Here is a 52,555-nt window from a genome sequence, read left to right as displayed (position 1 = left end):
GGCCGATGTCGTCGACAAGACCTACACGATCTCGCCCTCGTCGGCGGAAGGCTCGAAGGCCTATGAGCGCCTGGTCAAGCTGATCGGCGTGGCTTCGCCCGATCCCTACACGACGCAGATCTATGACCAGATCAACCTGGTGCTGATGGCGATCGCGCTGGCCGGCGATGCGTCCGGTACGGCGATCAAGGACACGATCCGCAAGGCGAGCCAGGCGCCGGGCGGTGCCAAGATCGATAATGCGATTGACGGCCTGAAGGCGATCGCAGCCAAGCAGCCTGTCGACTATGACGGCGCCAGCGGCCCGTGCGACTTCACCGAGACCGGCGATATCAGCGACTCGAAGTTCCGCTACGAGCAGGTCCAGGGCGGGAAGATCGTTCTGGTCAAGATCGCCTGATCCCGAAAGACCCGCGCGCGTGACCCTTTTCCTGCAGGCGCTCATCAACGGGCTGATGACTGGGGCGTTGATTGCCGTCCCGGCTGTCGGCTTCTCGGCCATTTTCGCCGTGCTGCGCTATCCCAACTTCGCCATCGCATCCTATGCCACCATTGGCGCCTTTGCCGCATGGTGGGCGAATGTGGTGCTGGGGCTGCCGATTATTCCGGCTCTCGTGATTGCGTTTGCTATCGCCGGAGCCGTCGGCGTGGTCGCGGAGGAGAGTGCGCTCAGCCGCCTGCGCGGGAACGGGGCGCTCATCGTCGCCATCGCCTCGATCGCGCTCAATCTCGTGCTTGAGAATATCGTCCGGTTCGTCTTCGGCAACGACATGCGCGGCTATAACCTGCCCCTGATGCGCGACATGCGCTTCGGCGATCTGCGGATTGGCCCGCAGCAGCTGCAGAGCCTTGCGCTGGCGGTCGTGATCATGGCCGCGATGTTTGCCTTCCTGCGCTATACGCGCTTCGGCAAGGCCATGCGCGCAGTCGCCGACAATCCCGATCTCGCCCGGCTGAAGGGCATCGATCCTGCCCGGATCGCCATCGTCACCGTCTTCCTGGGCGCTGGGCTCACCGGTGTCGGCGGCGTGCTGATCGGCCTCGATACCTCGATCGACCCGCTCACCGGCTATCGCGTGTTGCTGTCGGTCTTCGCCGCCGCGGTGCTCGGCGGGCTCGGCTCGATCCCTGGCGCCGTGGTTGGAGCGCTTGCGCTCGGCATCGCCGAAGAACTGGCGTTGATTGCGGTGCCCGCAACCTATCGCACCGCCGTCGGCTTCATCGCGATCCTGATCATGCTGACCTTCCGTCCACGCGGCATCCTGGGCGAGAGGGCGGTCTGATGTTGTCCTATGTCATCTTCACCCTGACGCTCTGTGGTATCTACGCGCTGCTCGCGCTCAGCCTGAACCTGATCTGGGGCGGCGTCGGACTGGTCAATCTCGGCCTTGCCGGGTTCTTTGCGGTCGGAGCCTATGCTTCTGCGCTGGCGACTGGGGCAGGGGCGCCGGTGCTCTTCGGCTGGACCGCGGCGCTCGCGGTCGGCGCGGTGGTCGGGCTTGTCGTCACATTCGCGACCTTGCGCCTGCGCGACGACTATCTCGCCATCGTCACGCTCGGCTTTGCCGAGGTGATCCGGCTCGTTGCATTGAACGAGCGCTGGCTCACCAAGGGATCCGACGGCATTTCCGGGATCAAGGCGCCTCTGAAGGCCGAGCTCGGCCTCATGGGCTTCAACCTGTTCTATCTCGGTCTGGTCACGCTGATCGTGGCCGGCGTCTGGCTGCTGCTGCGTCGGCTCGACGGCTCGCCCTATGGCCGGGCGATGAAGGCGATCCGCGAGGATCAGCAGCTTGCGGCCTTCGCCGGAAAGACGGTGCTGCGTTTCAAGCTCCAGGCCTTCGCGCTCTCAGCTGCCATCGCGGCATTGGCCGGCGCGCTCTATGCGCATTTCCAGTCCTATGTGTCGCCTGACCATTTCCAGCCGCTGATCACGATCTACATCTTCCTGGCGGTGACTGCCGGCGGTGTCGGTCGCCCGAGCGGCGCGGTCGTGGGCGCTTATCTCGTCGTGATCTTCCTCGAGGCGACGCGCTTCGCCACCGAATGGGTGCCAGGTCTGCAGCCTGTCCAGGTCGCGGCACTGCGCGAGATCCTGGTCGGGCTCGCGCTGATCCTCGTCCTGCACCTGCGGCCGCAGGGGCTCCTGCCCGAACGCATTCCACGTGCACCCAAACCCGTTCCTTTCAAAGCCTGAATCCCGGAGTTCACGATGTCCGATGATCTTGCCGCCCTGTCGCGCCTGCTTGCAGAGCCCGGCCAGCCGGACACGCTGTTCAAGGCCTTCGAGGCTGTGACCAAGCAGCTCGTCGGGCATGAGCTCTTCACCCTGCTCTACGTCGATGGCGAGGAGGTCGCGCGGATCTATTCGAACCGCCCGGCCGAATATCCGGTCTCGGGCCGCAAGACGATGGGGCCGACGCCCTGGGGCGACCATGTGCTGAAGGGGCGCAAGCCCTATCTCGGGCGCGACAAGGCCGGAATCCGCTGGGCCTTCTTCGATCACGTGCTGATCGAGAGCATGGGCCTCGGCTCGGTCATCAATGTCCCGGCGCTCTATGACGGCAAGGTCGTTGGCACGATCAACCTGCTCGCGCCGGAAGGCTTCTATCGCGAGGAGCATGTGCCGCTGGTTGAGCGGCTGGCGCCTCTGCTGGTTCCCGCATTCCTGGCTGCCCGCGCAGCAGCGCGCGCTGTCTGACAGCTCCCATCCGACTGGAGAATTGCCGTGGCTTCCACCCTCTTCACCAATGCCCGCATCGTCGACGGCACCGCGCCGGAGCGCGGTGCACCGGTTTCAGTCCTGGTCGAGGGCGGGACGATCCGCGAGGTCGGCAAGACCGTGTCCGCCGGCAAGGCGAAGGTGATCGATCTGGCGGGCCGGACCTTGATGCCCGGGCTGATCGACGCGCATGTGCATGTCATCGCCGGCGTCGCCGATCTCGGGCGCAATGCGGCGCTGCCGGACTCCCTCGTGACGGTGCGCTCCCTCGTGATCATGCGCGAGATGCTGCTGCGCGGCTTCACCACGGTGCGTGATGTCGGCGGCGCCGATTTCGGGCTGAAGGTTGCGACCGAGGAGGGGCATTTCCCCACACCGCGCCTCGTCATTTCCGGCAAGGCGCTGAGCCAGACCGGCGGCCATGCCGATTTCCGCGGCCGCTATGACGATCGCGAGGCGGTGACGACCCGTCATCGGCTCGGCGCTCTCGGCCGCATTTGCGACGGCATCGACCAAGTGCGCCGGGCGGCTCGCGAGGAGCTCAAGGGCGGAGCCGATTTCATCAAGATCATGGCCAATGGCGGCTGTGCCTCTCCGACCGATCCGATCCATTTCCTCGGCTATTCCGTGAGCGAGCTCGAGGCGATCGTCGAGGAAGCCCGGATGGCCGGCACTTATGTCTCGGCCCATGTCTATACGGACGAGGCGATCCGCCGCTGCGTCGAGGCTGGCGTCCACTCGCTCGAACATTGCAACCTGATCCAGGCGGATACAGCCAAGCTCGCCGCCGCGAAGGGCGCCGTCGCCGTGCCGACCCTGGTGACCTATGACAAGCTCGCCAGCGAAGGCGGCAAGCTCGGTTTCCCGCCGGATTCCATCGCCAAGGTCGAGAATGTCCGTGTCGCCGGCATGGATTCGCTCGCCATCATGAGGAAGGCGGGCCTGCCCATGGCCTATGGCAGCGATCTTCTCGGCGAGATGCATCGTCATCAGTCCGAGGAGTTCGTCATTCGCGGCCGCGCCCTGCCGGCGCATGAGGTGATCGGTGCGGCCACCCATGTCGCGGCGAAGCTGCTCGGGCTCGAAGGCAAGATCGGTACGGTCGCGCCGGGCGCCCATGCCGACCTGGTCGTCGTCGACGGYGACCCGCTGAAGGACCTGGCGTTGCTGACCCGCCAGGGCCGGCATATGCCGCTGATCATGAAGGGCGGCGCCTTCATGAAGCGCTCAAGCCTGAGCTGAGGCCGCTGGCGGGCAGACAATCGAGCGGTTCCGGGACGATCGGTTAGCCGAGGCCCGGAACCCGGATCCACAACCGCGTGTCAAAGGCTCGCCGGCTCGCACGGGCGGAGCCTGTGCCCCGGCCCTGGCAGCCCATTCGCCGTTGACTTCGCGGAGGAGGAGAGGAGGATGTCGTCCTGACGCGTCGCCAGACAACAAAGGGGCGCCTCCGATGACAATCGCAAAGAAACTCCAAGCCTATATCGACGGCGAAGGCATCGCCTATGACACCGTCGCGCATCACCGTACGGCGACCAGCAGCCAGTCGGCGCAAGCCGCGCATGTCCCGGGCAGCAGGCTGGCCAAATCCGTGGTGGTTCACCATGAGAGCGGCTATGTCCTGGCCGTCGTTCCCAGCACGCACCGGATCGAGCTCTCCACTTTGCAGGATGTGATACACCAGCGGCTCGGCCTCGCCTCGGAGGATGAGGTGAGTTCGCTGTTCGTCGATTGCGACCTGGGCGCGGTTCCGCCGATCGGATCGGCCTATGACGTACCGGTGATCCTCGATGAAAGCCTTCATGACGCCAGGGACGTCTATTTCGAGGGGGGCGACCACAGGACGCTGGTGCGCGTCAGTGGACCTGACTTTTGCAACCTGATGAAGGATGCGCGGGTCGCTCGCTTCAGCCACCCGTCCTAGACATCGGCATCGCGCGGGGCGACGGAGCCCCTATCGATCGGCGCGCGCGACCACGGAGCGGAACAGGACATTCAGTCCGGGCTCCAGATCCTCGCGCGTGCAGAGTTCCAGGTTGTTATGGGTGATGCCGTTTTTGCACGGCGCGAAGATCATCGCCGTCGGAGCATGGCGGGCGACGAAATAGGCGTCGTGCCCGGCCTGGCTCAGGATATCCTGCGTCCGGTAGCCGAGCCCGAGCGAGACAGAGCGGATGCCCTCGATCAGTTCGCCCGAGAAAATCCGTCCGCCCCAGTTCCAGGTGTCGAGGATTTCGGCCGTGCAGCCGCCGCGTGCTGCGGCTTCGCCAATGGCGCGGCGCACGCGCTCGGCCATGACCAGGGTCGTCTCCGCGTCGGGATGGCGGACGTCGCAAACCGCCTGCGCCCAGTCCGACAGGATGCCGGGCTTGTTCGGCCAGGCGACGAGCCGCGAACCTGTCGCCTTGCCGCCCGTGCCGGCGTTCTCCCAGCCGATATCGTCGACCGCAGTGAGAAGGCGCGCGCCGGCCACCAGGGCGTTCCTGCGCCGCTCCATCGGCCAGGGACCGGTATGGGCGGTCTCGCCTCGGAATTCGACGAGCATGCCGCAACTCGGGTAGCCGCCGGTAACGACGCCGACCTGCATGCCCTCGCGGTCGAGAATCGGGCCCTGTTCGATATGGAACTCGAAATAGGCGTCGAAGGCGTGCGGGCTTGCCTCCATCTCGCCGAGATAACCGATGCGCTGCAGCTCCTGGCCGAGACTGATTCCGTCATCGTCGGTGCGACCGCGGGCCCAGTCCAGTGTGTAGGTGCCGGTGAAGCAGCCCGAGCCGACCATGGGCGGGGAGAAGCGGCCGCCCTCCTCATTGGTCCAGTTCACGATCTCCAGCGGGCGGCGCGTGCGATGGCCGAGCGCATCGAGCGTGCGGCAGACTTCGAGCGCGCCGAGCACGCCGGCGATGCCGTCGAAGCGGCCGCCATTCACCTGCGTGTCGAGATGGCTTCCCATCACGACGGGAGGCAGCGTGTCGTCGCGGCCCTGACGCCGGGCGAAGATATTGCCGATTCCGTCGATGCGGACGGTGAGGCCGGCCTCCCGGCACCAGCCGACGAACTCGTCGCGGACCTGCTTGTCGGCATCCGACAAGGCAAGCCTGGAGAGACCGCCCGGCCGGCCCGGACCGATCTCGCCCGACCGTTCTATTGTCGTCCAGAAGCGCTCGATGTCGATGCGGGCGGCGGCAGGCGGGCTCATGGCGAAGATCTCTTGCGCAAGGTCGGCGAGCGATGCCGCGCAAGCAAATAGCCGTCACGGCATCACGGGATGCATCAACTCTGAGCGGCGCGACACCGTTCTGGCAACTGGATATTCGTCATGGCCTTGCCCGGCGCCGCGCATTGGTCGTGATTCTCGCCAGGGCTGGATCATCTGACGGGATACCGTATCCGGTCCGATGATCCAGGCTTCCGTGCTTGCATCGGCTTTCCCCGAAAACCTCAATTCACTTTCCGGGCCGATGCTTTAGCGCTCCAGCCAGAGCGCGGTTCTCGGCGACAGCGACAGGCTGACKGGTGCCGCGACCTCATGCAGGTCGCCGCCCGACTGGAAGGGCAGGTCGACCGAGACTTCGGTTTCGCCGATCGTGACGCCGTAGCGCATGCTCGATCCCAGGAACTCGCGATGCGCGATCCTGCCCGGCAACGCGACTTGCCCAGCATGCGTGGCGCCTGCGGCGCCGAGAGTCGCATGCTGGGGACGAAAGACCAGCTTGGCGCCGGTCGGGACCGCTACATCACCCGGGATCGGGAGCTTCGCGCCGCCCTTGACCTCGAAGGCGCGTTCGGTGCCGCTGCCGACAACCTTGCCCTCGAGGATATTGGCGGTACCAAGGAAATTCGCGACGAAGAGATTGGCCGGGCGCTCGTAAAGGTCCATCGGGGTGCCGACCTGCTGGACGATGCCCTCGTTCATCACCGCGATGCGGTCGCAGATCGTGTTGGCCTCCTCCTGGTCGTGGGTGACGAAGATCGTCGTCAGGCCGAGGCGCTGCTGCAGGTCGCGCAGCTCGCGCCGCACCTGCACGCGCAGCTTGGCGTCGAGATTGGAGAGCGGCTCATCGAGCAGCAGGACCTTCGGTTCGACCGCGACGGTGCGCGCGACCGCGACGCGCTGCTGCTGGCCGCCGGAGAGCTGGGATGGGCGCCTGTCGCCGAGATGGCCGAGCCCGACCAGGTCGAGCGCGACCCCGACGCGCCGCTCGATCTCGGCGCGGGCGACGCCGCGCTCCTCAAGACCGAAGGCGACGTTCTTGCGGACTGTCATATGCGGCCAGAGTGCATAGGACTGGAAGACCATGCCGACATCGCGCTTCCAGGGCGGCAGGGTGGAAATGTCCTGGCCGCCGATCCGGACCTGGCCGGTATCGGCCTGGTTGAAGCCGGCGATAAGGCGGAGCAGCGTGGTTTTGCCGCAGCCCGATGGCCCGAGAAAGGCGAAGAATTCACCGGGCCGGATCGCGAGGTTGACGTTCTTCAGCACATGATTGGTGCCGTAGGAGAGATTGATGCCCTCGATATCGACGGCGACGGCTTTGGTAGCGAGCGGTGCGATGGCGTTCATGATCAGTGGCCCATTCCCTTGGCCTTCTGGCTGCGTTCGATGATGAGATGGGAGAGGAAGGTGCAGGCCGCGACGAGGATGACCGCGACGACGCCAAGCGCCGCACCAGGCCCACGTCCGGCGGCGGACTGCATAAAGACATAGAGCCCATAGGCCAGTGGCGCGTCGGAGTTGGACTGCACCAGCATCAGCGTGGCCGAGAGCTCGACCGCCGCGGTCGAGAAGCTGGTGACGAAGCCGGCGAGAATGCCGCCTGCCATCAGCGGGACGACGACGCGCCGCACTGTCCGGGATTTGGTGGCGCCGAGATTCTCCGCCGCCTCCTCAAGTGAGACCGAGATCTGCTGCAGCGCCGCGTGGCAGGCGCGCAGCGCATAGGGCAGGCGCCGGATCGCGAGCGCCAGCACGATGGTGATCCAGAGCGAGGCGAGCGGCGTGCCGTCCGGCAAGGTGATGCCGTAGAAGGTCCGGAGGTAGCCGATGCCGAGCACCACACCCGGGATCGCCAGTGCCGCCGACGCCGTCCAGTCCAGCCATTCGCGGCCGACCAGCTTCGTCCGCAGCACGAGATAGGCGATCGCCACACCGAGCACGATGTCGATCCCGCCTGCGATGCTGGCATAGATCAGCGTGTTCTTGATGTAGACGGAGCTCTCGCCGAAGACGCGGGCGTAATGAGCGACGGTGAAGGCGTCCGGCAGCGGCGAATAGGACCAGATMGTCGCAAAGGAGAGCAGCAGCAGTCCCAGATGCGGCGCGAGCACCAGCGCCAGGATCAGGATGACGACGCCATAGCCGAAGATGGCCTCAGTCGGTGACATCACACGTTTGGCGAGGCCGCCGCCGCCGCGCTGGGTCGTGGCGTAGTCGCGGCCCTTCAGCGCCAGCGCCGACAGCCACATGGCGACGACCGAGGCGATGATCAGGACGACCGAGATGACATAGCCCATCGGGTCGGCAATCCCGATCGAGGTCACCCGCAGATAGGCCTGCGGCGCCAGCATGTCCTTGACGTTGAGCAGGAGGGGGGTCGCCAGATCGTCGAAGACCTTGACGAAGACCAGCGAGGCGCCGGCGAGATAGCCCGGCATGGCAAGCGGGAAGACGATGCGGCGGAAGAGGCGGAAGCCGGAGGAGCCGAGATTCTGCGCGGCCTCTTCCATGGCCCGGTCGATATTGCGCAACGCCGCCGAGAGATTGATCAGGATGAACGGGAAGTAGTGGACCGACTGGACGAAAATGACGCCGTTCAGCCCTTCCATGAAGCCGATCTTGAAGCCGAACCAATCATCCAGCAGCAGGTTGATCGAGCCGTTGCGGCCGAAGAAGAGCTGCATCGCCACGGCGCCGACGAAGGGCGGCATGATCAGGGGCAGGAAACCCAGCGTCTGGACGACCGCAGCGCCGCGGAAGACGAAACGCGTCGTCAGATAGGCCAGCGGCAGTGCGAAGACCGACGCCCAGACCACCGACATGGCCGAGACATAGACCGAGTTCCAGAACGACCGGATGAACAGCTCGGTGCGGAAGAAGTCGTAGAAATTGATCAGCGTGAAGCTGTTCGTACCCTTCTCGGTGAAGGCGACATAGATCACCGTTGCCACCGGCAGCACGAGGAAGAACAGCAGGAAGGCTGCAATGGCCAGCGCGAGCGCGATCTGGCCAGGCGTCGCCGACATGCGTTTGGGGCGCGAGAGCGCGGGGACGGCGGTCATGGGGAGTTCCCGAAAGAGGCTCGATCGATAAAGCCCGCGCCATCATGCCAGACGGCCGCGCGGAGATCCGCGATCCATGCCCGAGCCCCCAATGGGAGGCCGGCATGGATCCCGGCTCTTCACGTCGCTACGGCAGGGATGACGGCAGCGGCGACGGCTCAGCGCGCGAGCTTGAGGGCTTCCTCGGCCTTGGTCTTGGCCTTGGCGTAATTCTCGCGGGCGGCATTGGCCCACTGGCTCTCGAGCTCCGCCTGTCTGGCGCCCTTCTCCTTGCCGCCGGTAAAGGCGCCGCGGAGTTCCGCGCTTGCAGCCTGCGCTTCCGAGACCGGCATGGCTGCGATCAGGTTGCGTGCCTCATCGGCTGCAGCCTTGGCCTGGGCGTTGGGCTTCTTCGCCAGCGCGGCGTCGACCTCGTGCAGCGTCTTGGTGACGCCCTTCAGCGCATCGAGCTGGAAGGAGATCAGCTGGTCGAACAGAGTGTCGACGACAGCGGTCCGGGCTTCGGATTTGTCGACGTCGAAGCCGATCATCTTCTGGAAGCGCGGATCGGTGAAGGGGTTGGGATAGTCGGCGCCGGCCTTGGCATAGACGGCCGGATTGACCGGCAGGCGGCGGATGCCGGGGTCGAGCAGGACCTCCTGGCCGGCCGGCGAGAGCAGGAACTCGACGAAGGCCTCGGCCGCCGCCTTGTTCGGTGGGTTCGCGATGATGCCGACATTGGCAGGCACGACGGTGGTCACGGTCGGGTAGACGAACTTGACCGGGAAGCCGGACGCCTGCGCCGAGAAGGCGAAGAAGTCGATGACGATGCCGACGCCGACCTGCCCGGAGTTCACCGCCTCCGGCACTCCGAACGAACGTTCCGTGATCGAGCGGAAATTGCCCGACATCTCCTTGAGCGTGCGCCAGCCCTTCTCCCAGCCTTCGCCCTGAAGGATGGTCTCGACGGTCAGGTGCGTCGTGCCGGAGCGGGCCGGCGAGGCGATCGAGACATGGTCGTAGAAGGCCGGCTTGGCGAGATCCTGCCAGTCCTTCGGCTCCGGCAGCTTGTTGGCCTTGGCGTAGCGATCATTCCACATGATGCCGTAGCCCGATGCCGCGAAGCCGAAATAGAAGCCCTGCGGATCATTGATCGGATAGGAGCCGATCTTCTCGGGGATGCCGGCCGCCTTGGGCTTGTAGGGCGTCAGCAGCTTCTTGCCCTTGAGCACTTCGAAGGCGTCAGGAGCCGATGCCCAGAAGAGATCGACCTGGTTGTTGGCCTTTGTCTCCTCGACATATTTCACACCGGCATTGGTGTTGCGGTTCTGAACCTCGAGCGTGACGCCCGGAACCGCCTTCTCGAAGGCCTTTTTGATCGGGTCGGTCACGTCCTTGGAGAAGGAGGTGACGACGGTGACCTTGCCGGCCGGAGCCTGGGCGAGGGCGATGGTTGCGAATGACGTGCTGAGCGACAGGCCGAGGGCGGCCGCGAGTGCGACCCTGCGATTGACCATGATTTCCTCCAAGACAGTTTTTGCTCACCCGGCGTCGAGGCCGATGCTCATCTGTCAGCAACGACGATGCCAACCGGGCGTCGTATTGATTATGTTGAGGAAATCCCGGTTTGCGCGCGCAGTTCGCGGTCTCTGCGGGTCGTTGCGGTAACCGTCGCGTCGGCGGGATGGGTCAGGACGGTAACATCGCGACGTCAGTCGGGAAGCGCTGCCGCGCCACTCAATCCGTAGCGGCGCATCTTGAGGTAAAGGGTCTTGCGGGTGATGCCGAGGGCGGCTGCCGTGACGCCGATCCGGCCGCCATGGCGTTTCAACGCCGCGCCGATCACCTCGGCTTCGGCGAGCGCGATCTGTTCTTCCAGCGTCAGTTCGGCGCTCGATGGTCCGGCGACGGTCTCGTGATCATCGAAATCCTCGTCCATCCCCAGCAGGCTGCGTTCGGCGGCGTTGCGCAATTCGCGGACATTGCCGGGCCAGTCCTGCCGTGACAGGCGCTGCAGCAGATCGCGGCCGAGCAGCGGGGCGGAGCGGCCGACGCGAGCGGCGGCGAGCCCGAGGAAGTGCTGGAACAGCAATGGAATGTCCTCGCGCCGATCGCGCAGGGGCGGCAGGCGAAGCGTCACGACATTGAGGCGATAGACGAGGTCCTCTCTAAATCCGCCGGCCTTGGCCAATGCAGCAAGGTCCGCCTTGGTTGCCGCGACGATGCGGATATCGACCGCGATCTCGCGGTTGGAGCCGAGGCGTTCGATGCGTCGCTCCTGGAGCGCGCGCAGCAGCCGGACCTGCGCGGCCATCGGCATCGACTCGATCTCGTCGAGAAAGAGCGTGCCGCCGCTGGCATGCTCGATCTTGCCGATGCGCCGCTCGCGCGCGCCGGTGAAGGCGCCGGCCTCATGGCCGAAAAGCTCGCTCTCGATCATGGTTTCGGGGATGGCGCCGCAGTTCACCGCGACGAAGCGGCCGCTGCGGCGCTTGCCGAGATCGTGCAGCGCGCGGGCCGCGACCTCCTTGCCGGTCCCCGTTTCGCCGAAGAGCAGCACGTCGGCATCGGCATCGGCCATGAGGGTCAGCCGCTGCCGCAAACGGACGATCGCCGGCGAGGCGCCGACAAGCCGCGCGACCCACGGGTCGTCGGGGGTGGCTCCGGCACGCAGCAGCCGGTTCTCGATGATCAGCCGGCGGTAATCGCTCGCCCGGCGGACGGTCTCGGTGAGGAGCACGGGATCGGCCGGCTTCTCGACGAAATCCCAGGCGCCGTCGCGGATCGCCTTCACCGCCATGGGGACGTCGGCATGGCCGGTGACGAGCACGACCGGAATTTCCGGGTMRATCGCCCTGACCGCCGCCAGCAGGCCAAAGCCGTCGCGGCCGGGCATCCGGACATCGCTCACCAGAACGACGGGGCTGTCGCGCGTCAGCAGGGGCAGGGCGGCGTCGGCCGAGCGCTTTGCCGCGACCTCGAAGCCTTCGAGCTCCAAGGTCAGCCGGCAGGCCTCGAGAACCTCGGCATCGTCGTCGACGAGAACAATCCTCGGCGCATTCATGCGTCAATTTCCATGGCAGCCATTGCGCGATTCGGCAGGGCTTCGAGCATAGTCAGAAAGCGTGTGCCGGCGGGACCGGAGCTGGCGACGGCGAGCGTGCCGCCAAGGTCCTTGATGATGTTGTAGGAGAGCGAGAGGCCGAGGCCGAGCCCCGAGCCGACCGGCTTGGTCGTGAAGAACGGGTCGAAGATTCGCTCCAGATGCGCGCGGTCGATGCCGGGCCCGTTATCCTCGACCCAGATCTCGACGGCCTTGCCGCGTTGGGCCGCGCCGATCGCGAGCGTCGGGTCCGGCCGGCCGGCGATGGCATCGAGGGCATTGGCGATGAGGTTGACCAGGACCTGTTCCAGCCGGATTTCCTCGGCGCGGACATAGAGCCTTTCGCCTGGCATGTCCTGCTTCAGCGTCACCTGCCCGGCATCGAGACGCGGACCGAAGAGCGACAGCGCCGTCTCGACCACACCGCCGACCTCGACGGGAGAAAGCGTCACGCCCGGCTTGCGGGCGAAGCGCCTGAGGTGAGCAATCAGCTCGGCGGCGCGCGTCGTCAGCGCCTGGATGCGCATGATGGCGTGGCGGGCCTCGTCTGGACGCTCGCGCTCCAGCAGCAGCACGCCGTTATGGGCATGGGAGCGAATCGCCGCCAGCGGCTGGTTGAGTTCGTGGCTGAGGCCGGCGGCCATCTGGCCGAGCGCGGCCAGCTTGGCCGCCTGGATCAGGTCGTCGCGGGTCTGCCGGAAGACCGCAAGCGCCCGGGCGAGGTCGCCGAGCTCGTCATTGCCGGCGTGGGGCAGAACAGCCGAGGACTGCCCGCTGGCGATGCTGGTCGCGGCTTCGGTGAGCACGCGCAGCCGCGCGACGAGATGCCGGCGGACATAGAACCAGCCGATGAGAAGGGCTCCGATCAGCGAGGCGGCGGCGATCGCCAGGAGCAGGTTGCGGCCGAGCCTGATCGCTGTGGCCGAACGCTCGGCAGCGGCCTTCGCGGTTGCTTCCGTTCTCTGGACCTCCTGGGAGACCAGGGTGCCGAGCTCGCTGACCAGCCGCCGGCTTTCCGTGATCAGGCGTTGCGCGTCGGCCTGGGCCGCCAGCTCGGCACGCTTGATGGCGGGTAATCCGGTGCCGGCATCGGCAAGTCCGATCAGCCGTTGGGCAATCTGCCTGACGGTAATGGTATCGGGCCAGCCATTCAGTGCCCTGGCCTCGATTTCGAGCTGGTCGACCGCCTCGCCGATGACGTGGCCCGTCTGCTCCATATCCTCGCGGGTGCGGACCACGCCGAGCCGCCCGTAAAGTCCGACGATCAGGTTCGCCTGGGCATTCAGCGTCATCAACGCCGCGCTCTTGCGGGTCTCCTCGCGAATGGCATTCGGCTTGGCCGCGCTTGGTGCATCGGTTCCGGCCTGGCCGAGCGCCGTCTCGATATTGAAGCGGGCATCGTCGGTGAGCGGCTCGATTTCGTCGAGGAGATCGGCCTGGAGMCAGCGCAGTTCCTCACCGATGGCGCGATTGCGCTCGCCAAGCGGGAAGCGCCGCCCCGAGACCGCATCGATGGCTTTGAGATTGCTGCGGATTTCCGTCGCAACCGCGGCGAGGGCGGGCGAAGCGAACCCTCCCTCGGCCCGCTCGGCCAGGACCCGATCGAGCTCGTCCAGCCGTTCTCCGACAAGTCGTCGGCTGCGTTCATAGGCGTCGCGCCGCTCGGCATTGGCAAGCTCGGGCATGCTGGCGATGACGCGCGCGCTGGCTTCGGCGAGCCTCGCCGACGAGGCCAGGCCCGGMAGATGATCGCGGGCGATGGCTGCCAGTTCCGTGCTCAGGCGCTCATAGGAGATGACGCCGACGATGCCGGCGCCGACGGCGAACAGACCGACGCCGAGAAAGGCGGCGATCAGGCGTTCGCCGATGCCGAAGCGCCGGCCTTGCCAGAGGCGCCTCATGGCAGCCCTCCGGCCAGCCCGTCATCCGAGTTGGTCCACCCTGCGGCGGCGAGCCGCTCGGCAGCCTGTCGCAACCTGACGGCGGCGTCCGCGGCCTGGGCTGCGATTGCGCTGCGGATCTCGGCTTCGATACGCGCCTGCGCCTCGGGAACGGCCAGGCCCCGAGGCACACGCACAAGATCGCGAAAGCGTTCGGGCTGGCCGAGTTCCGAGGCGGAGATGGGCGGCCGCACCAGCGCTCTGCGCGCTTCGGTTAGGAGGCGGGCAGCCTTCCMGTCGGGATAGGCGAGAAGCGCGGCCTCCAGCCCCTGGAGGCTGCGCCAGAGCCGGGCATGCTCCGCGCGGCGGAAGGTGATCCACTCGTCGAAGATGATGTTGACCAATTCGTAGCGGCCGGCCGACAGCCCGGCATCGAAGCGTGTCCGGTTGAAGAGCCCCGACAGGTCCGAAAGATGCGGCGGCGCCTCGTCGGCACCATAGGCAGCCGGTGAGACCGCAAGCCGGCCGATCCGCGGCTCGCGCAGCAGTTTCTGGCCCTCGGGCGAGAGCACGAAGTCGATGAAGAGCTCGGCTTCCTTCGGATTGGGTGACGTTGCCAGTCGTGCGATGCTGGCTGGTGCGAAGAGCGTCTCCTCCGGCAGCAGGAAGCGGCTGGTCTCGCCCTCCGCGCCGGCGGTTTCTGCCAGGAAATCGATCGAGATACCGATGCCGAAGCGGCCGCGCGCCACACCGGCCGTCACCCCGAAACTGCGCGCCGTGATGGTGGCGAGATTGCCCCCGATCTCGGACCAGAGCGCCCAGCCACGTTCCCAGCCGAGCGATTGCAGCAGGGCTTCGACCATCAGGTGCGTCGTGCCGGAGCGGGCCGGCGAGGTCAGGCCGATATGGCCGGCATAGGCGGGGGCGGCAAGGTCGGCCCAGTTGCGCGGTACCGGGAGCCCACGCGCCGCAAGATAGGACGGGTTGTAGACCAGCCCGTAGCCCGAGACGGCAAAGCCGAGATAGTGCCCATCCGGATCGTTGACGGGGTAGCCCGCGATGGTCTCGGGGGCGCCGGTCGCCCGGGCCTGCAGCGGTGCCAGCAGCCTGCTCCGTTTCAGCAACTCGAAGGCGTCGGGCGCCGAGGCCCAGAACAGATCGGCCTCCTGACGCTGCTGCGTCCGGATATCCGCAACGGCTGCGGTGGTCTTGCGCTGCACGACCTCGACCGCGATGTCCGGGTGCCGATTGCGAAAGGCCGTCCGGAAGGGCTCGAAGAAGGCGGGCGGGAACGAGGTGATGATCTGGACGCGGCGAGCTTCTGCCGGGCCGGCGGCAAGCCAGGCGAAAGCCGCAAAGGCAAGGCAGAGACGTGCCGCGCGTCGGATCATGAATCTGTCATATAGCCGGCAACCGGACCCGCATAGATCGACGGGTGGACCTTCGCCTTCGCCGATCCTAAACATCGCTCGTCACGGCGAGGGGAGATGGGATTGAGCGGGACGAATCTGATCGAGAGCCTGGCGGGGCTGAAGGCGGGCTCCCAACTTGCGGACGCCGTATCAGAGCGCTCCGGGATCATGGAGATGAGCCAGGCCAGCCATGACGCGGTCCTGCTGCCGCGCGAGCCGGGCGGTCTGAGCCATGCCKAACGTGCGGCGCTGGCGGTCAGGATGGCCCGATGGAACGGGGATTCCGGGCTGGCCGCTCACTACCGGGAACTGCTCGGCCAAGCCGGAGAGACCTCCGCGTTGGCGGCGATCGCTTCGGGCGCGGCCCTTGAGCAACACGGCGCGGATGCGCGGCTCATCGCGGTCACGCGTCATGTCGACATCCTGACGAAGACGGTCAAGGACGCGACGCGGGCGGATATCGAGGCGCTCAAGGCGGCAGGCATCGCGGAGCCCGACATCGTCCGGCTCGCCGAGCTTGCTGCCTTCGTCAATTATCAGGTCCGCGTGATTGCCGGCCTGCGGCTGCTGGAGGAGGTCCTGTGAGCGTTCCGGTCCATGAGTTCACGGCCGAGGTGCCGCGCTGGTCGCCCTATGTCACGCCGGTCGCGCTCGAGGACGCGACGCCGGAGCAGCTCGATGCGCTGCAGATCACGCCGTCGAACAAGAAGGTTTCGGCCTATGTCCTCACGCTCGCGCATGATCCCGAATCCCTGAAGGTGCGCTCGCCGCTCTTCAACGCGATCATGTATGGCAAGGGCGGACTGTCCTCGGCCGAACGGGAGCTTGGGGCAGTCGGCGCCTCGATCGTCAATCGCTGCGTCTATTGCGCGGCAGTGCATGCCTCGCGCTTCAACCAGTTGACGAAGCGGACAGACGTGATCGAAGCAATCTTCGCCGATGGCGTCGATGCCGAGCTGGAGGAACACCAGCAGGCGATCTTCGATTTCGCGGTCAGGCTCTCGAAGACGCCGTCCGAGGCGACACCGGCGGATATTGCCGCGTTGCGCGATCTTGGACTGTCGAAGCTTGAAATCCTCKACCTGATCCTTTCCGCCTCGATCTTCGGCTGGGCCAACCGGCTGATGCATACGCTCGGCGAACCGGTTCGCGACTGAGCCGTCCACGCAGCAAGAGTCCATCGAACATGCGTGTCGCCATCATCGGCTCCGGCGGTATCGGCCGAGGCTATGCCGCCTATCTGACGCAACAGGGGCATCAGCCGGTGCTGTGGTCGCCGAGCGGAGCGGAGCTGGCGGATTTCGCCGGGCGCGCGGAACTGACGGTAACCGGGAAGATCGTCGCATCCTTGCCCATCGCGGTCGCGCAGAGCTGTGCGGACGCCGTGGCGGGCGCCGAAACCGTCATCGTGGCGGTGCCGGCCAATGGCTTCCGAACCGTGCTGGAAACGCTTTCGGAGCATCTGCATCACGGCCAGAGCGTGGTCATCAGCGCGCATAGCTCCTTTGCCGCACTCTATATGCATGACCTGTTGGCGAAGCGCGGGATCACGCTGCCGATTGCCGCCTGGGCGACGACCGCGCTGACCGCGCGCAAGACGGGGCCGCGCAGCGTCAACATCTCCGGCATCCGTGCCCGGCTCGACGTCGCGACCGTGCCGCGACGCTTCGCAGCGGAGGGGCACTCGATCTGCCAGGCATTGTTCGGCGATCGGTTCGAGCCCCGTGAAGACCTGCTCGCCATCATGCTGAGCAACCTCAATCCGCCCGGCCATATGGCGAGCATGCTGTGCAATCTGACCCGCGCGGAACAGGGCGAGGATTGGCCGAATTACGGGAGCACGACGCGCGGCGTCGGCCGCATCATCGATGCGATGGACGCGGAGCGGCTCGCGCTTGCGGCGGCCTTCGGACTCGCGGTGCGCAGTGTGCAGGATCACTATGCCCTGTCCTTCGGCGTCACGCCTGGCCCTGTCGGCGAGATGGCTGCCGCGGTCTATGCCATGCGCCCGGAGCTGATGGGGCCGAAGACGCTCGATACCCGCTTCATCACCGAGGACGTGCCCTTCGGGCTCGTGCCGCTCGAACTGCTCGGTGCCGTCACGGGCGTGGCAGTGCCGTTGCATCAGGCCGGCATCGCGCTGTTCAATGCGGTCTGCGCGCGGGATTTCAGGGCGGAGAACGATCTCCTGCCGTTGCTGGATCTGGGCGGCCTGGACGCCGCTGGTCTGCACAAGCGGTTGCGCGACGGCTGAGGCCGGGTCGTCGAACGCCTGCTGACAGGCGCTGACAAGCCGTTTGGCCACGATATGACGAGACGGGTTGGGACGGCTCTCCGAAAGCGGGTGGTCTCAATGCCCGTTTGCGACAAGAATGCCGCCAGCCAGCTTGAACGAGGAGCCGTCATGTCCGCAGCAGCAAAGGGCGCCATCAGGATCGGCATCGGAGGCTGGGTTTTCGAGCCTTGGCGCGGCAGCTTTTACCCTGACGGTCTCTCCCAGAAGCGTGAGCTCGAATATGCCAGCAGCAAGCTGACTTCGATCGAGATCAACGGAACCTATTACGGCTCGCAGAAGCCCGAAAGCTTCGCCAAATGGCGCGAGGAGACGCCGGACGGCTTCGTCTTCTCGTTGAAGGGTTCACGCTATATCACCAACCGCCGCGTGCTTGCGGAAGCTGGCCCCTCGATCGAGAAATTCATCACGGGCGGCGTGCTGGAGCTCAGGGAGAAGCTCGGCCCGATCAACTGGCAGTTCATGGCGACCAAGGCCTTCGACCCGGTGGATTTCGAGGCTTTCCTGAAACTGCTGCCGAAATCCGTCGAAGGCCGCGCGCTCCGCCACGCCGTCGAGGTTCGCCATGACAGTTTTCGCTCGCCGGACTTCGTCGCGCTGCTGCGCGAATACGGCGTAGCGGTCGTCACTGCAGCGGATTCCAAATACACGCAGATTGCCGATCCGACGGCGCCTTTCGTCTATAGCCGCATCATGGGCACGCAGGAGGCCGAACCAAACGGCTATTCGGCCACAGACCTGGACGCCTGGGCCGAGCGTGCCCGTCGCTGGGCGGAAGGCGAGGTGCCGAAGGATCTCGACACAGTCGCGACGCCCGCAGGAGTGCAGGGCGGCCGCGATGTCTTTTTATATGTCATCAGCGGCGACAAGATCCGCAACCCGGCTGCTGCAATGGCCTTGATCGAGCGCGTCGGCGGCAAGGGCTGAGGCCCGTCAGGCCGGTTCCTGGCAGACATCGACCCATTCGGCCTTGGTCAGCTCGACCATGCGTTGCGGGCTGATGCGGAGTGCGCTCTGGGTGGATCCGGCAGCCGGCACGACTTCGTCGAAGGCCTTCAGCGTGATGTCGCAATAGACCGGCAGCGGGGAGGCAAGCCCGAAGGGGCAGACGCCTCCGACCGGATGGCCGGTGATCTCGGTGACCTCGCCGGCATCGAGCATGCGCGGCTTGCCGCCAAAGGCCGCCTTGGCCTTGCGGTTGTCCAGCCGCGCATCGCCGCGCGCGACGACCAGCACGACCCGCTCGCCGATCCGGAGCGAGAGCGTCTTGGCGATCTGCGCCGGCTCGACGCCATGAGCCGCCGCGGCTAGCGAGACCGTCGCACTGCTCTCTGCAGTCTCGATGATGGCGATGTCCGGCGCGTGCTCCGCGAAGAACGAGCKAACCGATTCGAGACTCATGCCGAGGCCTTTCCAAAGAACCAGCGTAGCAGCAGCGCGATCGCCATCGGGATGCCGAAGACGATGAGCAGGATCGGAGCCTCCTCGAGAACCGTGTAGCCGGCGCGGGTCACGCCAACGACGAGATTGATCAGCGAAACCGCGAGCCAGAGCGGAATGAACAGTTTGACCGCATAGGCGATGGGGTGCGCGCTGCTGCGGTTCAACCGCGGCGCCAGGAACAGCAGCAGGCCGAGCAGCGCAAAGCCGKCCGAGAGCATCTTCATCGTATGCATGCGTCAGGCCTCCTTCGGCCGAAGCGAGAGCGTTTCCCAGGCCGCGACCAGGACCAGGATGAGCGTTGCACCGAAGCTCAGCGCGAGCGGCGGCAGGATCGCGCCCGTCGGAGCCCAGAGGACCAGCAGTCCAAGCCCGACGAGGTGGGACAGCGGATACCATCCTGCCGTGGCCTTCTTGAAGAGCAGATTTCCGATCACGTAGAAGATCGGCCCCGCGATGACGGCGATCGCCACCTTGAGCTCGGTGTGGCCGGTCGGGTGCGCGAGCACGAACTCGTCGCCGACGGCGACCAGGATGATTCCGGCGACGAGAGGCAGAGGGATGAAGGTGTAGGCGCTGCGAGCCAGCGAGCCCGGATCTTCCGCCATGGAGATGCGCTGGCTGCCGCGCTCGGCGCCGACATGAAAATACAACCACCACATCGCGACGGAGCTGAGAAAGGCATTGGCGAAGGCAAGCGAATTGGGCAGCGTTGCTGCCAGCTTCGATGCGGTGGCGCCCGTCACCAGTACGGATTCACCGAGCGCGATGATGATGAAGAGCGCGCATCGTTCGGCAAGATGCGCGCCTTCGATATCCCATTCGGCGGTGCTGGAGCGGCCGAGACCAGGCACCCTGAAGCCGATCCAGGGCGCGCCATATTCAAGCGCAAGTGCGAGCGCCCAGAACCCGAAGCGGAGACCGCCATCGGCTAATCCGCCGATGATCCAGAACACGCCGGACAGCGCGAACCAGAGGCATATGCGTTGGAAGTTCCGGTAGTTGGCGGGGCTGCGGCCCCGTAGGCTGATCAGCGTGAAGACGCTGCGTCCAAGCTGCATCGCGACATAGGCGCAGGCGAAGATCAGGCCGCGATCCTCGAATGCGCCCGGCAGCGAGGTCGTGAGCGCCAGGCCGATGAACATCAGCACGAACAGCATCAGACGGACCGGCGTCGAGTCGGGGTCGAGCCAGTTGGTCACCCAGCTCGTGCAGACCCAGGCCCACCAGACCGCGCCGAGCAGCAGCGTGGCCTGGGCGAGCCCAAGCAGCGTGAAATGCTCCAGCAATGTGTGCGAGATCTGCGTGATCGCGAAGACGAAGACGAGATCGAAGAACAGCTCGACGAAGCTGACCTTGGCGTGTTCGTGTGCAACGCGCGTCCGCAAGGGCGTGCGCCGCTGATGGGTCTGCGTCATGCCGGCCTCGCTCGCGACGCCGGCAGAATAGGACCAGGCCGCGCCCGTGGTCGAGAGCGGCCCTTGCGGCGTCCGCGCCTCAGTGGCGGAAGTGGCGATGGCCGGTGAAGACCATGGCGAGGCCGGCCTCGTCGGCCGCCTTGATCACTTCGTCGTCGCGCATCGAGCCGCCGGGCTGGATCACCGCCGTGGCACCGGCCTCGGCCGCGGCAAGCAGGCCGTCGGCGAAGGGGAAGAAGGCGTCGGAGGCCACGACCGAGCCCTTGGCGAGGCTCTCGGCAACGCCAGCAGCCTTCGCAGCCTCGCTCGCCTTCCAGGCCGCGATGCGCGAGGAATCGACGCGGCTCATCTGGCCCGCGCCGATGCCGACAGTCGCCTGACCCTTCACGTAGACGATGGCGTTCGACTTGACGTGCTTGGCGACGCGGAAGGCGAAGCGAAGATCGGCGAGCTCGGCCTCGCTCGGCGCGCGCTTGGTCACGACCCGCAGTTCCATGTCGTCGACGACGGCGTTGTCCCGAGCCTGTGCGAGAAAGCCGCCGGAAACGGTGCGCAGCGACAGCCCGCCGCCGCGCGGATCGGGCAGGCCGCCGGTCAGCAGCAGCCGCAGGTTCTTCTTGGCGGCGATCATCGCGATCGCCTCGTCATCGGCTTCGGGCGCGATGATCACTTCGGTGAAGACCTCGACGATCTTCCGTGCCGCCTCGGCATCAAGCCTGCGGTTGAGCGCGACGATGCCGCCGAAGGCCGAGACCGGGTCGCAGGCCAGCGCCTTCTCATAGGCCTCGAGCAGCGAGCTGCCGCTGGCGACGCCGCAGGGATTGGCGTGCTTGACGATGACGCAGGCGGCCGAGACTGCAGGATCGAACTCGGCGACGCATTCGAAGGCGGCGTCAGTGTCGTTGATGTTGTTGTAGGAGAGCTGCTTGCCCTGGACCTGGCGGGCAGTCGCGACACCGGGGCGCTGCTCGGGGGTGCGGTAGAACGCGGCCCATTGATGCGGGTTCTCGCCGTAGCGCAGCGTCTCGGCGAGGCCGCCACCGAGGGCGCGGTAGGCCGGGGATGTCTCCGCCAGCTCGTTGGCGAACCAGTTCGAGATCGCGGCGTCATAGGCGGCGGTGCGGGCATAGGCCTTCTGGGCGAGCTTGCGGCGCAGCGTCAGCGTGGTCGCGCCCTTCTGGCTCTCGAGTTCCCCAAGGACGGCGGCATAGTCCGACGCGTCCACCACGACGGCAACGTCGTTGTGGTTCTTGGCGGCGGCGCGGATCATCGCGGGGCCGCCGATATCGATGTTCTCGATGCAGTCGTCATAGGCGCGGCCGGCGGCGACGGTTGCTTCGAACGGATAGAGATTGACGACGAGCAGGTCGATCGGCGCGATGCCGTGGCCGAGCATCGAGGCCTGATGCTCGGGATGCGAGCGGATGGCGAGAAGGCCGCCATGCACCTTGGGGTGCAGCGTCTTGACGCGACCGTCCATCATTTCCGGGAAACCGGTGAGATCGGAGACATCGGTGACGGGCAGGCCGGCCTCGGCGATCGCCTTGGCGGTGCCGCCGGTCGAAACCAGCGCGATGCCAAGACGGTGAAGGGCGCGCGCGAATTCGATCAGCCCCGTCTTGTCGGAGACGGAAAGAAGGGCGCGTTCGACGCGGCGAAGCTCAGTCGGCATCGGGACAATCCGGTGTGCAGTGCAATGAAGGCGGCTTGGCGGGGCCGTATCATGCCGGGCCCTGGATGCAAAGGGCGGTGTCCGGAGCGGCGTCCCGCCGTCAAAGCGGCGGTTGTGCCTCGGGTCCGCCCCGTTCATGCGACCGCGTTGCCCGCGGTGCCGTGCCGACGCGGGTCAAGCGCCAGGTGACTTGCGGCGTCACGGCAGCGTCGAAGCTGATCGTCAACTGCTCGGTTCTCCGTTTGCCGTCGGCTGCGGCGAGGAAGATGCTTTCCTCGATCGTGACGGCAAGGCCGGAGGCTTCGAACTCCCAGACTTCGCCGGATGGCAGCGCGAGCAGGGCGCCTTCGCCCTCGCGGATCAGGCTCGTTCGGATACCGGGGTGCAGGTGGAAGCGTGCCACGGCCGGCAGGGTTTCGGTTCCCTTGGGCAGGGCGATCTCGTCTTCGCCTGTCAGCGTCGTGCCGTCATTGCTGAGCAGCAGGCGGCGGGTGTGCAGGGCGCCGAGATTGCGATGGTAGCCATCATGGCTCGCGACCCATTCATGGCCTGCCTCGCTGTCCTGCCGCGCGACGCGCACGTCGGAGGGGCCGGCGATGATGCGGTGTTCACCGAGTACGAGGCCGAAGGAGGCGCTGGAGCGCTCCGCCAGGATCACCGTGGAATGGGCTGCGGTGCTACGCGCGGCCAGCCGGAGCTCGGGCGGTCCGAAACGGCTGGCGCCGCAATTGACGATGATGCGCTGGCTGCCGCTTGAGAACTCGAAGGACAGGCAACCTGCATGGGCCTCGACCGAGTTGGCCCCTCGCGGCGCCGCGCCGGCATCGACCACCACGGTGCTGCGGCCGGCGCCGAGCCGATCATAGCCGGAATAGGCGGCATGCTCGATCGGCCGCGCGCGGGCGTCGTCATAGGCCGCGAGCGTAGCCATCAGATCGGGCGGGGTAATGCCCATGCCGTTGAAGAGGGCGAGCGAGCCGTCGCCATGCCGGAACAGCCGCAGATGCGGCATCATCCGCTCGATCGCCATGAGGACACTGCGCGGAGGTTCGAGCCCGCGCGCGACGAATGTCTCGCGCAGGGGCAGGAGATCGAGCAGCAACTCGATGATCAGCCGCGGATTGCGGCTGAGATGGCCGCCATCGGGCAGGATCTGGACGTCGAGCTCGTCGGACAGGGCGGCCTCGGCGCGCCTCAGCCGGCGCTCCTGGCCGTCGAGGCTGATCGCGGCGAAGGTCACTGCGATCAGGCATTGCAGCCGCGCTGCGCCATCGACCGCGCCGGACAGCGTCAGCGTCAGCCGCTCCGTCAGCCGCCCGACATGGCGGATGAAGCGCTCGTAGAAAGCGTGATCTGCGCCCTCGAGAAGGAGCGGCGAATGCGACAGGAAGGAGATCAGTCGACGCGCGGCGACAGCCGGCTGCCTTGCGATCTCGCTGCGGTCGTGCCGCCTGTCGATGAACTCGTCGACCAGCGCGCGCGCATTGGCGCGGGCGATCGCGGTATCGGCGGCGCGCATGTGCCGAAGCCAGGAGAAGCCGTACAGGGCCTCGGACCAGCCCTCGCTCGGCGGCTGGCAGTCGAAGGGCGATTCGCCATGGGTTCTCAGCGTGCGTCCGGCGAAAGCATAATACCCGGAATAGATATCGCCGGCCGTAGTCGGATCGGCGGTGCGCAAATCATGCGGAGCAAAGAGCAGACGGGTGGCCTGGACATGGCCGAAAGGCCAGAGCTTCCGCGCGGCGCCGACGAACTGGCCACGCGTACGCCGCGCAGCCCGACCGATCGCCGCCTGGGCAAGCCCCCTACGCTCAGTCCAGCCGTTCAATGCCCCCGCTCACCCCGTCCCGATGCGAATCGTCCCGGAGGACGTGGTCGCGCCCTGCGAATCCCGGTTTCGTCATAGCCTGATCAGACGGCTTGCGTAAAATCCTGTCCATCCTGAGAGCCGCGGGCTTTCGCCGCGAAGCTGATGCGGCAAGGTACGAAGGTCGCCGGCGGCGTTGATCGCCTCAGGGAGGCCGCCGATATCCTCGGGCTTGATCGGCACGCGCGCAAAATCCGGGTTCGCGGCGAGGAAGGCGTCGATCTGGTTCTCGCCCTCTTCCGGTTCAAGCGAACAGGTGCAGTAGACCAGGCGGCCGCCGGGCCGCGTCAGGCGCGCCGCCGCGTCGAGCAGCCGGGCCTGGAGTGCGGCGAGCTTGTCGCGATCCTCGGGTGTCTTCGTCCAGGCGACATCGGGATGGCGGCGGATCGTGCCCGTGGCGCTGCAGGGGGCGTCGAGCAGAACCGCGTCGAACGGCTCGGCCTGCCAGTTTGCGGCGTCGGTCGCCAGGATCTCGGCCGTGAGCCCGAGCCGTTCCAGATTGGCGCGCAGGCGGCGCAAGCGCGGCGCCGAACGATCGACTGCGGTCACGGCGGCGCCGGCTGCCGCGAGCTGTGCCGTCTTTCCGCCCGGCGCGGCGCAGAGATCGGCGATGCGTTCGCCCGGCTTGGGCGCCAGCAGCAGCGCCGGCAGTGCGGCGGCGGCGTCCTGCACCCACCATTCGCCTTCCGCAAAGCCAGGCAGGCTCGGCACCKGCGAGCGTTCGCGCAGACGCACCGATCCGGTCGGCAGCACGATGCCGCCGAGTTTCTCGGCCCAGCCTTCGGCGTCACCCTTCACGCTCAGATCGAGCGGCGGCTCGTCGGCGTGGCTTGCTGCGATGGCGGCGGCCGTTTCATCGCCATAGGCGCTGCGCCAGCTTTCGGCGAGCCAGGGCGGGGTGTCGGCAAAGGGGGCGGCGCTTCCGTTCAGGATCGCGTCGCGCTCGCGGGCAAGCCGGCGCAGCAACGCATTGCCCAGCGCGACATAGCGGGCCGAACGCGCATCCTCGTGGAGATGGCGGATCGCGAGATCGACGGCGGCATGATCCGGCACGTCGAGGAACAGGATCTGGGCCGCGCCGGCGACCAGAATCGGCTCGAACGGGCCCGAATTCTTCGGGCTGCCGCGTTCGAGCCGCGCATTGATGGCGTGCTGGATCGTGCCGAGCCGGCGGAAGGCGGTGATGGCGATGGCGCGCGCCAGTGCTGCGTCGGCGGCGTCGAGCCCGAAGGCCGGGCTCATGCGTTCATAGGTTTCGTCGAGCGCGGTGCCGGCCCGGAGCACCTCGTCGATCAGGTTCGCTGCAAGGCGGCGCGCCGGCAGACCCGGGGCATCATCGGCTGGCCGGGCGGGAGCCGGTGCCGGTTTGCCGCGCGAATTGTCCTGTTCAGTCATCTCAGCCCCACGGGCCGGGCTTGTGGGAGCCGTTCCACGGGCTCTGTGCGGCCTGGCTGGTGAAGCCGCCGGCATTGCGACCCCGGCCGATACCCATGGCGCGCGCCTGTTCCATCAAGGCGGCGATTCGATTGCCGGTGTCGGGGTGGGTCGAAAACAGAGAATCCATGCCGCGTCCGCTCAGGGGATTGATGATGAACATGTGGGCCGTAGCAGGCTTGGCCTCCGCCGTCTCGTTCGGAATATGCGCGACGCCCCCGGCGATCTTGGCAAGCGCGTCCGCGAGCGCGACCGGATTGCCGCAGATTTCGCCGCCGAGCCGGTCCGCCTCGTACTCGCGGGAACGCGAGATCGCCATCTGGATCACCATCGCGGCCATCGGCGCGAGCACCGAAATCAGGATCTGCACCAGCAATCCCGGCCGGTTCTCGCGCGAGCCGAAGAACATGCCAAAGGTGGTGAGCGAGGAGATTGCGCCCGCCATGGTCGCGGTGATGGTCATCGTCAGGGTGTCGTGATTTTTGATGTGGGCAAGCTCGTGTGCCATCACGCCGGCGAGCTCATCGTAGCTCAGCGTGCGCAGGATGCCCGTGGTCGCGGCGACGGCTGCGTTCTGCGGGTTCCGCCCGGTGGCGAAGGCGTTGGGCTGCTCCTCGTCGATCAGGTAGACCCTCGGCATCGGCATGTTGGCGCGCGCGGCAAGGTCGCGCACCATGCCATAGAGTTCGGGCGCGCTGCGCTCGTCGACCTCATGGGCATTGTGGGAGGCGAGCGCGAGCCGATCCGAATTCCAGTAGCTGTAGAGATTGGTCGCGGCGGCGATCCCGAGCGCGATCAGCATGCCGCCCGCGCCGCCGAGCAGATAGCCGACCACGGCGAAGAGCGCGGTGAGGCCGGCCATCAGGATGCCGGTGCGGACGTAGTTCATCTTGGTCCCCTTTGTCGGTCGCAGTCCGGGATGATGAATTCGCTCTCCCCGAATGCGGATTTGCGCCTTATGTGGTGAAGACCATGCCGATCCCGCAAGAGAGCGCTGTGCCAATGCCGAACGACATTGCCAAGGATCAAACTTCGGCCAAGGATCAAGCCTCGGCCAAGGATCAAGCCGCAGTCCTGACGAGCGAGACCGATCGGGCCAGGAGCCTTTCGCCGGCGGCGCAGCGCGCATTGGCCGAAGCACAGGCGCGACGCGCCGAGATCGACGCCAAGGCGGCGGCGGCRAAGCGTGACAAGGAGCTCAACGGCCGCGGTGGTCTCGATCCGGTGCGCTACGACGACTGGGAAGTGAAGGGAATCGCGAGCGATTTCTGACGGGTGGTTGCCAAGCCCCACGCCTGCCGTCAAACAGGTCGGGACGGGGATGGATCGGCCACGCATGGATCGCGACACCAAACGCCTCGCCGCCTTGCGGCGACTTCTGACCGAGGCACACCAGAAACTTGGATTGAAGCTCGGCTTCGCATTATGGGACGGGAGCCGCATCCCCTCCGAGTGGCCTGAGGACGGCCTTGCGATCGCGATCCGCGACTCCGGCGCCGTTGCAGCGCTGCTCCGCAAGCCGAAGCTCGACACGCTGCTGCATCTGCATGTCACCGACCGGATCGCGATCGTGAACGGAACGATCTTCGATCTCGCGGCGGCGCGCCCGGAGGGAAAGGTCGCGCGGCTGGCGCGCGGTATCCCGAAATCGGCGGTGTTCGATGTCGTGAGGCGCTTCCTGCTCGCGCCCGGCGCTGCGCCGCAGGCCGTCGAGCACCTGCAGGGCGACAAGGCCACCCGCGATGGCGCTCCCGCCACCAACAAGGCCAATATCGCCTATCATTACGACGTTTCGAACGCGTTCTACCGGCTCTTCCTCGATGAGGAGATGGTCTACACCTGCGCCTATTTTACCGAGGATCATACCGATCTCGAGCGGGCGCAGCGCGACAAGCTCGACATGATCTGCCGCAAGCTACGCCTGCAGCCCGGCGAGAAGCTGCTCGATATCGGCTGCGGCTGGGGCGCGCTGATCTGCCATGCCGCGCAGCATTATGGTGTCGAGGCACATGGCGTGACGCTTGCCGAGGAGCAGCTCGCGCTGGCTCGCGAGAAGGTCGAGCGACTCGGTCTTCAGGACAAGGTCACGCTGCATCTCAAGGATTTCACGGAGATGGAGGGGGTCTTCGACAAGATCTCCTCGATCGGCATGTTCGAGCATGTCGGCATCCGCAATCACCCGGCCTATTTCCAGGCGGTGAACCGGCTGCTCAAGCCGCGCGGTCTCTATTTGCACCATACGATCTCGCGGCGAGCCAAGAAGACCGAGCGCGCCTTCAACAAGATGCCGGCCGAGTACCGGGCGTTGGTGCGCTATATCTTCCCGGGCGGTGAACTCGACCATCTCGGCATGTCGATCGCCAATCTCGAGCGCCATGGCTTCGAGGTGCATGATGTCGAGGGGTGGYGCGARCATTACCAGCGCACGACGCGGCTATGGTTCGAGCGGCTGAATGCACGCAAGGCCGAGGCCGAGGCGGAGATCGGTCCCGAGCGGACGCGGATGTGGCTGCTCTATCTCGCGGGCTGTTCGCTCGCCTTCGAGCGCGGTGGCGCGCTGATCAACCAGACGCTGGTCTCGAAGCGGCGCAAGGGACCATCGGGTCTGCCGCTGACGCGCGCGGACCTCTATCGCTGAGCGTGGCGAGAAGCGGATAGGCAATATGGTCGGCCTGGAGCCGACCATCTCGTCCTGGAATAGATTTGTGATCCAGGATGCCCGGGGCCAGCCCGGGCATGCGCGCAGGGCGCGTCTTACTTCTTCACGAAGAGATCCAGCTTCCCGTAGTGCTCGGCCAGCAGGTAGTAGAAGGTCAGGCGCGACTTGGTCTTGTCGTCCTTCATATGCTCGCAGGTTGCCTTGATGGATGCATCGAGATCGGCGCTCTTGAGACCGAGTTTCTTCTTCAGGAAGTTCTCGCGGACGCGCTCCAGTTCGGCCGGATCCGTGCAGGCGACGAAGCGGGTGTCGGGCTTGCCCATGACGAGCGCGTAAGATTTGGACATACCGGCAAAGGCAGCTTCGTTGACGGCCTTCCTGGCGTATTTCTTGACGTCGGCGAGATGATCCATCGATAGCCCCTGTTGGGCTCGGTGCTTCAGGCCCGAGCGCGATTGAAGTCGTGCAAGCAAACGTTAACGCGCTTCTTTGTCGCAGGCGAGAGGTTACGCTAGGCGATGTTGGCCTTTTTCGGCGAGGCGTTCAGAGCGGTTGCATTGCGTCGGCGAGATGGCGGTCCCCGCTCCGAAACGGGTTGAGCAAGCTGCCGTTCGATGTTGCGATGCAACACCGCCATGGAGCTTGATTCCTGATGAAGCCGACCATCCTCATGGCGCCGCGCCTGCCTGATCGGCTCGTCGCGCGTCTGAACGAAAGCTACACATTGCTTGGCCCGATGGCGCGCTCAGCTCCGGATGCGTTGCCGGCAGGGGCCGAGGAGGTTCAGGCTCTCCTGACCATCGGCAGCCACAAGACGGATGCGGCGTTGATCGATGCCCTGCCGAAGCTGCGGTTGATCGCGTGCTACGGCACGGGTTTCGAGGGGGTCGACCGGGTGCGCGCCAAGGAGCGCGGCATCCTGCTGAGCAATGCCGCCGACAGCAACGCGACAAGCGTCGCGGAATTTGCCATGGGCCTGCTCCTGGCCAGCGCGCGGCAGATCAATAGCGGAGACCGGTTCCTGCGCGCCGGACGATGGCAAGGCAATGCGGTCGCGCGGATGGCGCATGTGCCTGGACTGGCTGGTCGCAAGCTGGGCATTTACGGACTTGGCGCCATTGGTGCCCGCATTGCCAGTCGCGCTGCGGCCTTCGACATGACGATCGGCTACCATAATCGGTCGCCGCGCGCAGACCTGCCCTATCTCTATCACGACAGCCTGCTCGGGCTGGCTCACTGGGCGGACCTGCTGGTCGTTTCGGTGCGTGCCAGTGCCGAGAACCGCTACGCGATCAACGCGGAGGTACTGAAGGCGCTCGGTCCGCAAGCGCATCTCGTCAATATCTCGCGCGGCATCGCCGTGGATGAGTCTGCGCTATGCGACGCGCTCGAGGCGGGCGTGATCGCGGGTGCGGCGCTCGATGTCTACGAGAACGAGCCGCATGTCTCCGAGCGGTTGCGGGCCTGCGAGAATGCGGTGCTGACGCCCCATATCGGCGCCAACGCGGAATCGGCGCAGCATGCCCAGCAGGATTTGCTCATCGGCAACCTCGCGGCCTTCTTTTCCGGAAGGCCATTATTGTCGCCGGTTGCCCTCTGAAGCCTCAGTCCGAAAAGTGGATTGCGGCTTTCGCGGACAGCCGATGCAATCACTAGAGATGATCTAAGGCAGGACCACCACGGGCGTGCCCATGCGGACGCGGGCATAGAGATCGATCACGTCGGGGTTGTGCATCCGGAAGCAGCCAAAGGAGGCCGCTGYTCCGATCGTGCCCGGCGCGTTGGTGCCGTGGATGGCGTATTCACCACCCGGCCCGAGGCCGATGACACGGGCCCCCATCGGGTTGCGGGGCGAGCCGCCGGCGATGACGTTGGGCAGGTTCGGCTGGGCGCGCTTGACCTCGGCCGGAGGACTCCAGGCTGGCTCGACTGCGAGTTCCTCGACATATTTGACGCCGCGCCATTGCTTGCCGGCTTTGCCGACGGCGATCTGGTAGCGGATCGCCTCACCAGGCGCCGTGACGAAATAGAGGCTGCGCTGGCCGGTGCGGATCACGATCGTGCCTGGGTAGTAGCGCTGGTCCTGGAACTGGACGAGTTCGCGAGCGAGCGCGGGGCGGCCGGCGAAGGCAAGGGCCAGCAGGGACATCGCGCCTGCAAGCAGCAGGTCGATGGGGGCGAGGCGTCTGGTCACGGTTCATCTCCCGCTTCGGGTTCTGCGGGAGATGTGGCGCTGCGACCGTGAACCGGCGGTTGAGCGATATGGTGAAGCCTGGATTCACGATGAATCCGGCGTAAAATCGATCATTCCGATGATTTCGATCAGGCGTTCAGGGCCTTCATCCGATCGAGAGCCTCGGCCACATCTCCGTCCGACAGCGCCAGTCCAAAGCCGAACCGCAACACGTCGCCGCGATGATCCGTGGCGATGCCGTGCTTCGCCAGTGTCGCCTCCAGCGCTCCGGCTCCCGCGGTGCGGAAGGCGAGGAAATTGCCATGTGCCGCAGGATTGCCAACGGGCGTGATCAGTTGGGCCGGGGATAGCCCGGGAATTGTCAGCGTATCGAGGCCGGAGAGGAACTGCCGCATCAGGGAGATGGCGTGCTCGTGGACGTGATGCGCAGCGAGACTGTTGGCCTGCAGCCATGCCAGCACGGCTCGCATGCGATAGAGCCCGCTGGGATCGAAGGTGGCGCCGAGGAAGCGACCGCCGTCGGCGGAGTAGCCGACACTGCTGCCGGGGGGAGCCGCGAGCGCGCCGAAGGCTGCAAACCAGCCGGTGTCGCGCGGGCGCGGGCCATAACCTGGCGGGCAGTGCACGAAGCAGCAGCCCTCGCCGGCCATCGCGTATTTATAGCCTCCGGCGATGTAGAAGACGCGGTCCGCAATCGCCGAAAGGTCGGTCGGCAGGGCGAGGTAGCCGTGATAGCCATCGATCGCGACCAGGGTTTCCTCGGACKGTACTGCGCCGGCAAGCGCTGCGAGATCGCCTGAGGTCGCTCCCGAATTGAACAGGACCTGGCTGACATAGATCAGGTCGTGGCCACCGGCGATGATCGCCGTCCGGAGGCGCTCGTGAAATGTTGCGAAGGGCTCTGCGGCGATCTCGTCGAGCTGGATCAGTCGCTCTTCGGCCAGTCGGGCGAGCTGCCGCCGAGCCGTGTGGAATTCGGCGCTCGTCGTCAGTATGCGAGGGGTGCGGTCGGCTGGCAGGCAGGAGAGGAGGCGACGCAGGAATTCGTGGGTGTTCGGCGCAAAGGCGATGCTCGACGGATCGGGAAGCCGGAGCTCGCGGGCGATGCCGGCCTGAACCGCCGGAATCAGCTCGCCGAAGACGAGGCTCCATTTATGGCCTGCGAGGCGGGCGGCGTCGGTCCAGGCCTGTTCCTGCGCCGCGAAACTGACATCGGGCCAGTCGTGATGGCTATGCGCCGCGAGGTTGATCCGCTCCGGTGCCGCGTTGCGGAAACGGCTGAAATGAGCTGTCCAGTCGCCGTGCATCAGGCCGCCCCGTAGCTGAAGCCCATGCGCCGGCGTACCCCCTCGGGCAGGGCCGGCAGGTCCCGGGCGGCGAGCAGATAACTGGAGAGATGGAAGAGGTCGATGAAGATGCGGTGCTTCTCGGCCGTGGCGCGCAAATAACCCGAGCCCGAGGAGCCGCCGGTGCCGGGCCGGACGCCGATCATGCGCTCGACCATGAGCGCATGGCGCAGGCGCCAGAGCGTCAGGCTTTCGTCGATGTCCATCAGGTTTTGCAGGAGCCGGAAGGGCAGCTGCAGCACGGGCATGTCGCGATAGAGCGCGATGAATAGGGCTGCTTCGATCGCGCGCGCCGACATGTGCCAGGTTGTGCCGGCGGCGTCCGGCTCGAACAGGGCCTGGAAGCGGGCGAGCGCCGTTTCGATCGCGGCGGCATCGGCCTGGCGCTGCGCTTCCGGCAGGGACGGATCGGTGCCGACGCTGCGCGCATCGCGCTGTAGCGCCGCGGTCACGGCGGCACGATAGCTTTCACGGAAACTGTAGTCGCCAAGTGCGACGAAGGGCGTGCGCGCGAGCCAGGCGTCAAGCTGAGATAGCAGGGACGGTCTATGCTCGGCGTCGAGTTTGGCACGATCCTCGGGCGCGAGGCGTTCGCGCATGCTCTGATCGTCGATCCGGAGACGGAGCGTATCGGCGAGACCGAGACGGCTCTCGATCAGCCGGAACTGCACGGACTGGAAACCCGAGGCCGGGGTCAACAGGTCGCGGAATTCGAGGAAGCCGGCGGGCGTCATCGTCTCCAGGACGTCGAGCTGGCCCACCAGAAGCTTCAGGATCTCATGAATGCGGCCGAGGCCCGCGACGATGCGGCCAAGATTCTCGTCGGCGACCGGGCTCGCCGAGAAGTCGAGCTGGATGCGGTCGAGCTCATGCAGGATTTGCTTGAACCAGAGCTCATAGGCCTGATGGACGATGATGAAGAGCATCTCGTCATGGGCCGGCGTGCCGGCCTTCACGCTCTCCAGGGTCTGGCAGGCCAGCAGATCGTCGACCTGAAGATAACGTCCGTAGGACAATCTGCGCGGTGAAGCGGACATGATCGCGGACCCCGGTTCGGAGCAATTATTTCAAGCTTAAAATAACCGCTCCGGGGGATCAAGCGGCTGCGTTGGGGCGGTGCTGCTGGGGCAGGAGGAAGGGCAGGCCGGCGGCGGGCGCGCGGCTGAAGCTGAGGTCGACCTTGAAGACATTGCGCAGCAAGGCGTCATCCAGCGTTGCTGCCGGCGCCCCCTGGGCGACGATGCGGCCGCGGTCCATCACGACGAGGTGGTCGGCATAGGTCACGGCGAGATTGATATCGTGGAGCACGATCAGCACGGCCACGCCGCGGGCCGCAATCGCGCGTGCCATATCGAGCAGGGCGAGCTGATGGCAGAGGTCGAGGCTGGCGATCGGCTCGTCGAGGAAGAGGGTCTGCCGCGCAGCGACGCTGCGACCGGCCTCGAGTTGGCAGAGCACGCGGGCGAACTGCACGCGCTGCTGCTCGCCACCGGACAAGGTCTGATAACGCCGCGCGGCGAGCTCGGCGACGCCGGCCGAGGCCAGGCATTCGCCGACGAGGGCTTCGCGGCGCTGACGCGACAAGGCGCGCCCGACACCGTCCACGCCGAGGCGTGCGACCTCATAGACGCTGAAGGGAAAGGCGAGCCGCGTGTGCTGCGCCATCACGGCCCGCTGGCAGGCCAGGCGCCAGGACGGGATCGCGGAGAGGCGCTCGCCGTCGAGCAGGACCTCGCCATTGGCAGGCTTCAGTTCGCCGGTGACCAGCTTGAGCAGGGTCGATTTGCCGGCGCCGTTGGGGCCGATCAGGATCGTGGTCTTGCCCGGTTTGAGATCGAGCGAAGCCTCGCTGACCAGCGCGCGCCCGCTGGCCATGAAGCTCAGGGACCGGCCTGAGAGGATCGGCTCGTTGTTGATCGGCTCAGACATCGAGACCATCCGCGCGACGCAGCAGGAGCCACAGGAAGAAGGGCGCGCCGAGTGCTGCAGTGACGATGCCGATCGGCAATTCGGCCGGGGCGACGATCAGGCGCGCGACGATATCTGCGGCGACGAGAAGCGTTGCTCCGCCGAGCGCCGAGAGCGGCAGCAACAGCCGGTGATCGGGGCCGATGGCGAGGCGGATCAGATGCGGCACGACGATGCCGACGAAGCCGATCACGCCGGCCGAGGCGACGCTGGCGCCGACGGCCAGGGCCACGAGCAGGATCGCCAGCGCCTTGATGCGCTGGATCGGGATGCCGAGATGGTAGGCTTCGGCCTCTCCGAGCATCAAAGCGTTCAGCCCGCGGGCCAGGAGGGGCACCGCCAGCAGCAGCGGCAGGACGATGGGCGCGATGACCACGAGCTTGGTCCAACTCGCGCCGCCAAGGCTGCCGAGCGACCAGAAGGTCAGGTCGCGCAGCTGTCGGTCGTCGGAAATGAAGGCGAGGACGCCGGTCAGCGCGCCGGCAAGCGCGCCGAGCGCGACACCGGCGAGCAGCATGGTCGCGACCGAGGTCCGACCCTGGCGGGTCGCAATGAGATAGAGGGTCAGGGTCGAAATCAGGCCGCCGCAGAAAGCGCCGAACGGGAGGGCTGCAAAAGGCAGCTTCATCGTCAGGCCGGCGAGAAGGCGGTCACCGAGCACGATGGTCGCAGCCGCTGCCAGGCCGGAGCCGGCGGAGACGCCGACGAGGCCGGGATCCGCGAGCGGATTGCGGAAGAGCCCTTGCATCAGGGCTCCGGAAATCGCGAGTGCGGCGCCAACGAGGGCGCCGAGCAGCACGCGCGGGAGGCGGATATTGAGGACGACGAGCGCGTCGCGCCCTTCCAGCAGGGCGGTCTCGCCTGTCAGCCTGGCCCAGAGGATCTCGGCGACCCGGCCAGGCGGAATCGAGAACGCACCTTGCCCGACGGCCACGATCATCAACAGGCCGCAGAGCAGAACAAGGCCGACGATGACCAGAACGGCCTGCCKCCGTTGTCCGGCTGCGAAGCTGGCGAGCGCGGCCGTGGCCATCGTGTCGGCTGGACGGACGGCCAGCGTCATGGTGCAGCGGCGGTCTTGAGCGGCGGGATCGCGGCCTCGGGGTAGAGCGCTGCCATCAGGTCGCGGGCTGCCGCCGGTGTGCGCGGCCCGAAGCCGAGCAGGTAGAGGCCATCCATCCTGACCAGCGCCATCTTCGCCGCGGCCGGGGTCTGCGAGAAGGTCGGCATGGCGAATACTTCCTCCGGCGATGCATTATGGCTGCTGCTGTTGCGCATCATCAGGATCACGTCGGGGGCGGCCGCGATGATGGCCTCGTCGTTCAGGGGTTTGAAGCCCTCGACCGCAGTCGCGGCGTTGACGCCGCCGGCCATCTGGATGATCGCATCGGCCGAACTGTTGCGGCCGCCGACCAGCACGCGGCCGTTCTGGAGCGACAGGACGAAGAGCACGCGCTTCTTGGCCGGCAGGCTGGAGCGCAGCGTCTGAAGTTCGTCGAAACGCAGCTTCGTCTGCTGCGCGAGGCGCGCCGCGGGTTCGGCCGCACCTGCGACGGCGCCAATCGCCTGGATCTTGGTGACGACGCCATCAGGCGAGTTGTCTTCCGGAATGCTGGCGAGGCGCAGCCCGGCCTCGTTAAGCAGCGATACCGCTCCGGGAGGTCCGGCGCCCTCGAGTGCAATAACCAGCGAAGGCTTGAGGGAGAGCACACCTTCGGCCGAAAGTGCACGGACATAGCCGACGCTGGCCTTGTCGCGCAGGGCCTCGGGGGGGAACTGGCTGGTGGTGTCGACACCGATGATCCGGTCCTGCAGGCCGAGTGCATAGAGCACCTCGGTGATCACGCCGCCGACAGCGACGATGCGATCCGGAGTTTGTGCCTGGGCCGGGCTGGGGAGCGTGGACGGGGCAAAGAGGCCGGCGGCGGCCAGAAACGTCAGTCCGATCGCGGCGCTCAGTTCGCGTCGATGGGGCCGTGCGCCGAGCGTCCTTGAAGGCGCCAGGGGGCTTGGCATGATGGTCTCTCCGCTTCACGGGTTGCGCGTCAATGGAAGATGGGATCGGAATCGATCTCGTCTAGCCAAGAGTGCGCGACATCTCGTCGTCTAAAGGTGATCTAAAGCAGTTGTCAGTTTTTAATTATTCTAAGGAAGGGTAAATCTTAAGCGTTGTTGACGGTGATATTCAGCTTTACTACAAAGGGTCAAGAGCGGCGCGCCGGGACGGTGCGACCGCCCGCGCCAGCCAGCCACACGCAGCCCGCGTCCAGCCAGCCAGTCGCTGCAAAATCTTCAGGTCAGGTTCGGGGCTGGACGTATGAATTCTCACGCCGCGCTGTTGCGCGCTTCCGTTTCCGTGGCTGCCATCGCGCTATGGTCGCTCGGCGCTCATGCTCAATCCCAGCCGGCGCCAGCCTCCGCTGCTACGCCGATTGCGCTGGACGAGATCACCGTGACGGCGAGCAAGCAGGAAGAGCGCGCGATTGACGCGCTGGCCTCGGTCTCTGTGATGACGCGCAACGAGATCCGTTCGCAGCAGCCGCAAAGGCTCGGGACCCTCCTCAACCAGATGCCCAGCGTCTCGACACAGGAAAACCCGAACGACCCCGCGACCGCGATCAATATTCGTGGCCTGCAGGATTTCGGCCGCGTCGCGGTGACGGTCGACGGCGCGCGCCAGAATTTCCAGCGATCGGGCCATAATGCCAATGGCGCCTTCTTCCTCGATCCCTCTTTCGTACGCGTCATCGACGTGACGCGCGGCCCGGTTGCCAACATCTACGGTTCAGGCGCGATCGGTGGCGTCGTGTCCTTCGAGACGGTCGATCCCAAGGATATCCTCAGGCCCGGCGAGCGCGCAGCGGCCGAGATCGGCGGTACCGGTGTGTTCGCTCGCCAGACCGGCGTCTTCGGCAATGCCATCGGCGCCTTCCGGCCAAATGACGTCGTCGCGGGCCTGGTCGGGCTTTCGTTCCGCTCACTCAATCCCTATCGCGACGGCAATGGCACCAAGATCGCCGATACCGGGCAGGACCTGGTTTCAGGTCTCGGCAAGATCGTGATCACGCCCGGCGAAGGCCAGGAGCTCAAGCTCGGTGGCCAGTACCAGCGTTACGATTTCTCCAACGGTGTCGGCACCCCCACGGCCCCGCGTCGCGACAACGAGGTCACGACGCAGAACTACACGGCGCGCTACAGCTTCTCGCGGCCCGATATCCCGTGGCTGAACCTGAACATCGGTGCGTATTCGACCTCGACGGACACAGACCAGACCCAGATCTCGGGTACGGGCGCCGCCCTGGGCGCGAAGCGCTATTTCAAGGTCCAGACCACGGGGTTCGACATCTACAACACCTCGAAATTCGATCTGGGCGCGGCAGCGCTGAATCTGACTTACGGCGCGGACTGGTTCGAGGATCGCGTCAGGACCAGCGATCCGGTCAGCAATGGCGACGAGACAACGCCGTCCGGCAAGCGCAGCGTCTATGGCGGCTTCGTGCAGAGCCACGTCAAGTATTCGATCTTCGACCTGATCGGCGCGCTGCGCTACGACGCCTATGAGCTCAGCGGCGGTCGCACCTCGTCGGATGGCAACCGCATCTCGCCCAAGCTGACGCTCGGCGTCACCCCGCTGCAGGGGCTGCAGGTCTATGGCACCTATGCCGAGGGCTATCGGGCGCCGTCGGTGACCGAGACGCTGGTAGACGGGCCGCATCCGGCTCCCGCCAGCTTCATCTTCCGGCCGAACCCGAACCTGAAGCCGGAAGTGGGCAAGACGCTCGAGGCCGGCGTCAATCTGAAATATGACGACATCCTGAGCGAGGGCGACCGCTTCCGCGGCAAGCTCGCCGTCTACAGGAACGACGTGAAGAACTATATCGACGGTATCTTCGTCGATCCCGGTGCTCCCTGCGGCGCGCCGATCCCGGGCGCCTGCAACGATGCCTTCTTCTCGTACCAGAACGTTGCCAAGGCGCGCATCACCGGCTTCGAGGCCGAACTCGGCTACGACGCGAAGCGCTGGTTCATGACCCTTGCCGGCTCGACCATCCGCGGCGACAACAGGACGCTGAACCAGCCTCTGGAGTCGATCTATCCTGACAAGCTGGTCCTCAACGGCGGTTTGCGCTTCTTCGAGGAGAAGCTGACGGTGGGCGCCCGGCTGACGCTGGTCGACGATCAGAAGCGCCTGCCGCCTGGATCGCAGGTGCTCGCGAGCAAGGCCTATGCGCTGGTCGATCTCTACGCCGACTACAAGATCACGCCGGATGCCCGCGCCTATCTCTCGCTCGAGAATGTCGGCGACGTTCGCTATCGCCGCTACCGCGACGGTGACAACAGCCCGGGCTTCGTCGGCAAGATCGGCTTCTCGACGCGCTTCGGCACATGAGGACTGCAATGCCGCCAGGCACTGCCCGCTTCCCGTTCAACCAAGCCAGCCAACAGCCAGCCAACTGAGGAAAACACCCATGTTCATCGCCATGAATCGCTTCAAGGTCGTCAAGGGAGAGGAGGCCGCTTTTGAGACGGTCTGGTCCTCGCGCAAGACCCGCCTCGACGAGATGAGCGGCTTCATCGCCTTCCATTTGCTCAAGGGGCCGGAGAAGGAAGACCATACCCTCTATTCCTCGCACACGACCTGGGCCTCGAAGGAGGATTTCACGGCCTGGACGAAGTCCGACCAGTTCCGTGAATCACACCGCAATGCCGGCCAGCCCAGGGCTACGCCGATGTATCTCGGGCATCCCGAATTCGAAGGTTTCGAGACGGTGCTCAGCGAGGCCAATCCGCATTTGCCCCGCCAGGCGGCAGAGTGAGGGAGGACGGCATGTCGATCTCGCAGGCGAGTGCAGCGGCGGTCCAGGACCCGTCACAGACAGACCCGATGGAGCGCGTCAGGCAGGCGCTGGCAGCCAAGCCGGATGGCGTGATCGAGGCCATCGCCCGCGAGGTCGGCGTGCCGACGCTCGCGGTGCTCGAGGCAGCGCCGGCCGACCAGCGCCATTTCATCGCTGCCGAGCGCTTCGAGGCTCTGTGGCAGGCGCTCTCGACCTGGGGCGAGGTGCTCTTCATCGTCCACACCGCCGATATCGTGCTGGAATGTGAAGGCTCGCTGCCCGTCGGCTCCTTCGGCCATGGCTACTACAACATTCATGGCGACAGCCCGATCGGCGGACATATCAAGGCAGGCAACTGCACGGCGATCTATCTGGTCGATCGACAGTTCCATGGCCGCCGCTCCTGCTCGGTCCAGTTCTTCAATGCTGCCGGCGAAGCGATGTTCAAGGTCTTCGTGCGGCGCGACGAGAAGCGTGCGCTGATTGCCGAGCAGGTTGCGCTCTTCGAAGGCCTGAAGACGCAATTTTCCTGACAGCTCGGGCTTCCGATCCGCMAGTTCAACGCCGTCGTCGCGATCTCGTGACGGCGGCGTTCTTCATTGGCCTTGGCTTTGTGCCTCGACGCGACGATTTTTGCTGGCACCGCCGGGAACGCTGACACGGCCTGACAGCAGGATCGGCACAATGGGCGATGTGGGAACGCCTGCGTCGCCGACGCGTTGACCGGCGGCGGCGGTTCTCGTGCCTAAGCGATCCCGTTCAGTCGAACCGAAGGCTGCACTCCATGAAAAACCAGATCATTGCCGGAGCGGAATCCACCAGATCAGGGGCTCGCCTGTCTGCGAGCGCGGTACTCGAGAACATGGCCTCGCTCCAGGATTGGCGTCGGCAGGTGGCCGATCTCTACGCAGCGGTCCGGGCGATGCCGGCGGAAGCGGGCTGGACGCAGTGGCGAAGCGTACGCGACCGGTTGTTTCGCGAGCATCGGCAGTCGCCGCTTGCGGCCGCTCGGCGGCAGCGCTTCAGGGGCATCCGCTATTTCTCCTACGATCCGGCGCTGCGCTTCGAGGTCGGGCTCCGGCCCGCGATCGGGCGTGAAACCATTCGGGTCGAAGCCGGAAAGGACGGCGCCATGGTGCTCCGGCCCTACGCGCTGACCGACGGATTGGAGGGCGCGCTCGGTCGGGAGCTGACGCTTTACTGGATCGAGGGCTATGGCGGCGGGACCTTCCTGCCCTTCGGCGATGCGAGCAATGGCGAGGAGACCTTTGCCGGCGGCCGCTACCTGCTCGACACGATCAAGAGCGCTGATCTCGGCGCGACTTCGCAGGGGCGTACGATCCTCGACTTCAATTTCGCCTATTACCCGTCCTGCGCCTATTCCGAGGCCTGGGTCTGCCCTTTGTCGCCCATCGAGAATCGCCTGCCCGCCGCCATCCGCGCGGGCGAACGAAATCCCCTCAGTTGAGCGCTTGCCCGGGGCGTTCGTTCTCCGAGACTGGAATCGCGAAGGCGCTTTTCTCCTTCACGAGCCCGAAACTTGCATCGCTGTTCGATCCCTCGTTAGCTAACCCCTTGAGCCATCACAGGAGGCAGCCATGAAACTTGTCAGCATGCGCTTCGCGAAGACGGTCTGTACTGTTGCCGCCATGATCCTGGTCGGGCTGTCGGCGGCAGCGGCCCAGACGATCAAGATCGGTTCCAAAAATTTCACCGAGCAGTTCATCGTTGCCGAGCTCTATGCCGCGGCCCTCGAGGGCGCTGGTTTCAAGGTCGAGCGCAAGATCAATCTCGGTGGCACGCTGGTGGCGCATGAGGCCCTGAAGAGCGGCGCGATCGATCTMTATCCGGAATATACCGGGACCGGCCTCAACGCCGTGATGAAGGCCCAGGGCGTGACCGAAACCGACCCGGAGAAGGTGCGCGGCATGGTCAAGGCCTTCTACGAGAAGGAGTTCAACCTGACCTGGCTGAAGCCTTCCGGCATCAATAACGGCTATGCCATCGTGGTGCGGCCGGAGACGGCGAAGGAATACAACCTCAAGACCCTGACAGATCTCGGCAAGGTCTCGTCCAAGCTCCGGCTCGGCGCCGGTACCGAATTCGTCGACCGCCGTGATGGCATCGCGGGTCTCAAGGAGGTTTATGGCGCCGAGTTTGCCGAGTTCAAGCAGTTCGCTGCGCTCCGGCTGCGCTACGAGGCGCTGAACCAGAAGCAGGTCGACATCGCCAACGGCTTCTCCACCGACTGGCAGATCGCGGCGGAGAAGTTCGTAGCGCTGGACGACGACAAGTCGCTGTTCCCGCCCTATTTCCTCGCCCCGGTCGTGCGTCAGGAGATTGCCGGCAATGCCAAGGTCGTCGAGATCCTCGAGAAGGTCGGGGCGGCGCTCAACAATGCGACGATGCAGGAGCTGAACCGACAGGTCGAGGTCGACAAGAAGGAGCCGCGCGTCGTCGCCGCCGCCTTCCTGAAAGCCAAGGGTCTTGTCCGCTAAGGCGGGCGGTCTGCGGATGGAGCTGGTGCAAGCGGCCCCCGCCGTCGTCATCGGTGCCGGGCCGCTTTCGATCGAACAGGTCCATGCCGTCGCGCATGATGCTGCGCAGATCATGCTGGCTCCCGCGTTGCATGAGCGGCTGAGCGGGGCTCGCGCGGTGGTCGAGCGCAGCCTCGAACGCGGCGAGGCCGTCTACGGCCTGACGACCGGCCTCGGGGCTGCGGTCGATACGCGGCTGGCGGCGGATCAGATTGCTGCCTTCCAGCAGCGGGCCGTTCGGGCGCGGGCTGTCGGGGTCGGGCATTGCCTGTCACGGGCCGAGGTGCGGGCCGTACTGCTGGCGCGGCTTGCCGGTCTTGCGCAGGGCGCGTCGGGCATCTCGCCGGGCCTTGTCGGGACGCTCGCTGCGATGCTGAATTCCGGGGTTCATCCTGTCGTCCGACGCATCGGCTCGCTGGGTGAGGCCGACCTCAGCTCGCTGGCCCAGCTCTTTCTGCCGCTGACAGGGGAGGGCGAGGCCGAGTTCGACGGGCGGATTCGGCCCGGCCCCGAGGCCATGCGCCTGGCCGGCATAGCGCTTCCGCCCCTGGGGCCGAAGGACGGGCTCGCGCTGCTCAATGCCAATGCCGAGAGCGCGGGCCTGGCGGCGCTCGCGCTTCGCGCCATGACCATGGCGCTGCAGGCGCTGACGGTGGCAGGCGCGCTCTCGCTGGAGGCCTACCGCGCCAATCTCTCGCCCATCGCCAGCAATCTGGTCGCCCTTCGGCCGGTGCCGAGCCATGTCACTGGCGCGGCGAAGTTGCGCGAACTCCTGGCCGGGAGCGATCTCCTCGATGAAGGCGCTGCCAGACGCGTGCAGGACCCGCTGTCCTTTCGCTGCCTGGCGCCCGTGAACGGAGCCGCATCCGCAGCGCTCGATACGGCGCGGGCGCTCGTCGAAGTCGAGCTCAACGGGGCCGGCGACAGCCCGGCGGTGCTCATCACCGAGGATGTCCTGCGTTCGACCGTCAATTTCGACACGACGGCTCTCGCACTCGCGCTCGAGGGGCTCGGACTGGCAGTCGCCCACGCAGCGACGATCTCGGCGTTCCGTATCACCAAGCTGATGTCGCCTGCGTCCAGCGGGTTGCCGCGCTTCCTGACACGCCATGGCGGCACGCATGCGGGGTTTGCGACCACGCAGAAGACGACCGCAGCCCTGGAAGCGGAGATCCGCCATCTCGCCCTGCCGCTCGGCCCGATGACCATGCCGGTTGCCGATGGTGTCGAGGATTACGCGCCGATGACGCCGCGCATCGTCGCAAAGACGGCGATGATCGCCGAGCACCTGGCGCGGCTTGCTGCGATCGAACTCGTCGTGGCCGCCGAGGCCGCCGATCAGCGCGAGGGCATCAGGCTCGGCGTCGGCACCACTCTCGCACTTGGCTTCGTCCGCGCCCATGTCGCCCGGCTCGACGATGACCGGCCGATGGGGCGCGAGTTCGAGGCGCTGGCCGAACGCCTGGCGGCGGGAGAGCTTGCCGCAGCGTTTTCGGACCTGCCGGCATGACCTGGATCATTGAGAATTACGACCGCCTGCTGATCGCGCTCTGGGAGCATATCCAGCTCGTTGGCATCGGGCTCGCGATCTCGCTCGTCATCGGCCTGCCGCTCGGGATCATCTCCGCGCGGCGGCCGACGTTCTACCTCGTCGTGCTGTTGATTTCGGGCGCCCTCTACACGGTGCCGGCACTGGCGATCTTTGCGCTGTTGATTCCCATCCTCGGGCTGGGCTTTGGCCCGGCGATCGTTGCGCTCGTGATGTATGCCCTGCTGATCATCATCCGGAACACGGCAACCGGCCTGCGCGAGATCGCGCCCGAGATTCTGGATGCCGCCGACGGCATGGGCTATGGCCGCTGGCGTCGGCTTTTCGCCATCGAGCTCCCGCTGGCGTTGCCGGTGATCATCGCCGGCATCCGCATCACGGTCGTCACCATGGTCTCGGTCGCGACCGTGGCCGCCTTCATCAATGCCGGCGGCCTTGGCGACATCATCTTCCAGGGCATCACCCAGGATTTCGGCGAGAAGGTCGTCGTCGGCGCGATCATGACCTCGCTGCTTGCCATCGCCTGCGACGAGATCTTGCGTCGGCTCGAGCTCGGCCTGCGGGCGGCCCAGGCGGAGGGCGCCTGATGCTCGGCTGGATCTCCGCCAATCCCCGCATCTTCTGGACAGCGGTCGAGAATCATCTCTGGCTTTCGGGCGTGGCGCTTCTCGCCGTGGTGCTGATCGCACTGCCGCTCGGGCTTGCGCTGACGCGTCATCGCAGCTTCGCCAATTCGGCGATCGCGATCGTCAACATCCTGCGCACCGTGCCGAGCCTGGCTTTGCTCGTCATCATGCTGCCCCTGCTCGGCACCGGCTTCCTGCCGTCTGTGGTGGCGCTGACGCTGTACGGCCTGCCGGCCCTGCTGCTCAACACCTATACGGGCCTGAGCGAAGTCGACCGCGACATCGTCGAGGCGGCGCGCGGGCAGGGACTTTCGGATGCGCAGGTGATGACGCGGATCGAGATCCCGCTGGCGCTGCCGGTGATTTTTGCGGGCATCCGCACGGCCGCCGTGCAGGTCGTCTCGGCGGCGACGCTCGCGGCCTTCATCGGCGGCGGCGGTCTCGGCGAGCTGATCACTGCCGGCATGGCGAATTTCAATTTTCCGCAGCTGATTGCCGGAGCGGTCGCGGTCGCCTTGCTCGCGCTGCTGGTCGAGATCGGTTTTGCGAGCGTCGAGCGCGCTATGACGCGTTCCGCGCGAATGGGGGCCTGATGATCCGTCTCGAGAATGTCAGCAAGCTCTTCCCAGGCATCGCGCGTCCCGCGGTCGACAGCCTCGATCTTTCTGTGCCCGAAGGCCGGACCTGCGTGCTGATCGGCCCATCCGGCTGCGGCAAGACCACGACAATGCGGATGGTGAACCGGCTGATCGAACCGAGTTCCGGCCGGATCATCGTTGGGGGGGAGGATGTCACCCAGGCCGATCCGGTGCTGCTTCGCCGCCGCATMGGCTATGTCATTCAGCAGGTCGGCCTGTTCCCGCACATGACCATCGCCGAGAATGTCGCGACCGTGCCCAAACTGCTGGGCTGGCCGGCGGAGAAGATCAGGTCGCGCTCGGAGGAGATGCTGGCACTCGTCGGGCTGGAGCCCGCGCAGTTCCTGGCGCGCTACCCGCGCCATCTCTCCGGCGGACAGCGCCAGCGTGTCGGGGTGGCGCGCGCCTTGGCTGCCGACCCGCCGGTCATGCTGATGGACGAGCCGTTCGGTGCCGTCGATCCCGTGGTGCGGGGACGCCTCCAGGAGGAGTTCGTTGCGATCCTGCGCCGGCTGAAGAAGACGGTGATCTTCGTCACCCATGACATCGATGAAGCGATCCGCATGGGCGATGTCGTCGCCATCATGAAGGATGGCGGCCTGGTGCAGTATGACACACCCGACCGCCTGCTGGCGGCTCCGGCTGACGCATTCGTCGCCGATTTCGTCGGTGCTGACGCCGCGCTACGGCGCCTCTCTCTGGTCAGCGCCGCAGATGCGGTCGAAGAGGGAGCGCCAGAGGTTTCCGACCTGCGGCTTCCGGCATCGGCCAATCTGCGCAACGTGCTCTCCGCGCTTCTGACCGAGGGGCGAGACGGCGCGACCATCGTCGATGGCGACAGCCGGCCGCTCGGGCGTATCACGCTTGCGGCGATCCGGGCGCGCAGTGCCGGGCGCCCGGCCGAACCCTAGCCCGGCCGACCATATCCGGCGGCTTCCGCCCTGCGTGCATCCTCGAGCAGCACGTCATAGGTGCTGCGTTCCATGGCTGCGAAACCGGAGAGCTTCAGGCGAGGCAGCAAAGCCTGCGGCTGCGGCTGGGCTGCAGCGTCGAGCAGCGCATCGCGAAGGTTTGCAAGTGGGGCCGCGTCCAGCGTGTCCGAGGCGACCAGGAGCGGCATCGGCCTTGGGAGCGTCGTCTCGATGATCCGCAGCCGTACAGCGGTTTCGGGCTCATGCGCGAGCAACAGGTCGTGAAAATACGAGTCGAGCGGACCAATATCGATTTCGTCGTTGAGCAACGCGGCAATCACCCGGCGCGGCGTCAGAAGCGGGCCGATGCTTTGCCGATACAACGGCCCGGCCTTCCAATGGGGGAGCAGGTGGCTGCGCAAGGCGTTGAACCCGGACTGGGAGTGCTCGACCGTCCAGCCAAGGCGCTGACCGAAGCTCCCGGCGAGCGTGGCGATCGGGCTTTCGGCGCGGGTGACGAGATGAGTTGCATAGAAGGGCCGCCCGCCCGCAAGCGCTGCGGCCGGGATCGGAGCCGCGATCGGCTGCACGGGAAAGCGACCGCTTGCGAAGGGGTAGCCGCAGATGAAGGCGAGGCCGAGATCGCCGCGTCGCCAGAGGTCCTCCAATGGAGCCGGTGCGGCATGGTCGACGACAGTCAGCGGCACCCCCGACCGGCTTGAGATCCAGGCGAAGAGATCGGTCCAGGCAGCACGAACCGCCGGGTTGACGGCATACATCCGCGCATTGGCGACAAGGTGCGGTGTGGCAGGGTTCATCAGGCGTAACGCAGCCTCTGGCCAATCCCCATGCGCCCGGCCTTCTCCAGCATGAAATGGCCAAGCGCGATGTCGGAGAGCGAGAGCCCGCGATGCCAGAACAGGATGGTTTCGTCGTCACTCTCGCGGCCGGGCTTCAGCCCGGCGACGATTTCGCCCATCTCGGCATGAAGGGTCGCCTCCGAGAGCTTGCCGGCCTCGACATGGGCGCGCAGCGAGCCGAACTGGCCCGATCGGCACTGGCCCCAGTCGTCGACGACGAGCTTGCTCATGATATCGGTCAGCGAAAGCTCGACGGCACTCATCGTGCCGTAGGGCACGACGAAAGCGCCTGGCTTGATCCAGTCCGTCCTCAGCAGTGGCTCGGGAGCATCGAGGCGCGAGGCTTCGACAACGATATCGGCGCCGTCGACGCAGGAGCGCCAGTCCTCTGTCACCGTGACGGGCTTGCCGAGATCAGCTGTGAGCCGTGCTCCGAAAGCCTCGCGGCTTTCCTGTCGGCGGGAATGCACCCGGATCTCGTCGAAGTCGAACAGCGAGTCGAGCAGGCGCACGTTCCAGTAGGCCGTGCCGCGTGCCCCGATATGACCCAGCACCTTGGCACCCTTGCGCGCAAGGTATTTCGCGCCGATGGCTGTGACTGCGCCGGTGCGCATATCGGTGAGATGGCTCCCGTCGATGATGGCCCTGGGCACGCCATTGGACGGGTCCATCAACAGGAGCAGGCCAAGCTCCGAGGGCAGGTCCTCCTTGTAGTTGTCGACGAAGTCCCCGATCACCTTGACGCCCGCCAGATTGATCGGCGCCCGAAACGCGCCCCTCAGCACGTTGAAATGACCACTGCTGCCGCCTGGAATCAGGTGCATGCGCGGTTCGATCACGGTTTCCCCGCGTCCTTGCGCCGCGAGCCCAGCCTCCACTGCGGAGATGATCTCCGGGTCGGTCAACCCTAGTGCCTCGACGTCCAGCGCATTCAGGAAATCGAGGTGGATGGGGGCGCGCGTCATGGGATCAAGCCTCTCAAGCTGTGAGGGAAACACTGACCGGGACGTCCTCAGATGACAATGGAGCTCAGTTAGAACGCTGATAAATGACGGGTTTTGCCACTTTTCCGCCACAGCTCGCATGGTAGCGAGAACCCTCCCCGGCGCGACCAGCGAAAGTGCCTGCAAATTTACCGTGCGTTAACCATACCGGCGCAGCGTGCAGCCTGCGGAGTGAAGCGACGTGATCGAAGGGGTTGATCGCGAGCGAACTCCGGCAGGCGAGCGCCACGGCCCCCGGTCGAGCGAAGACGACCTGCCCGACATCCCGACCGGGGACGTGGATATGGCTGCGCAACTCGCACTGGACAGGGGCGGCTTTGCAGCGGCCGCGTCGGCGCCCGTTCCGGCCGAGCCGATCGCGGCCGATGGCTCTCCCGTCAGGCGCACCGGTCTCCGCAACGGCTTGATGCTGGCGCTGCGCTTCGTCCAGGCGCGGATTCTTTCGGTATGGGGCCTGCTCTTCGCAGCGGCCCTGTGCCCACCCAAGGTTTTCGCGGATTTCGCGATCTTTTCGGCGCTGGCCAATTTCGTCGCGATCGCAGTTCTGCTGCGCTTCGAGGCCGTGTTCTTTCAGAGCAATGACAGGGTGCGTCTCGGCAGGGCGTTTCGACTGGCCTTCGCTGCGGGACTGGTTTTCCTTGCCGGGATGACTGCGGCAATCCTGTTCGCGGCGTCCGCGGGCTGGGTCCTGCGCGGCTTTGGTGCGCTCTTCCTGATTTCGTTGGCCAGCCGTGCGGCCATCAGGCTGATGACCGCCGAGGCGACCGCCGAGGGTGATTTCACGACGATCGGCAACAGCAATGTCGTGCAGGCGATCGTCCAGCCGGCCATGATGATCCTGCTGATCTGGCCGCTCGGCCCGACGGCGCTTGCGCTGTTCGCCGCCGATGCCTTCGGCCACGCGATGGCTGCGATCTACCTGGTCTGGCGCCGTCACAAGGCGCTGATCGGCTTCGTGAGGCTGCGCTGCTGGTCGCACCGGGAACTGATGGAGTCGGCGATACGCTGGCGCACGGCGCCGACCTATCTGCTGCCCTCGGCGCTGCTGTCCTTCGGTTTCATGGTGGCGCCGCTGCTGGCGCTGCCCTTCGCCGGCAACGCCCTTCTGGCGGCGCATGTCGCCCTTGCCATGCGCCTGCTGGAAATGCCGATGCAATTGTTCAACGCGGCGGTCACGCCGCTGGCGATGAATGATCTGCGCAAGCGCGAGGGAGCGGATCGGCAACATTGGGCCCGTCGGATCACCATGGGCATGGTTGCCATTGTCGTCGTGCTCTTCGCCGGCGTCGCCATCGCCGCACTCGGGGCCGACTACGTGCTCGAGGGCACGCAATGGGAAGGGGTCGGCGAGACCATGGCGCTGCTCTCGCTGTTCTATGGCTGCAGTACCCTGGTCGGACCGCTGCACGAGATCGGTTCACTGTCGCTGTATCCGCGACGGCAGATGATGACGAATGCGGTTTCGCTGGCCGGTGCCGCGTTGGTTATGTGGTGGTTCGGGACTTTGTCGGTGGCGCTGCTCACCGCGATCGGATGCGTTTCGTTCGCGCGCATGATGGCGCATATCCAGTTTACCTGGACGCGGATGGGGGGCGCTCCTGCCCTGCCGCGTGCGGCGCGTTGAGCAGGTCTACTCGCGCCGGATCAGGCGGTCGGCGATCAGCGAAGACAGAAAGCCCGTCTTGAAGTCTCTCTCGAGCACCTCGGGATCGTAGCTGCGCTCGACCCAGTCGAGGAAGGCGATGCCCTTGGCCTCGCCCTCGCGGGCATAGGCTTCGAAGAACGCGTCGAGGATCCCGGTCTTGGCGAAGCGGAAATGGCCGTAGCGCAACGAGAGCTGTTTCATGGCTTCGTCGAGCGGGCGGTTCTCGTGCACCAGCAGATAGAGCGCCGAGAAAAAGCCAGCCCGGTCCGCGCCCGATTTGCAATGCACCAGCGCAGGTTCCTTCAGGCCCTCGAAGAAGGCCTTGGAGCCGAGGATCGTCTCGCGGTCAGGTGCACCACGCGAACGCAGCACGAATTCGACCAGTGCGATGTTGTGACGTTCGCAGGCTTCGCGCTGCAGCGGCCAGGCGCCGTGCTCGCGACCGCCGCGCAGGTTGACGATCGTCTTGACGCCCTGGCGGGCGAACCAGGCGACGTCGGTGGGCGCGGGCTGGGCGGCCCGCCAAAGGCGCGGCGTGACCCGGTGGGCATTGAGATAGGCCAGGCGGAAGATGCCATGATCGACCAGCAGCATGTTGGCCCAGGCGCGCAGCCGGTCGACCCGGCCGGTAAGCGGCCGGTCCCAGCGCGCGATGCGGGCCATTCGCCGCGCATAACGCTGATCGTTGCGGCGCAGCAGGTTCAACACCACAAAGTTCCATCCTTGATCATCTGCAGCCCGATATCAGTGGKAAGTGCCATGCGCAAACCCTGATGCCCCGTCCGCCTAAAGGTCGGGCTTGGACTTTTGCGCTACAGCGCGCATAAGGCGCGCCAGTTTTTTGTCTCAACAGGTATGACCCATGCGCCTAGATGCCATCTCCATCGGCAAGAATCCGCCCGACGAAGTCAATGTGGTCATCGAGGTGGCCATTGGTGGCGAGCCGATCAAGTACGAGATGGACAAGGAAGCCGGCACGCTCTTCGTCGATCGCTTCCTCTACACCCCGATGCGTTATCCCGGGAACTACGGTTTCATCCCGCATACGCTGTCCGAGGATGGCGACCCCTGCGATGTCCTGGTCGCCAATACACGCCCCCTGATTCCCGGCTCCTACATCGCGGTCCGGCCGATCGGCGTGATGATGATGGAGGACGAGGGCGGCGGTGACGAGAAGATCATCGCCGTGCCGGTGCCCAAGCTCACCAAGCGCTACGAGAACGTGCACAACTACACCGACCTGCCGCAGATCACGCTCGACCAGATCCAGCATTTTTTCGAGCACTACAAGGATCTCGAGCCCGGGAAATGGGTGAAGCTCACCGGCTGGGGTGACGCCACCAAGGCAAAGCAGCTCATCGTCGAGGCGATGGAGCGGGCAAAGAAGGCCAAGGGCTGAGGCCAGACCCCGGTATTCGCCATCATGGCCGGGCCTGTCCCGGCCATGATCTCATGCCATCACCCAGATCGAGACGGGCCTCCGGCGCAAGGCCGGGTATCGCGCAGGTTACGCCGCGATCGCCTCGCTCAGCGCCACGACGCGCCTGGCCATCTCGGCATGAAGCCGCTCGACCATGCGGCCGTCGAGCTGGATCGCGCCCTTGTCGGCATTCTCCGGCTGTTCGAAGGCGGTGATGATCGCCTTGGCGCGGGCAAGCTCATGATCATCCGGCGCGAAGGCGGCGTTGGCCGCAGCGACCTGTGAGGGATGGATCAGCGTCTTGCCATCGAAGCCGAGATCGCGGCCCTGCGCGCATTCGGCCGCAAAGCCATCCTCGTTCTTGAGATCGTTGTAGACGCCGTCGACGATGTCGATGCCATGGGCACGGGCGGCGAGGACGGCCGTCACCAGCCAAGGCAGCATCGGCGCACGGCCGGGCACGAAGCGAGCGCGGGTTTCCTTGGCGAGATCGTTCGTGCCCATCACGAAGCAGGCGAGCCGCGTCGAGGGATCCTTCRCCGCCGCGGCAATCCGCGCCGCGTCCAGGACGGCGAGCGGCGTTTCGATCATCGCCCAGATCCGGATGGCCGGATCGGCCCAAAGGCCGGTCAGCTTGTGGCCGATCTCGATCAAGGTCTCGGGGGCCGACACTTTCGGGATCAGGATCGCGTCGGGCCTGGCCTCGGTCGCTGCGGCGAGGTCCGCTTCGAACCAGGGCGTGTCGACGCCGTTCACCCGAATGACCAGTTCGCGCCGACCATAGCCTCCGGCCTTCACCGCGGCGCAGACCTGCTCGCGCGCCATGTCCTTGGAATCCGGGGCGACGGCATCCTCCAGATCGAGGATCAGCGCATCGGCGGCAATCTCGCGAGCCTTTTCAAGCGCACGGGCATTCGAACCAGGCATATACAGGACGCTGCGGCGTGGGCGGATCGCTGTCATGGGATACTCCTTAACGACGGCTGATCGAATTTCGCTGCAGTGCACACTAGACGTGACTGCAATGCAACGACAGTTCATCGAAAGGTGAAGAGGGGGGCGAATGGGCTGGATCGCCGGCGTCGACGGCTGCAAGGCGGGCTGGATCGTTGCGATCCTGGGCGACGCTACGCCCCTGCGTCCGCAGTTGCGCGTGATCTCGCATTTCTCCGAGCTCTTTGCGGGATCGGCGCCGCCCGATCTCGTGGCGGTCGATATGCCGATCGGCCTGCCGGACCGGATTGTCGGCTCCGGACGTGGCCCCGAGCAGGCGGTGCGCAGCCTGCTCGGCGAGCGGCAATCCTCGGTGTTCTCCATTCCCTCGCGCTCGGCAGTCCAGGCTGCAGAGTATCTGGAGGCTTGCGGCGTGGCCGTCGCGACCTCCGAGCCACCGCGCAAGGTCTCCCAGCAGGGCTTCTTTCTGTTCCCAAAGATCCGGGAGATCGACGGCTTGTTGAGGCGGGAGCCACTGTGGCGCGAGCACGTCTATGAAACCCATCCCGAACTTGCCTTTCGGACGATGCGCGGCGCTCCTCTTCTGAGCCCGAAGAAGGTCCGGGGGGCGATCAACCCCGAGGGCATGGCCGAACGACGGGCACTTCTGATCGCGGCAGGCTTGCCGGTCGAGAGCGTTCACGCACGGCCGCCGCGGGGAGCTGCTGCAGACGATATGCTGGATGCGTTCGCGGCGCTGATCGTCGCCAGGCACATCCGGGGCGGGCGTGGAAAGCCCTTCCCCGATCCGCCGGGACGCGATAGCCACGGGCTTCCCATCGCGATCTGGACCTTCGCGCCGGATCGCCCAGCCTATCAGGATCGCGCCATGTCCGACCGTCCGGTGTCCCATTCCATGATCGAGGCGGCTGCCGCGCGCATCGCTGGCCATGCTCGCGTGACGCCGATCATGCGCTTGGGCAAGGGGGCGCTCGGATCCGTGGGGGACATCTCGCTCAAGCTCGAATGCCTGCAGCATGCGGGGTCCTTCAAGACGCGCGGCGCCTTCAATAACCTGCTGTCTCTGCCGGTGCCTGCTGCCGGGGTTTCTGCTGCATCCGGGGGCAACCACGGTGCGGCGGTGGCCTATGCGGCGCGCGAACGCGGCGTGAAGGCGACGATCTTCGTGCCGGAGATTTCGCCCGCGGCCAAGATCGAGGCGATCCGGCGCTTCGGCGCGGAGGCCGTGGTCGGCGGCGCGCAATATGACGATGCGCAGGCTGCCTGCGATCGCTTCGTCGCGGAAACCGGCGCGCTCAAGATCCATCCCTTCGCCGCGGTCGAGACCATCGCCGGTCAGGGCACGCTCGGGCGCGAGTGGGATTTGCAGGAGCCCGATCTCGATACGGTGCTTGTCGCAGTCGGTGGCGGCGGGTTGATCTCGGGAATCGCCTCCTGGTTCGCAGGATCGAAGGTCAAGGTGGTCGGCGTCGAACCCGCGGGCTCGCGTGCCTTGCAGGCGGCGCTCGAAGCCAAGGGACCGGTCGCGGTCGATGTCGCCTCGGTGGCCGCGGATTCGCTCGGCGCCCGCAATGTCGGCCAGCTGGTCTATGACGCCTGCAAGGACACGGTCGATCACGTTGCGCTCGTGCCGGATGCCGCCATTACCGAGGCGCAGGCGCGGCTCTGGCGCGATTTCCGGCTGGCCGTCGAGCCCGGTGGCGCGGCCGCCTTCGGCGCGCTGGTCTCGGGAGCCTACAAGCCGGCGCCGGGCGAGCGCCTGGGCGTTCTGGTCTGCGGCGCGAATGTCGATCTCGCCAAGCTGCAGGCGATTGTAGCCTAGGCTGCGTGCCTCTTCCTGTCGCGGCGCGGCGGAGGGCCGCGAGGCTCGTTCGATGAATGGTCGACGCTCGGCCGACCATTCCGGG

General features: G+C 66.1%; 49 protein-coding genes and 1 pseudogene. 25 read left to right on the top strand and 25 right to left on the bottom strand.

What is annotated here, in order from left to right; translation table 11 throughout:
• From AC1DJT_RS05025 to AC1DJT_RS05000, 6 genes and pseudogenes are all read left to right on the top strand, one after another.
• Positions 1-400: pseudogene (locus AC1DJT_RS05025) on the top strand (ABC transporter substrate-binding protein); the annotation flags it as partial.
• 19 nt (positions 401-419) lie between these two features.
• A complete protein-coding gene (locus AC1DJT_RS05020; protein WP_476767812.1) occupies positions 420-1,283 on the top strand; it encodes a branched-chain amino acid ABC transporter permease in 864 nt (287 codons plus the stop codon).
• Positions 1,283-2,197 (top strand): branched-chain amino acid ABC transporter permease, encoded by a 915-nt coding sequence (locus tag AC1DJT_RS05015; protein WP_441492679.1) that lies wholly within the window; start codon positions 1,283-1,285, stop codon positions 2,195-2,197. Before AC1DJT_RS05020 ends, AC1DJT_RS05015 begins: the two co-directional genes overlap by 1 nt.
• A gap of 15 nt (positions 2,198-2,212) precedes the next feature.
• A complete protein-coding gene (locus tag AC1DJT_RS05010) occupies positions 2,213-2,701 on the top strand; it encodes a GAF domain-containing protein (protein WP_441507459.1) in 489 nt (162 codons plus the stop codon).
• A gap of 27 nt (positions 2,702-2,728) precedes the next feature.
• Complete coding sequence (locus AC1DJT_RS05005) at positions 2,729-3,964, top strand: metal-dependent hydrolase family protein (RefSeq protein WP_441507458.1); 1,236 nt, start codon at positions 2,729-2,731, stop codon at positions 3,962-3,964.
• A gap of 211 nt (positions 3,965-4,175) precedes the next feature.
• Positions 4,176-4,646 carry an aminoacyl-tRNA deacylase gene (locus AC1DJT_RS05000; protein WP_441492682.1) on the top strand — a complete coding sequence of 157 codons (471 nt, stop codon included), beginning with the start codon at positions 4,176-4,178 and terminating at the stop codon, positions 4,644-4,646.
• A gap of 30 nt (positions 4,647-4,676) precedes the next feature.
• On the opposite strand, the gene AC1DJT_RS04995 is transcribed toward AC1DJT_RS05000, so the two are convergent.
• The 7 genes from AC1DJT_RS04995 to AC1DJT_RS04965 all read right to left on the bottom strand — a co-directional run bounded on the left by AC1DJT_RS04995 (position 4,677) and on the right by AC1DJT_RS04965 (position 15,354).
• Positions 4,677-5,921 (bottom strand): Zn-dependent hydrolase, encoded by a 1,245-nt coding sequence (locus tag AC1DJT_RS04995; RefSeq protein WP_441507457.1) that lies wholly within the window; start codon positions 5,919-5,921, stop codon positions 4,677-4,679.
• A 267-nt stretch (positions 5,922-6,188) separates the two neighbouring features.
• Positions 6,189-7,286, bottom strand: coding sequence for an ABC transporter ATP-binding protein (locus AC1DJT_RS04990; protein ID WP_441492685.1), 1,098 nt, complete (start codon positions 7,284-7,286; stop codon positions 6,189-6,191).
• Between the two features lie 2 nt (positions 7,287-7,288).
• Positions 7,289-9,001 carry an ABC transporter permease gene (locus AC1DJT_RS04985; RefSeq protein WP_441492686.1) on the bottom strand — a complete coding sequence of 571 codons (1,713 nt, stop codon included), beginning with the start codon at positions 8,999-9,001 and terminating at the stop codon, positions 7,289-7,291.
• Positions 9,002-9,159: 158 nt separating this feature from the next.
• Positions 9,160-10,497 (bottom strand): ABC transporter substrate-binding protein, encoded by a 1,338-nt coding sequence (locus AC1DJT_RS04980; RefSeq protein ID WP_441507456.1) that lies wholly within the window; start codon positions 10,495-10,497, stop codon positions 9,160-9,162.
• Between the two features lie 194 nt (positions 10,498-10,691).
• Positions 10,692-12,044, bottom strand: coding sequence for a sigma-54-dependent transcriptional regulator (locus tag AC1DJT_RS04975; RefSeq protein WP_476833645.1), 1,353 nt, complete (start codon positions 12,042-12,044; stop codon positions 10,692-10,694).
• A complete protein-coding gene (locus AC1DJT_RS04970) occupies positions 12,041-13,984 on the bottom strand; it encodes an ATP-binding protein (RefSeq protein WP_476833644.1) in 1,944 nt (647 codons plus the stop codon). Before AC1DJT_RS04970 ends, AC1DJT_RS04975 begins: the two co-directional genes overlap by 4 nt.
• Complete coding sequence (locus AC1DJT_RS04965) at positions 13,981-15,354, bottom strand: ABC transporter substrate-binding protein (RefSeq protein ID WP_476833643.1); 1,374 nt, start codon at positions 15,352-15,354, stop codon at positions 13,981-13,983. The genes AC1DJT_RS04970 and AC1DJT_RS04965 overlap by 4 nt, the downstream gene beginning before the upstream one ends.
• 102 nt (positions 15,355-15,456) lie before the next feature.
• Between AC1DJT_RS04965 and AC1DJT_RS04960 the strand changes: the two genes are divergently transcribed.
• From AC1DJT_RS04960 to AC1DJT_RS04945, 4 genes are all read left to right on the top strand, one after another.
• Entirely contained in the window at positions 15,457-15,960 is a 504-nt protein-coding gene (locus tag AC1DJT_RS04960) for a CMD domain-containing protein (protein WP_476833642.1), read from the top strand.
• Entirely contained in the window at positions 15,957-16,532 is a 576-nt protein-coding gene (locus AC1DJT_RS04955) for a peroxidase-related enzyme (protein ID WP_476833641.1), read from the top strand. Before AC1DJT_RS04960 ends, AC1DJT_RS04955 begins: the two co-directional genes overlap by 4 nt.
• 29 nt (positions 16,533-16,561) lie before the next feature.
• Complete coding sequence (locus AC1DJT_RS04950; RefSeq protein ID WP_476767815.1) at positions 16,562-17,629, top strand: NAD/NADP octopine/nopaline dehydrogenase family protein; 1,068 nt, start codon at positions 16,562-16,564, stop codon at positions 17,627-17,629.
• A 150-nt stretch (positions 17,630-17,779) separates the two neighbouring features.
• Positions 17,780-18,595 carry a DUF72 domain-containing protein gene (locus AC1DJT_RS04945; RefSeq protein WP_441492694.1) on the top strand — a complete coding sequence of 272 codons (816 nt, stop codon included), beginning with the start codon at positions 17,780-17,782 and terminating at the stop codon, positions 18,593-18,595.
• A 6-nt stretch (positions 18,596-18,601) separates the two neighbouring features.
• Here AC1DJT_RS04945 and AC1DJT_RS04940 read toward each other — a convergent pair whose 3' ends face one another.
• From AC1DJT_RS04940 to htpX, 7 genes are all read right to left on the bottom strand, one after another.
• Positions 18,602-19,069: a YbaK/EbsC family protein gene (locus AC1DJT_RS04940; protein WP_476833640.1), complete on the bottom strand. Its 468-nt coding sequence runs from the start codon at positions 19,067-19,069 to the stop codon at positions 18,602-18,604.
• Positions 19,066-19,344 carry a hypothetical protein gene (locus AC1DJT_RS04935; RefSeq protein ID WP_476833639.1) on the bottom strand — a complete coding sequence of 93 codons (279 nt, stop codon included), beginning with the start codon at positions 19,342-19,344 and terminating at the stop codon, positions 19,066-19,068. Before AC1DJT_RS04935 ends, AC1DJT_RS04940 begins: the two co-directional genes overlap by 4 nt.
• 3 nt (positions 19,345-19,347) lie before the next feature.
• Complete coding sequence (locus AC1DJT_RS04930) at positions 19,348-20,526, bottom strand: low temperature requirement protein A (protein WP_441507448.1); 1,179 nt, start codon at positions 20,524-20,526, stop codon at positions 19,348-19,350.
• Between the two features lie 79 nt (positions 20,527-20,605).
• Positions 20,606-22,198, bottom strand: a complete 1,593-nt coding sequence (gene purH, locus AC1DJT_RS04925; RefSeq protein ID WP_441492698.1) for a bifunctional phosphoribosylaminoimidazolecarboxamide formyltransferase/IMP cyclohydrolase — start codon at positions 22,196-22,198, stop codon at positions 20,606-20,608.
• Between the two features lie 100 nt (positions 22,199-22,298).
• Positions 22,299-24,026, bottom strand: a complete 1,728-nt coding sequence (locus tag AC1DJT_RS04920) for a heparinase II/III family protein (RefSeq protein ID WP_476833638.1) — start codon at positions 24,024-24,026, stop codon at positions 22,299-22,301.
• A gap of 72 nt (positions 24,027-24,098) precedes the next feature.
• Entirely contained in the window at positions 24,099-25,460 is a 1,362-nt protein-coding gene (locus AC1DJT_RS04915; RefSeq protein ID WP_476833637.1) for an RsmB/NOP family class I SAM-dependent RNA methyltransferase, read from the bottom strand.
• A gap of 1 nt (position 25,461) precedes the next feature.
• Positions 25,462-26,388, bottom strand: a complete 927-nt coding sequence (gene htpX / locus AC1DJT_RS04910; protein ID WP_441492701.1) for a zinc metalloprotease HtpX — start codon at positions 26,386-26,388, stop codon at positions 25,462-25,464.
• Positions 26,389-26,501: 113 nt separating this feature from the next.
• Here htpX and AC1DJT_RS04905 point away from each other — a divergent pair, with 113 nt between their 5' ends.
• Positions 26,502-26,771 carry a DUF1674 domain-containing protein gene (locus tag AC1DJT_RS04905; protein WP_441492702.1) on the top strand — a complete coding sequence of 90 codons (270 nt, stop codon included), beginning with the start codon at positions 26,502-26,504 and terminating at the stop codon, positions 26,769-26,771.
• A 64-nt stretch (positions 26,772-26,835) separates the two neighbouring features.
• Positions 26,836-28,137: a class I SAM-dependent methyltransferase gene (locus AC1DJT_RS04900; RefSeq protein WP_476833636.1), complete on the top strand. Its 1,302-nt coding sequence runs from the start codon at positions 26,836-26,838 to the stop codon at positions 28,135-28,137.
• A gap of 116 nt (positions 28,138-28,253) precedes the next feature.
• Here the strand turns inward: AC1DJT_RS04900 and AC1DJT_RS04895 are convergent, their stop codons facing one another.
• On the bottom strand, positions 28,254-28,571 hold the full coding sequence (locus AC1DJT_RS04895) for a DUF2853 family protein (protein ID WP_069878671.1): 318 nt from the start codon (positions 28,569-28,571) through the stop codon (positions 28,254-28,256).
• Between the two features lie 239 nt (positions 28,572-28,810).
• Between AC1DJT_RS04895 and AC1DJT_RS04890 the strand changes: the two genes are divergently transcribed.
• On the top strand, positions 28,811-29,758 hold the full coding sequence (locus AC1DJT_RS04890; protein ID WP_441507443.1) for a 2-hydroxyacid dehydrogenase: 948 nt from the start codon (positions 28,811-28,813) through the stop codon (positions 29,756-29,758).
• Positions 29,759-29,821: 63 nt separating this feature from the next.
• On the opposite strand, the gene AC1DJT_RS04885 is transcribed toward AC1DJT_RS04890, so the two are convergent.
• From AC1DJT_RS04885 to AC1DJT_RS04860, 6 genes are all read right to left on the bottom strand, one after another.
• Positions 29,822-30,307, bottom strand: a complete 486-nt coding sequence (locus AC1DJT_RS04885; protein WP_476833646.1) for a L,D-transpeptidase — start codon at positions 30,305-30,307, stop codon at positions 29,822-29,824.
• A 173-nt stretch (positions 30,308-30,480) separates the two neighbouring features.
• Entirely contained in the window at positions 30,481-31,659 is a 1,179-nt protein-coding gene (locus tag AC1DJT_RS04880; RefSeq protein WP_476833635.1) for an aminotransferase class V-fold PLP-dependent enzyme, read from the bottom strand.
• Positions 31,659-32,735: a tryptophan 2,3-dioxygenase family protein gene (locus AC1DJT_RS04875; protein WP_441492706.1), complete on the bottom strand. Its 1,077-nt coding sequence runs from the start codon at positions 32,733-32,735 to the stop codon at positions 31,659-31,661. The genes AC1DJT_RS04880 and AC1DJT_RS04875 overlap by 1 nt, the downstream gene beginning before the upstream one ends.
• 58 nt (positions 32,736-32,793) lie before the next feature.
• Positions 32,794-33,627 carry a heme ABC transporter ATP-binding protein gene (locus AC1DJT_RS04870; RefSeq protein ID WP_441492707.1) on the bottom strand — a complete coding sequence of 278 codons (834 nt, stop codon included), beginning with the start codon at positions 33,625-33,627 and terminating at the stop codon, positions 32,794-32,796.
• A complete protein-coding gene (locus AC1DJT_RS04865) occupies positions 33,620-34,729 on the bottom strand; it encodes a FecCD family ABC transporter permease (protein WP_476833634.1) in 1,110 nt (369 codons plus the stop codon). The genes AC1DJT_RS04870 and AC1DJT_RS04865 overlap by 8 nt, the downstream gene beginning before the upstream one ends.
• Positions 34,726-35,682, bottom strand: a complete 957-nt coding sequence (locus AC1DJT_RS04860) for a heme/hemin ABC transporter substrate-binding protein (protein WP_476767821.1) — start codon at positions 35,680-35,682, stop codon at positions 34,726-34,728. Before AC1DJT_RS04860 ends, AC1DJT_RS04865 begins: the two co-directional genes overlap by 4 nt.
• A 301-nt stretch (positions 35,683-35,983) precedes the next feature.
• Here AC1DJT_RS04860 and AC1DJT_RS04855 point away from each other — a divergent pair, with 301 nt between their 5' ends.
• The 9 genes from AC1DJT_RS04855 (at position 35,984) to AC1DJT_RS04815 (ending at position 44,765) form a co-directional block, all read left to right on the top strand.
• Positions 35,984-38,056, top strand: a complete 2,073-nt coding sequence (locus tag AC1DJT_RS04855) for a TonB-dependent hemoglobin/transferrin/lactoferrin family receptor (protein ID WP_476767822.1) — start codon at positions 35,984-35,986, stop codon at positions 38,054-38,056.
• Between the two features lie 79 nt (positions 38,057-38,135).
• Positions 38,136-38,483, top strand: coding sequence for a heme-degrading protein HmuQ (hmuQ, locus tag AC1DJT_RS04850; protein WP_441492710.1), 348 nt, complete (start codon positions 38,136-38,138; stop codon positions 38,481-38,483).
• 11 nt (positions 38,484-38,494) lie between these two features.
• Complete coding sequence (gene hutX / locus AC1DJT_RS04845) at positions 38,495-39,037, top strand: heme utilization cystosolic carrier protein HutX (protein WP_441507439.1); 543 nt, start codon at positions 38,495-38,497, stop codon at positions 39,035-39,037.
• A 251-nt stretch (positions 39,038-39,288) separates the two neighbouring features.
• A complete protein-coding gene (locus AC1DJT_RS04840; protein WP_476767823.1) occupies positions 39,289-39,972 on the top strand; it encodes a DUF1684 domain-containing protein in 684 nt (227 codons plus the stop codon).
• Between the two features lie 130 nt (positions 39,973-40,102).
• Positions 40,103-41,002, top strand: a complete 900-nt coding sequence (locus AC1DJT_RS04835; protein ID WP_476767824.1) for a glycine betaine ABC transporter substrate-binding protein — start codon at positions 40,103-40,105, stop codon at positions 41,000-41,002.
• A gap of 25 nt (positions 41,003-41,027) precedes the next feature.
• Positions 41,028-42,551, top strand: coding sequence for an HAL/PAL/TAL family ammonia-lyase (locus AC1DJT_RS04830; RefSeq protein WP_476767825.1), 1,524 nt, complete (start codon positions 41,028-41,030; stop codon positions 42,549-42,551).
• Positions 42,548-43,177 carry an ABC transporter permease gene (locus tag AC1DJT_RS04825; RefSeq protein WP_441492715.1) on the top strand — a complete coding sequence of 210 codons (630 nt, stop codon included), beginning with the start codon at positions 42,548-42,550 and terminating at the stop codon, positions 43,175-43,177. The genes AC1DJT_RS04830 and AC1DJT_RS04825 overlap by 4 nt, the downstream gene beginning before the upstream one ends.
• The gene (locus AC1DJT_RS04820; protein WP_441492716.1) at positions 43,177-43,809 is read left to right on the top strand and encodes an ABC transporter permease; all 633 of its coding nucleotides are present in this window, start codon (positions 43,177-43,179) and stop codon (positions 43,807-43,809) included. The genes AC1DJT_RS04825 and AC1DJT_RS04820 overlap by 1 nt, the downstream gene beginning before the upstream one ends.
• Positions 43,809-44,765 carry an ABC transporter ATP-binding protein gene (locus tag AC1DJT_RS04815; RefSeq protein ID WP_476767826.1) on the top strand — a complete coding sequence of 319 codons (957 nt, stop codon included), beginning with the start codon at positions 43,809-43,811 and terminating at the stop codon, positions 44,763-44,765. Before AC1DJT_RS04820 ends, AC1DJT_RS04815 begins: the two co-directional genes overlap by 1 nt.
• Here AC1DJT_RS04815 and AC1DJT_RS04810 read toward each other — a convergent pair.
• Both AC1DJT_RS04810 and AC1DJT_RS04805 read right to left on the bottom strand, forming a co-directional pair.
• Positions 44,762-45,583: a phosphate/phosphite/phosphonate ABC transporter substrate-binding protein gene (locus AC1DJT_RS04810; protein WP_476767827.1), complete on the bottom strand. Its 822-nt coding sequence runs from the start codon at positions 45,581-45,583 to the stop codon at positions 44,762-44,764. The two genes, AC1DJT_RS04815 and AC1DJT_RS04810, sit on opposite strands and share 4 nt — an antisense overlap.
• Entirely contained in the window at positions 45,583-46,590 is a 1,008-nt protein-coding gene (locus AC1DJT_RS04805) for an ornithine cyclodeaminase family protein (protein ID WP_476824751.1), read from the bottom strand. Before AC1DJT_RS04805 ends, AC1DJT_RS04810 begins: the two co-directional genes overlap by 1 nt.
• 220 nt (positions 46,591-46,810) lie before the next feature.
• Between AC1DJT_RS04805 and AC1DJT_RS04800 the strand changes: the two genes are divergently transcribed.
• Entirely contained in the window at positions 46,811-48,253 is a 1,443-nt protein-coding gene (locus AC1DJT_RS04800) for a lipopolysaccharide biosynthesis protein (RefSeq protein ID WP_476767829.1), read from the top strand.
• Between the two features lie 6 nt (positions 48,254-48,259).
• Here AC1DJT_RS04800 and AC1DJT_RS04795 read toward each other — a convergent pair whose 3' ends face one another.
• Positions 48,260-48,982, bottom strand: a complete 723-nt coding sequence (locus AC1DJT_RS04795; protein WP_476767830.1) for a fused DSP-PTPase phosphatase/NAD kinase-like protein — start codon at positions 48,980-48,982, stop codon at positions 48,260-48,262.
• A 154-nt stretch (positions 48,983-49,136) separates the two neighbouring features.
• Between AC1DJT_RS04795 and ppa the strand changes: the two genes are divergently transcribed.
• Positions 49,137-49,673 (top strand): inorganic diphosphatase, encoded by a 537-nt coding sequence (gene ppa, locus AC1DJT_RS04790; RefSeq protein WP_441492722.1) that lies wholly within the window; start codon positions 49,137-49,139, stop codon positions 49,671-49,673.
• A 108-nt stretch (positions 49,674-49,781) separates the two neighbouring features.
• Here ppa and AC1DJT_RS04785 read toward each other — a convergent pair whose 3' ends face one another.
• Positions 49,782-50,657 (bottom strand): HpcH/HpaI aldolase/citrate lyase family protein, encoded by an 876-nt coding sequence (locus tag AC1DJT_RS04785; protein WP_476833633.1) that lies wholly within the window; start codon positions 50,655-50,657, stop codon positions 49,782-49,784.
• A 100-nt stretch (positions 50,658-50,757) separates the two neighbouring features.
• Between AC1DJT_RS04785 and AC1DJT_RS04780 the strand changes: the two genes are divergently transcribed.
• Entirely contained in the window at positions 50,758-52,470 is a 1,713-nt protein-coding gene (locus AC1DJT_RS04780; RefSeq protein ID WP_476767832.1) for a serine/threonine dehydratase, read from the top strand.
• The last annotated feature ends 85 nt before the right edge of the window (positions 52,471-52,555 follow it).

The organism is Allobosea sp. 05T422_2 (genome assembly GCF_056396265.1).
The sequence above is the reverse complement of the archived record's forward strand: the minus strand, read 5'-3'. Positions and strand labels throughout refer to the sequence as shown.

Excerpts from the sequence above, each read along its gene's own strand:
- ppa (WP_441492722.1), top strand. The coding sequence starts at position 49,137 with ATGCGCCTAGATGCCATCTCCATCGGCAAGAATCCGCCCGACGAAGTC.
- AC1DJT_RS04875 (WP_441492706.1), bottom strand. The coding sequence starts at position 32,735 with ATGTCCGCTTCACCGCGCAGATTGTCCTACGGACGTTATCTTCAGGTC.
- AC1DJT_RS04945 (WP_441492694.1), top strand. The coding sequence starts at position 17,780 with ATGTCCGCAGCAGCAAAGGGCGCCATCAGGATCGGCATCGGAGGCTGG.
- AC1DJT_RS04805 (WP_476824751.1), bottom strand. The coding sequence starts at position 46,590 with ATGACGCGCGCCCCCATCCACCTCGATTTCCTGAATGCGCTGGACGTC.
- AC1DJT_RS05010 (WP_441507459.1), top strand. The coding sequence starts at position 2,213 with ATGTCCGATGATCTTGCCGCCCTGTCGCGCCTGCTTGCAGAGCCCGGC.
- AC1DJT_RS04810 (WP_476767827.1), bottom strand. The coding sequence starts at position 45,583 with ATGAACCCTGCCACACCGCACCTTGTCGCCAATGCGCGGATGTATGCC.
- AC1DJT_RS04995 (WP_441507457.1), bottom strand. The coding sequence starts at position 5,921 with ATGAGCCCGCCTGCCGCCGCCCGCATCGACATCGAGCGCTTCTGGACG.
- AC1DJT_RS04840 (WP_476767823.1), top strand. The coding sequence starts at position 39,289 with ATGAAAAACCAGATCATTGCCGGAGCGGAATCCACCAGATCAGGGGCT.
- AC1DJT_RS04825 (WP_441492715.1), top strand. The coding sequence starts at position 42,548 with ATGACCTGGATCATTGAGAATTACGACCGCCTGCTGATCGCGCTCTGG.
- AC1DJT_RS04930 (WP_441507448.1), bottom strand. The coding sequence starts at position 20,526 with ATGACGCAGACCCATCAGCGGCGCACGCCCTTGCGGACGCGCGTTGCA.
- AC1DJT_RS04860 (WP_476767821.1), bottom strand. The coding sequence starts at position 35,682 with ATGCCAAGCCCCCTGGCGCCTTCAAGGACGCTCGGCGCACGGCCCCAT.
- AC1DJT_RS04780 (WP_476767832.1), top strand. The coding sequence starts at position 50,758 with ATGGGCTGGATCGCCGGCGTCGACGGCTGCAAGGCGGGCTGGATCGTT.
- htpX (WP_441492701.1), bottom strand. The coding sequence starts at position 26,388 with ATGAACTACGTCCGCACCGGCATCCTGATGGCCGGCCTCACCGCGCTC.
- hmuQ (WP_441492710.1), top strand. The coding sequence starts at position 38,136 with ATGTTCATCGCCATGAATCGCTTCAAGGTCGTCAAGGGAGAGGAGGCC.
- AC1DJT_RS05000 (WP_441492682.1), top strand. The coding sequence starts at position 4,176 with ATGACAATCGCAAAGAAACTCCAAGCCTATATCGACGGCGAAGGCATC.
- AC1DJT_RS04820 (WP_441492716.1), top strand. The coding sequence starts at position 43,177 with ATGCTCGGCTGGATCTCCGCCAATCCCCGCATCTTCTGGACAGCGGTC.
- AC1DJT_RS05015 (WP_441492679.1), top strand. The coding sequence starts at position 1,283 with ATGTTGTCCTATGTCATCTTCACCCTGACGCTCTGTGGTATCTACGCG.
- purH (WP_441492698.1), bottom strand. The coding sequence starts at position 22,198 with ATGCCGACTGAGCTTCGCCGCGTCGAACGCGCCCTTCTTTCCGTCTCC.
- AC1DJT_RS04895 (WP_069878671.1), bottom strand. The coding sequence starts at position 28,571 with ATGGATCATCTCGCCGACGTCAAGAAATACGCCAGGAAGGCCGTCAAC.
- AC1DJT_RS04855 (WP_476767822.1), top strand. The coding sequence starts at position 35,984 with ATGAATTCTCACGCCGCGCTGTTGCGCGCTTCCGTTTCCGTGGCTGCC.
- hutX (WP_441507439.1), top strand. The coding sequence starts at position 38,495 with ATGTCGATCTCGCAGGCGAGTGCAGCGGCGGTCCAGGACCCGTCACAG.
- AC1DJT_RS04890 (WP_441507443.1), top strand. The coding sequence starts at position 28,811 with ATGAAGCCGACCATCCTCATGGCGCCGCGCCTGCCTGATCGGCTCGTC.
- AC1DJT_RS04950 (WP_476767815.1), top strand. The coding sequence starts at position 16,562 with ATGCGTGTCGCCATCATCGGCTCCGGCGGTATCGGCCGAGGCTATGCC.
- AC1DJT_RS04870 (WP_441492707.1), bottom strand. The coding sequence starts at position 33,627 with ATGTCTGAGCCGATCAACAACGAGCCGATCCTCTCAGGCCGGTCCCTG.
- AC1DJT_RS04980 (WP_441507456.1), bottom strand. The coding sequence starts at position 10,497 with ATGGTCAATCGCAGGGTCGCACTCGCGGCCGCCCTCGGCCTGTCGCTC.